Annotated in this window: 50 protein-coding genes, 1 tRNA gene and 1 pseudogene (2 of these 52 only partly in view); 28 read left to right on the top strand and 24 right to left on the bottom strand. The window is 63.5% G+C overall.

The window, feature by feature from the left end; all coding sequences use genetic code 11:
* Both DNK49_RS02895 and DNK49_RS02890 read left to right on the top strand, forming a co-directional pair.
* Positions 1-1,752 carry the 3' portion of a TonB-dependent copper receptor gene (locus DNK49_RS02895; RefSeq protein ID WP_243632214.1) on the top strand. It extends 324 nt beyond the left edge of the window, so only the last 1,752 of its 2,076 coding nucleotides appear in the window; its start codon lies beyond the left edge, outside the window; its stop codon occupies positions 1,750-1,752.
* Positions 1,753-1,910: 158 nt separating this feature from the next.
* Positions 1,911-2,501, top strand: coding sequence for a Crp/Fnr family transcriptional regulator (locus DNK49_RS02890; protein WP_110522788.1), 591 nt, complete (start codon positions 1,911-1,913; stop codon positions 2,499-2,501).
* A gap of 25 nt (positions 2,502-2,526) precedes the next feature.
* Here the strand turns inward: DNK49_RS02890 and DNK49_RS02885 are convergent, their stop codons facing one another.
* Positions 2,527-3,207 (bottom strand): superoxide dismutase, encoded by a 681-nt coding sequence (locus DNK49_RS02885; RefSeq protein ID WP_110522787.1) that lies wholly within the window; start codon positions 3,205-3,207, stop codon positions 2,527-2,529.
* A gap of 464 nt (positions 3,208-3,671) precedes the next feature.
* Between DNK49_RS02885 and yjjJ the strand changes: the two genes are divergently transcribed.
* On the top strand, positions 3,672-4,976 hold the full coding sequence (yjjJ, locus tag DNK49_RS02880) for a type II toxin-antitoxin system HipA family toxin YjjJ (protein WP_110522786.1): 1,305 nt from the start codon (positions 3,672-3,674) through the stop codon (positions 4,974-4,976).
* Between the two features lie 72 nt (positions 4,977-5,048).
* On the opposite strand, the gene DNK49_RS02875 is transcribed toward yjjJ, so the two are convergent.
* The 5 genes from DNK49_RS02875 to prpC all read right to left on the bottom strand — a co-directional run bounded on the left by DNK49_RS02875 (position 5,049) and on the right by prpC (position 11,719).
* On the bottom strand, positions 5,049-5,645 hold the full coding sequence (locus tag DNK49_RS02875; protein ID WP_110522785.1) for a GntR family transcriptional regulator: 597 nt from the start codon (positions 5,643-5,645) through the stop codon (positions 5,049-5,051).
* A gap of 86 nt (positions 5,646-5,731) precedes the next feature.
* Positions 5,732-6,592: an isocitrate lyase/PEP mutase family protein gene (locus tag DNK49_RS02870; RefSeq protein WP_110522784.1), complete on the bottom strand. Its 861-nt coding sequence runs from the start codon at positions 6,590-6,592 to the stop codon at positions 5,732-5,734.
* A gap of 33 nt (positions 6,593-6,625) precedes the next feature.
* Positions 6,626-7,816, bottom strand: a complete 1,191-nt coding sequence (prpF, locus tag DNK49_RS02865) for a 2-methylaconitate cis-trans isomerase PrpF (RefSeq protein WP_110522783.1) — start codon at positions 7,814-7,816, stop codon at positions 6,626-6,628.
* Between the two features lie 36 nt (positions 7,817-7,852).
* Complete coding sequence (acnD, locus tag DNK49_RS02860; RefSeq protein ID WP_110522782.1) at positions 7,853-10,462, bottom strand: Fe/S-dependent 2-methylisocitrate dehydratase AcnD; 2,610 nt, start codon at positions 10,460-10,462, stop codon at positions 7,853-7,855.
* Between the two features lie 102 nt (positions 10,463-10,564).
* A complete protein-coding gene (gene prpC / locus DNK49_RS02855; RefSeq protein WP_110522781.1) occupies positions 10,565-11,719 on the bottom strand; it encodes a bifunctional 2-methylcitrate synthase/citrate synthase in 1,155 nt (384 codons plus the stop codon).
* Between the two features lie 156 nt (positions 11,720-11,875).
* Here prpC and DNK49_RS02850 point away from each other — a divergent pair, with 156 nt between their 5' ends.
* Positions 11,876-13,321: a short-chain fatty acyl-CoA regulator family protein gene (locus DNK49_RS02850; protein WP_110522780.1), complete on the top strand. Its 1,446-nt coding sequence runs from the start codon at positions 11,876-11,878 to the stop codon at positions 13,319-13,321.
* Here DNK49_RS02850 and cybH read toward each other — a convergent pair.
* The 3 genes from cybH to DNK49_RS02835 form a co-directional block, all read right to left on the bottom strand.
* The gene (gene cybH, locus DNK49_RS02845; protein ID WP_110522779.1) at positions 13,311-14,018 is read right to left on the bottom strand and encodes a Ni/Fe-hydrogenase, b-type cytochrome subunit; all 708 of its coding nucleotides are present in this window, start codon (positions 14,016-14,018) and stop codon (positions 13,311-13,313) included. The genes DNK49_RS02850 and cybH overlap by 11 nt on opposite strands.
* Positions 14,019-14,168: 150 nt before the next feature.
* Positions 14,169-15,959: a nickel-dependent hydrogenase large subunit gene (locus DNK49_RS02840; RefSeq protein ID WP_110522778.1), complete on the bottom strand. Its 1,791-nt coding sequence runs from the start codon at positions 15,957-15,959 to the stop codon at positions 14,169-14,171.
* 2 nt (positions 15,960-15,961) lie between these two features.
* The gene (locus DNK49_RS02835) at positions 15,962-17,050 is read right to left on the bottom strand and encodes a hydrogenase small subunit (protein WP_110522777.1); all 1,089 of its coding nucleotides are present in this window, start codon (positions 17,048-17,050) and stop codon (positions 15,962-15,964) included.
* 249 nt (positions 17,051-17,299) lie between these two features.
* On the opposite strand from DNK49_RS02835, the gene DNK49_RS02830 reads away from it, so the two are divergent.
* The 4 genes and pseudogenes from DNK49_RS02830 to DNK49_RS02815 form a co-directional block, all read left to right on the top strand.
* The gene (locus DNK49_RS02830; RefSeq protein WP_110522776.1) at positions 17,300-17,641 is read left to right on the top strand and encodes a hypothetical protein; all 342 of its coding nucleotides are present in this window, start codon (positions 17,300-17,302) and stop codon (positions 17,639-17,641) included.
* The gene (locus tag DNK49_RS02825) at positions 17,638-17,865 is read left to right on the top strand and encodes a hypothetical protein (protein WP_110522775.1); all 228 of its coding nucleotides are present in this window, start codon (positions 17,638-17,640) and stop codon (positions 17,863-17,865) included. The genes DNK49_RS02830 and DNK49_RS02825 overlap by 4 nt, the downstream gene beginning before the upstream one ends.
* 34 nt (positions 17,866-17,899) lie before the next feature.
* Positions 17,900-18,154: a hypothetical protein gene (locus tag DNK49_RS02820; RefSeq protein WP_243632213.1), complete on the top strand. Its 255-nt coding sequence runs from the start codon at positions 17,900-17,902 to the stop codon at positions 18,152-18,154.
* Between the two features lie 308 nt (positions 18,155-18,462).
* Positions 18,463-18,803, top strand: a pseudogene (locus DNK49_RS02815) (nucleotidyl transferase AbiEii/AbiGii toxin family protein); the annotation flags it as partial.
* A gap of 111 nt (positions 18,804-18,914) precedes the next feature.
* On the opposite strand, the gene DNK49_RS02810 reads toward DNK49_RS02815, so the two are convergent.
* From DNK49_RS02810 to DNK49_RS02755, 11 genes are all read right to left on the bottom strand, one after another.
* On the bottom strand, positions 18,915-19,592 hold the full coding sequence (locus DNK49_RS02810; RefSeq protein WP_243632212.1) for a response regulator: 678 nt from the start codon (positions 19,590-19,592) through the stop codon (positions 18,915-18,917).
* A gap of 37 nt (positions 19,593-19,629) precedes the next feature.
* Entirely contained in the window at positions 19,630-22,374 is a 2,745-nt protein-coding gene (locus DNK49_RS02805) for a sensor histidine kinase (protein WP_110522774.1), read from the bottom strand.
* Between the two features lie 88 nt (positions 22,375-22,462).
* On the bottom strand, positions 22,463-22,918 hold the full coding sequence (locus tag DNK49_RS02800) for a PTS sugar transporter subunit IIA (protein WP_110522773.1): 456 nt from the start codon (positions 22,916-22,918) through the stop codon (positions 22,463-22,465).
* Entirely contained in the window at positions 22,915-23,574 is a 660-nt protein-coding gene (gene kdpC / locus DNK49_RS02795) for a potassium-transporting ATPase subunit KdpC (protein WP_110522772.1), read from the bottom strand. Before kdpC ends, DNK49_RS02800 begins: the two co-directional genes overlap by 4 nt.
* A gap of 10 nt (positions 23,575-23,584) precedes the next feature.
* Positions 23,585-25,624, bottom strand: a complete 2,040-nt coding sequence (kdpB, locus tag DNK49_RS02790; protein ID WP_282435425.1) for a potassium-transporting ATPase subunit KdpB — start codon at positions 25,622-25,624, stop codon at positions 23,585-23,587.
* Between the two features lie 10 nt (positions 25,625-25,634).
* Positions 25,635-27,344 carry a potassium-transporting ATPase subunit KdpA gene (gene kdpA, locus DNK49_RS02785; RefSeq protein ID WP_110522771.1) on the bottom strand — a complete coding sequence of 570 codons (1,710 nt, stop codon included), beginning with the start codon at positions 27,342-27,344 and terminating at the stop codon, positions 25,635-25,637.
* A gap of 51 nt (positions 27,345-27,395) precedes the next feature.
* On the bottom strand, positions 27,396-28,103 hold the full coding sequence (locus DNK49_RS02780) for a TorF family putative porin (protein ID WP_110522770.1): 708 nt from the start codon (positions 28,101-28,103) through the stop codon (positions 27,396-27,398).
* Positions 28,104-28,695: 592 nt separating this feature from the next.
* Positions 28,696-28,770 (bottom strand) — tRNA-Gly (locus tag DNK49_RS02770).
* A 90-nt stretch (positions 28,771-28,860) separates the two neighbouring features.
* On the bottom strand, positions 28,861-30,591 hold the full coding sequence (ptsP, locus tag DNK49_RS02765) for a phosphoenolpyruvate--protein phosphotransferase (RefSeq protein ID WP_110522768.1): 1,731 nt from the start codon (positions 30,589-30,591) through the stop codon (positions 28,861-28,863).
* A 4-nt stretch (positions 30,592-30,595) separates the two neighbouring features.
* Positions 30,596-30,865: an HPr family phosphocarrier protein gene (locus DNK49_RS02760; RefSeq protein WP_110522767.1), complete on the bottom strand. Its 270-nt coding sequence runs from the start codon at positions 30,863-30,865 to the stop codon at positions 30,596-30,598.
* A gap of 48 nt (positions 30,866-30,913) precedes the next feature.
* On the bottom strand, positions 30,914-31,297 hold the full coding sequence (locus DNK49_RS02755) for a PTS sugar transporter subunit IIA (protein ID WP_110522766.1): 384 nt from the start codon (positions 31,295-31,297) through the stop codon (positions 30,914-30,916).
* A gap of 257 nt (positions 31,298-31,554) precedes the next feature.
* Here DNK49_RS02755 and DNK49_RS02750 point away from each other — a divergent pair, with 257 nt between their 5' ends.
* The 8 genes from DNK49_RS02750 (at position 31,555) to DNK49_RS02715 (ending at position 42,620) form a co-directional block, all read left to right on the top strand.
* Positions 31,555-32,589 (top strand): inorganic phosphate transporter, encoded by a 1,035-nt coding sequence (locus DNK49_RS02750; protein WP_110522765.1) that lies wholly within the window; start codon positions 31,555-31,557, stop codon positions 32,587-32,589.
* Positions 32,590-32,597: 8 nt separating this feature from the next.
* Complete coding sequence (locus tag DNK49_RS02745; protein ID WP_110522764.1) at positions 32,598-33,242, top strand: DUF47 domain-containing protein; 645 nt, start codon at positions 32,598-32,600, stop codon at positions 33,240-33,242.
* Positions 33,243-33,397: 155 nt separating this feature from the next.
* The gene (locus DNK49_RS02740) at positions 33,398-35,443 is read left to right on the top strand and encodes a PhoX family protein (RefSeq protein WP_110522763.1); all 2,046 of its coding nucleotides are present in this window, start codon (positions 33,398-33,400) and stop codon (positions 35,441-35,443) included.
* 71 nt (positions 35,444-35,514) lie between these two features.
* A complete protein-coding gene (locus DNK49_RS24540; RefSeq protein ID WP_110522762.1) occupies positions 35,515-36,144 on the top strand; it encodes a PEPxxWA-CTERM sorting domain-containing protein in 630 nt (209 codons plus the stop codon).
* A 204-nt stretch (positions 36,145-36,348) separates the two neighbouring features.
* The gene (locus DNK49_RS02730; RefSeq protein WP_110522761.1) at positions 36,349-39,207 is read left to right on the top strand and encodes an ExeM/NucH family extracellular endonuclease; all 2,859 of its coding nucleotides are present in this window, start codon (positions 36,349-36,351) and stop codon (positions 39,205-39,207) included.
* A gap of 63 nt (positions 39,208-39,270) precedes the next feature.
* Positions 39,271-39,786, top strand: a complete 516-nt coding sequence (locus DNK49_RS02725; protein ID WP_110522760.1) for a PEP-CTERM sorting domain-containing protein — start codon at positions 39,271-39,273, stop codon at positions 39,784-39,786.
* Between the two features lie 33 nt (positions 39,787-39,819).
* The gene (locus tag DNK49_RS02720) at positions 39,820-40,530 is read left to right on the top strand and encodes a CAAX prenyl protease-related protein (RefSeq protein WP_110522759.1); all 711 of its coding nucleotides are present in this window, start codon (positions 39,820-39,822) and stop codon (positions 40,528-40,530) included.
* A gap of 119 nt (positions 40,531-40,649) precedes the next feature.
* Positions 40,650-42,620 carry a 5'-nucleotidase C-terminal domain-containing protein gene (locus DNK49_RS02715; protein ID WP_110522758.1) on the top strand — a complete coding sequence of 657 codons (1,971 nt, stop codon included), beginning with the start codon at positions 40,650-40,652 and terminating at the stop codon, positions 42,618-42,620.
* A gap of 211 nt (positions 42,621-42,831) precedes the next feature.
* Here DNK49_RS02715 and DNK49_RS02710 read toward each other — a convergent pair whose 3' ends face one another.
* The 3 genes from DNK49_RS02710 to DNK49_RS02700 form a co-directional block, all read right to left on the bottom strand.
* The gene (locus DNK49_RS02710) at positions 42,832-43,410 is read right to left on the bottom strand and encodes an FxDxF family PEP-CTERM protein (protein ID WP_110522757.1); all 579 of its coding nucleotides are present in this window, start codon (positions 43,408-43,410) and stop codon (positions 42,832-42,834) included.
* Between the two features lie 62 nt (positions 43,411-43,472).
* The gene (locus DNK49_RS02705) at positions 43,473-44,999 is read right to left on the bottom strand and encodes an alkaline phosphatase PhoX (protein WP_110522756.1); all 1,527 of its coding nucleotides are present in this window, start codon (positions 44,997-44,999) and stop codon (positions 43,473-43,475) included.
* A gap of 219 nt (positions 45,000-45,218) precedes the next feature.
* Positions 45,219-45,851: a lytic transglycosylase domain-containing protein gene (locus DNK49_RS02700; protein ID WP_243632211.1), complete on the bottom strand. Its 633-nt coding sequence runs from the start codon at positions 45,849-45,851 to the stop codon at positions 45,219-45,221.
* A 161-nt stretch (positions 45,852-46,012) separates the two neighbouring features.
* On the opposite strand from DNK49_RS02700, the gene gspG reads away from it, so the two are divergent.
* The 12 genes from gspG to epsA all read left to right on the top strand — a co-directional run bounded on the left by gspG (position 46,013) and on the right by epsA (position 56,285).
* Positions 46,013-46,435: a type II secretion system major pseudopilin GspG gene (gene gspG / locus DNK49_RS02695; RefSeq protein ID WP_243632210.1), complete on the top strand. Its 423-nt coding sequence runs from the start codon at positions 46,013-46,015 to the stop codon at positions 46,433-46,435.
* A gap of 4 nt (positions 46,436-46,439) precedes the next feature.
* Positions 46,440-47,615 carry a type II secretion system F family protein gene (locus DNK49_RS02690; RefSeq protein WP_110522754.1) on the top strand — a complete coding sequence of 392 codons (1,176 nt, stop codon included), beginning with the start codon at positions 46,440-46,442 and terminating at the stop codon, positions 47,613-47,615.
* A complete protein-coding gene (locus DNK49_RS02685) occupies positions 47,612-49,282 on the top strand; it encodes a GspE/PulE family protein (protein ID WP_110522753.1) in 1,671 nt (556 codons plus the stop codon). Before DNK49_RS02690 ends, DNK49_RS02685 begins: the two co-directional genes overlap by 4 nt.
* A complete protein-coding gene (locus DNK49_RS02680; RefSeq protein WP_110522752.1) occupies positions 49,263-49,976 on the top strand; it encodes a hypothetical protein in 714 nt (237 codons plus the stop codon). The genes DNK49_RS02685 and DNK49_RS02680 overlap by 20 nt, the downstream gene beginning before the upstream one ends.
* Positions 49,973-50,512 carry a hypothetical protein gene (locus DNK49_RS02675; protein WP_110522751.1) on the top strand — a complete coding sequence of 180 codons (540 nt, stop codon included), beginning with the start codon at positions 49,973-49,975 and terminating at the stop codon, positions 50,510-50,512. The genes DNK49_RS02680 and DNK49_RS02675 overlap by 4 nt, the downstream gene beginning before the upstream one ends.
* A complete protein-coding gene (locus tag DNK49_RS02670; protein WP_133255076.1) occupies positions 50,509-51,087 on the top strand; it encodes a hypothetical protein in 579 nt (192 codons plus the stop codon). Before DNK49_RS02675 ends, DNK49_RS02670 begins: the two co-directional genes overlap by 4 nt.
* Positions 51,084-51,581, top strand: coding sequence for a hypothetical protein (locus tag DNK49_RS02665; RefSeq protein WP_110522749.1), 498 nt, complete (start codon positions 51,084-51,086; stop codon positions 51,579-51,581). The genes DNK49_RS02670 and DNK49_RS02665 overlap by 4 nt, the downstream gene beginning before the upstream one ends.
* Positions 51,578-53,881: a secretin N-terminal domain-containing protein gene (locus DNK49_RS02660; RefSeq protein ID WP_110522748.1), complete on the top strand. Its 2,304-nt coding sequence runs from the start codon at positions 51,578-51,580 to the stop codon at positions 53,879-53,881. Before DNK49_RS02665 ends, DNK49_RS02660 begins: the two co-directional genes overlap by 4 nt.
* Positions 53,878-54,360: a type II secretion system protein gene (locus DNK49_RS02655; protein ID WP_110522747.1), complete on the top strand. Its 483-nt coding sequence runs from the start codon at positions 53,878-53,880 to the stop codon at positions 54,358-54,360. Before DNK49_RS02660 ends, DNK49_RS02655 begins: the two co-directional genes overlap by 4 nt.
* A gap of 4 nt (positions 54,361-54,364) precedes the next feature.
* The gene (locus tag DNK49_RS02650) at positions 54,365-54,772 is read left to right on the top strand and encodes a type II secretion system protein (protein WP_110522974.1); all 408 of its coding nucleotides are present in this window, start codon (positions 54,365-54,367) and stop codon (positions 54,770-54,772) included.
* Entirely contained in the window at positions 54,744-55,259 is a 516-nt protein-coding gene (locus DNK49_RS02645; protein ID WP_243632209.1) for a type II secretion system protein, read from the top strand. The genes DNK49_RS02650 and DNK49_RS02645 overlap by 29 nt, the downstream gene beginning before the upstream one ends.
* A gap of 252 nt (positions 55,260-55,511) precedes the next feature.
* Complete coding sequence (epsA, locus tag DNK49_RS02640; protein WP_110522745.1) at positions 55,512-56,285, top strand: XrtB/PEP-CTERM-associated transcriptional regulator EpsA; 774 nt, start codon at positions 55,512-55,514, stop codon at positions 56,283-56,285.
* Between the two features lie 85 nt (positions 56,286-56,370).
* On the opposite strand, the gene DNK49_RS02635 is transcribed toward epsA, so the two are convergent.
* Positions 56,371-57,424, bottom strand: the 3' portion of a protein-coding gene (locus DNK49_RS02635; protein ID WP_110522744.1) for an ABC-F family ATPase. It continues 572 nt past the right edge of the window; only the last 1,054 of its 1,626 coding nucleotides appear in the window; its start codon lies beyond the right edge, outside the window; it ends in the stop codon at positions 56,371-56,373.

Here is a 57,424-nt window from a genome sequence, read left to right as displayed (position 1 = left end):
TACGGTGGCTGCGGCGGCCGGATGGACCCGCCAACGGCCTATGTCTATCCCGAATCGTATGACCGGGTAACAGTGCTGAAAGGCCCGCAGACGGTGATCTACGGGGCTGGGGTGTCGGCAGGCGCGGTGCTGTTCGAGCGCGACCTGAAGCCGCTCGATGAAGCCGGCTGGCGCCTTGACGGCAGCCTGACCGTGGGCAGCTTTGGCCGCAACGACCAGGTCATCGATGTGCGCGGCAGCACGCCGATGTTCCAGGTGCGTGCGGGCGGCACCCATGCCCATGCCGAGAACTATCGTGATGGCGATGGCGACAAGGTGCACTCGCGCTACACGCGCTGGAACACCCAGGCCGCACTGGCGTGGACGCCGGATGCCGACACCGCGGTCGAGCTGTCGATGGCGCGCAGCGATGGTCGTGCCGCCTATGCCGACCGTGGCATGGATGGGTCGCGCTTTGCCCGCGAGAATATCGCGTTGAAGTTTGAGCAGCGCAAGCTGTCGCCGTTGGTGGAAAAGGTGTGGGCGCAGGCCTATTACAACTATGTCGATCATGTGATGGACAACTACAGCCTGCGTGATCAGCCGCTGGCAAACCGTTTTTCGGCGATGAATCCGGACCGCATCACCACTGGTGCGCGGGCTGGCGTGGTGCTTGCCCCCAGCGAGCCGTGGCGGCTCACCCTGGGTGCCGACACCAAGCGCGACATCCATCGCGCCCGTAACGCGATGAACCGCGCCAGCGGCGATGCCGCGGACGATACCTTCCGCAGCTTGCCGTACGAGGAAGACATGCGCTTCGACCAGTTCGGCGTGTTTGGTGAGGCGGCGTACCGCGATGCGGATGGTGGGCGCACGGTGGCGGGGCTGCGCATCGACCAGCATGCCGCCAAGGATGGCCGCCGCTGCGTTGCCGGGATGTACATGAACGGCATGTGCATGATGGTGCCGGTCAACCGGACCCGGGGAGAGACCGACCGCGCGACGCTACGCAGCGGGTTTGTGCGCTACGAAGGCGAGTACGCACTGGGCAACTGGTACGCAGGCCTTGGCCATGCGGAACGCTTCCCCGACTACTGGGAGCGCCTGCTGCGCGATGAGAACACGCTCAACAGCGCCTTCCTGAGTATCCGCCCGGAAAAGACCACCCAGCTCGACGTTGGCACGCACTGGCAGCAGGGGGCGTGGAGTGGATCGTTGTCGGGCTACTACGGCAAGGTCCGCGACTACGTGCTGCTGACCTGGATTGCACCGACCCGGGTACGCAATGTCGACGCTACCCTGGTCGGGCTCGAAGCCGATGTGGCCTGGCGCTTTGCCCGCAACTGGCGCACCACCGGGACGCTGGCTTGGGTACGGGGTGAGAACGATACTGACGATACCGCCTTGGCCCAGCAGCCGCCCCTGGAGGCCCGGCTGATGCTCGAGTACGACGATGGCACGTTCTCCTATGGCGGTCTGTTGCGCATGGTGGCCGACCAGAAACGTGTCGACATCGGCTCAGGCAACATCGTCATGAACGGTCAGGACATCGGTCCGTCCTCGGGCTTTGCGGTGGTATCGCTCAATGCCGGCTGGCGTGCGGCCAAGGGTGTGTTACTGACCGCGGGTATCGACAACCTGTTCGACCGGACCTATGCCGAGCATCTGTCGCGTACCGGTTCATCCCTGCCCGGTTTCGTGTTTCCGGCCAACACCCGGATCAATGAGCCGGGTCGCAATGTGTGGGTGAAGGCACAGTTCGCACTGGATTGATGTGTTCATGCATAATGCATGAGTAGTGCCCTGCACGGCGTGTGTCCGCTGTGCTGTGATCCTGACTTCAGGATGCAGAGCGCACACGGATTTCCCTGGGGTTGAGCCCCGCTTTGAAGGAGCCACCCCGGACGTCTGTTCCGGGGTACAGACAGGAAATGCGAGAGAGTCAGCAAAATACCGACGGGACTTCACGTGCCCCGCAGCGGGAAGTCGCGCGAGGGGAGTACATCTATCATGCGGGTGAACGGGGCAAGGCGTGGCGCATTGTCGCCGGTAGCGTTCGTCTGGATCGGCACGAAGACGACGGACCTGCCTTCGCCGGGCTTTCTCTGGCTGGAGACGTGATTGGTGCCGAAACCCTATTGTTCGGCGCCTACACCTACACGGCCCAGGCATTGTCGGGGTGCGTGGTCGAACCTTGGGGGGCGCCGGCCGAGCGTTTTGGCGAGAGCATGCTGCGCCTGCTCGCAGCGACCGAGCAACGCATGGCCGACATCCTGGCCCTGCGCAATGGCAGGGCGGATCAGCGCGTGGGAGGCTTGCTCGCGCTGCTGGGTTCGGCTGGTGCGGTCTTCAGGTTACCGCGACTGCGCGACATTGCGGATATCACAGGTCTGACCATCGAGACGGTCTCCCGTACCCTCCACGCCCTGGATGAAGAAGGCGCGCTCGAGGTCGAAGGCTGTCGGCAAGGACGGCGGATCGGTGGGGCCGAACTGGCCCCCACGCGTACCTTGCGGCCCTGAACGCGGGTTCGCGGGCCGGGGGACATTACTTCGATGCAGCTTCGAAGCGCGCGTTGACCTCATTCCAATTCACCACGTTCCACCAGTTGGTGGCATATTCGCCGCGCTTGTTCTGGTACTTGAGATAGTAGGCGTGCTCCCAGACATCCAGCCCCAGGATGGGGGTGCCGCGCTCGATGCCCGGCAGGTCCATCAGCGGGTTGTCCTGATTGGGGGTGGAGGTGATCGCAAGCTTCTTGTCGGCGGTCACGATCAGCCATGCCCAGCCGGACCCGAAGCGACTCAGCGCCGCTTGATCGAAGCGCTTCTTCATCTCGTCCAATGAGCCGAACGCGGCATTGATTGCACTCGCCAATGCGGGGGCGGGTGTGCCGCGCTGGCCTTCGGGTGCCATGACCTTCCAGAACAGATCGTGGTTGTAATGACCGCCTCCGTTGTTGCGGACGGCGGTGTTGTACTTGGACATCTGACCCTGCACTTCCTCGATCGACAGCTTGGCCAGTTCGGGATAGGTCTGGATCTGGGCGTTCAGGTTATTGACGTAGGCTGCATGATGCCGGCCATGATGGATCTCCATCGTGGTCTGATCGATATGAGGTTCGAGCGCCGCGCTGGGGTAGGGCAGCGGTGCCTGAACGAACTGGGCAGCGGCCAGGGTAGGAAGGATGCTGGCAGCCAGGGTGATGAAGGTCTTGAATGGCGTCATGACGTGCTCCTGCAGTAGGTGACGGTGATGTACGGCTCAAGTTGCCCCTGAATGTTGCGCTTGCGATGTCATCCGGTCATGCCCCTAAGCGTGTGGCAGGGGGTGACCTGCGGGCGGTACAGTCACCGCCAGATAGGTGCGTGATCAGGGACGGCTGCCACATGGGCTGCGATGCGCGTTGTTCCAGCCCAAGGGCATGGCTGTGAAGCATAGCACTTGCATGTCATGGTTGAGAGGCATTCTCGAAATTCCGGACTGAATCTGTGGGATAAACCGTCCTGCCTGCGGGTAGCTTTTTCACGGACCAGACGCCTGCGCAATACGCCATCCTTTCTTCAGGGCAGGCTCCGCGTCAGGTCCGTAGCGCAAGGCGCTCGCCCTCATTGCTCGGAAGGCCGTGACGGCTTGTCTTCAATTGGCTAGACTGACTATTCATAAATCTATTCATATAGCTATTCACGCTCATGAGCCGCCATTCCGACTTGATTCGCTTGCTGCTCCGCAAGGGGCCAGTGACGACTCGGCAAGTTGTTGAAAAGGCGGGGGTCAGCCAGCCGACGGTTTCGCGTGCGCTGACTGCGCTGGGGGATGAGCTTGTCCGCATCGGGGCTGGCCCATCTATTCGTTATGCGCTCAGGGATGCGTCTCGCGGCTTCGTGTCGGCTCCGGTCTACCGTGTGAACGAAGCGGGGCGGGTTCTGGACTTGGGGCTGCTCATTCCTGTTTGTCCGGCCGGGTTTGTCATGGTGCAGGCTGATGGCGGGGCGCGGCACAGTGATGGCTTGCCGTGGTGCTTGTTCGACTTGCGCCCAGAGGGCTATCTTGGCCGGGCCTATGCCTCTGCGCACGCGGCTGGCCTCGGTTTGTCACCGAACCCGGAGCACTGGAGTGACACGGAGGTGATCAGGGCCTTACTGGCACAGGGGGGGGACGCGATCGGTGATCTGTTGGTCGGCGCGTCGGCGCGCGACCAGTTTCTTGAAATGCCGGCGCCGCGCCCTGTCGATCGGGCGGCCGACTATCCTGCGCTGGCGCGTGCAGCCGCAGCGGGGGAGGCGGCTGGGTCGTCCGCGGGTGGCGAACAGCCGAAGTTCTGCGCATATACCGAGCAGGGTCATGTGCTGGTGAAGTTCTCGGCGCCAGACGACAACCCGGTCAGCGAGCGATGGCGTGACCTGCTGCTTGCCGAGCATCTGGCGCTTTCCGTGCTTGGTGTTGATACCCGGGTTTTTGATTTTGGCGGTCAGCGATTCCTGGAGGTGCCACGGTTCGACCGCGTCGGTGAGTTCGGTCGTATCGGGGTGTTTTCCCTGCGTGCGCTCGACGCCGAGTTCGTCGGCGATGTGACGGCACCCTGGCCGTCGCTGGTACGCCGTCTGGTTGCCGATGGTCATGTCCATGCCGACGCGATCGCAGACGCCGCACTGCGTTGGGCGTTTGGGACCTTGATCGGTAACACCGACATGCATGCGGGAAATCTGTCTTTTCTCAATCGGCATGATGGCCCCTATCAGCTTGCGCCTGCTTATGATGTGCTACCCATGGGGTTTGCGCCCAGAGGCGGCGGTACGCTTGTGAATACCTTGGCGCCGGCATCACTATCCGCGACGGTGGAGGGCGCGGGCTGGCGTGAGGCCTTGAGTCTGGCGGAAAGATTCTTTGCCAAGGTCAGCGATTGCGATGATTTTTCCGGCAGCTTTGGTCCCTGTGTGGTCGCGATTCGACAGCACATCGATGAGGCTGCAGTGCGTATTGCTCGTCTGGGTTGATGGCGGGGCTGCGCTGTTACGCTTGAGGCTTGCCCGCGGCAAGGCTGACGCCGATACTGGATCGGTGCTGCGCTAGCCTTCGGGCAGCGAGGCAATGTGGCGGGCCGCGAGCCAGTGCCGGTCCTGGGCGTATGTTGTCCACAGGTGTTCCGCCCGATGGGGCTGCCGCTGCGCCAGCGCGGCGGAAAGGGCCGGCATTGCGACTGCCAGCAGGGCCGCGTCGGCGGCGCTGAACTGCGGCCCGCAGGCGAGTTGAACCTTGTCGTTGAGGCGCAGGATGGTGTCGGTCAGGTAGCGGTTGCCACCGCATTCAAGTAGTTCGGCAAGGCCTGCGGGTTTCGCCGGTTGGAGGCCATTGTGGGCTGCCTCGCGCACGGCGTGCAGGCCGAGCATGGCGATCACGCTCAACAGCCCGGCGACGTCAGCGGCCGAGAGCTCGGCAACGCAGCAGCCGCGACGGGGTTCAATATCCACCAGCCCTTCTCGACCCAGCACCTTCAGGGCCTCGCGCACCGGGGTGCGGCTCACCCCGTAGCTGCGGGCGAGTTCGTTTTCGTCCAGCGGGCAACCCGGCACGAACTCATGCGCGAAGATGCGCGTACGCAGCGATTCGGCCACGCTCTCGTAGAGCGCGCGCGGGCGCAACCAGTCCTGACTTTCGCTTTTCATGTTTCTCTCGATCCTGCACTCAAACATCCGCTTCGAATTCGGTGACGGGCCCTGCCTCGATCTGACTTCCCTGCGGCCCGGCGGTCTTAGCTGTAGCGCTGCTCGAGCGCGTCCCAATCGGCTTTGTCGACCAGGCGCTGGCGTTCGGCGAAGGGGGTGACAAGGCCGCTGGATTCCTTGACCTCCTTCCGGTCGCGCAGCACGGTGAGCGCTTTCTGCATGCCCATCACCGCGCCTTGCAGCGCGGCGTTGGCGTACAGCACGATGCCGTAACCCAGTTCGCCCAGTTCGGTAGCGTTGAAAATGGGTGTCTTGCCGCCGATGACCATGTTCATCAGTTGCGGTTTGGCGAGGCGCTGTGGCAGTGCGCGAACCTCTTCTGCTCGAGTGACGGCTTCAACGAAGAGGATGTCGGCGCCGGCTTCGGCAAACTTCTGCGCACGCTCGATGGCGGCCTCGAAACCGTGCACGGCGGCGGCATCGGTACGCGCCATGATCAGCAGCTCGGGGTCGCGACGGGCGTCGGCGGCCGCCTTGATCTTGCCGACGGCTTCTTCGGTGCTGATCACGTCCTTGCCGTTGAAGTGGCCGCAGCGCTTGGGCGCGACCTGGTCTTCCAGCTGGATGCAGTCGGCGCCGGCACGTTCCAGTGTGCGCACGGTGTGATAGACATTGAGCGCGTTGCCGAAGCCGGTGTCGGCATCAACGATCAGTGGCAGCGTGACCGCGTCGCGGATGCGCGCGGTGTGGTCGGCGATGTCGGCCAGGCCCATGAAACCTTGATCGGGCATGCCGAACCACATGTTGGTGACGCCAGCGCCGGTGATGTAGATGGCTTCGAAACCGAGGTCTTCGATGACTTTGGCAGAGAGCGCGTTGAAGGCGCCGGGCACGAGCACGCCGCGGCGGGATTCGGCCAGGGTTTTCAGGGTCTTGCGGGTGGACATGAGGTCTCCAGGGGGTGACAGGGGCAGAGTGGGTCAGAGCGCGTCGCCGGGAATGCGCACCCAGCCTTCCATCAGCACGCGGGCGCTTCGGCTCATGACCGCTTTGGCAACTTGCCAGCGGCTGCGCGCGTAGCGAGCTTCGGCGCCGACGCGCAGCGTGCCCGAGGGGTGGCCGAACCGGATGCTGTTGCGTTCGCCGCCACCCGCGGCAAGATTGACCAGGGTGCCGGGCACCGCGGCTGCGGCGGCAATGGCCACTGCGGCGGTGCCCATCATGGCGTGGTGCAGCTTGCCCATCGACAGTGCCCGCACCAGCAGGTCGATGTCGCTTGTGGCAACCGGCTTGCCGCTGGAGGTGGTGTAGCTGGCCGGTGGGGCGACAAAGGCAATCTTGGGCGTGTGCTGGCGGCTGGCGGCTTCGGATACGTGGTCGATCAGCCCCATGCGGATGGCGCCATGGGCGCGGATGGCTTCGAAGCGTGCGAGCGCTGCGGGGTCGCTATTGATGGCGTCCTGCAGTTCGGTGCCGGTGTAGCCGATGTCGGCGGCGTTGACGAAGATCGTGGGAATGCCCGCGTTGATCAGCGTGGCTGGAAAGCGGCCGACGCCGGGTACGTCGAGCGGATCGATCAGGTGGCCGGTGGGGAACATCGCCCCGTCTTCTCCATCGCCGTCTTCGGCCGGATCGAGAAATTCCAGTTGGACTTCCGCTGCGGGAAAGGTGACGCCGTCGAGTTCGAAACCGCCGGTTTCCTGTACCTCGCCCTGGGTGATGGGAATATGGGCGATGAGGGTCTTGCGGATGTTGGCCTGCCAGATACGTACGGTGACGACGCCGTTCTGCGGGATCCGCCAGCGGTCGAACAGGCCGCTGGAAATGGCGAATGCACCGACGGCGGCAGACAGGTTGCCACAGTTGCCGGTCCAGTCGACAAACGGGTGGTCGATCGAGACCTGGCCGAACAGGTAGTCGACGTCGTGGTCGGGGCGCATGCTGCGCGACAGGATCACCACCTTGCTGGTGCTGGAGCTGGCACCGCCCATGCCGTCGATCTGCTTGCCGTAAGGGTCGGGGCTGCCGATCACGCGCAGCAGCAGGCGGTCGCGCGTGGGGCCGGGTGCCTGTGCGGCGGCGGGCAGGTCCTGCAGGCGGAAGAATACGCCCTTGCTGGTGCCGCCGCGCATATAGGTGGCGGGAATCCGGATCTGGGGTGAGTGGGTCATCAATGTCTCATCCTGGGTTGCGGGGGGCGCGCCCGATCAGGCGTCCGCCCGGTTAGCTGCGGCGAGAAAGTCTTGCGCAAAGCGTTGCAGCACGCCGCCCGCGCGGTAGATCGACACCTCTTCGTCGGTGTCGAGCCGGCTACTGACGGCAATGTTGAGGGTCTTGCCGTCGCGGCGGTGTATGACCAGGGTCAGATCGGCCCCTGGGGCCAGGGTGCCGACTACATCGAACACCTCGGTGCCGTCCAGCGCCAGGGTGTGGCGGTTGGTGCCGGGCTTGAATGCCAGCGGCAGTACACCCATGCCGATCAGGTTGCTGCGATGGATGCGCTCGAACCCCTCGGCGACAATGACCTCGACGCCCGCCAGGCGTACGCCCTTGGCTGCCCAGTCGCGGCTGGAACCCTGGCCGTAGTCGGCGCCGGCGATGATGATCAGTGGCTGGCGGCGGTTCATATAGGTCTCGATGGCCTCCCACATGCGCATGACCCGGCCGTCCGGTTCGACACGGGTCAGCGAGCCTTGCTGCACCTTGCCATCGATGACCGCCATTTCGTTGACCAGTTGCGGGTTGGCGAAGGTGGCGCGTTGCGCGGTCAGGTGGTCGCCCCGGTGGGTGGCGTAGGAATTGAAGTCTTCCGCCGGTAGCCCCATTCGCGCCAGGTATTCGCCGGCCGCGGAGTCGGCCAGGATCGCGTTTGATGGCGACAGGTGATCGGTGGTGATGTTGTCCGGCAGGATGGCCAGCGGTCGCATGCCGGTAAGCGTGCGTTCGCCGGCAAGGGCGCCTTCCCAGTAGGGTGGGCGGCGGATGTAGGTGCTTTGCGGTCGCCAGTCGTAAAGCGGCGAGGCGGCGCGGGCGCGGGCGGTTTGTTCGAACATGGGCAGATAGACCTGCTGGAACTGGGCCGGCTTGACTGCGCGTTCGACAATGGCGTCGATTTCTTCGTCGCTTGGCCACAGGTCGCGCAGTTGGACGGCCTTGCCTGCGCTGATGGTGAACCAGTCCTGTTCGATGTCGAAGCGGATGGTGCCGGCCAGTGCGTAGGCGACCACCAGCGGTGGGCTGGCGAGGAAGGCCTGGCGGGCGTAAGGGTGGATGCGTCCGTCAAAGTTGCGGTTGCCCGACAGAACCGCGGTGGTGTACAGGTCGCGGTCGATGATCTCTTGCTGGATCCGGGGTTCCAGGGCGCCGCTCATGCCATTGCAGGTGGTGCAGGCGAAGGCGACGATGCCAAAGCCCAGCGCCTCCAGATCTTCCAGCAGGCCGGCTTCCTTCAGGTAGAGCTCGACCACGCGCGAACCCGGTGCCAGCGAGGTCTTGACCCAGGGTTTGCGGGTCAGTCCCAGCCTGCGTGCCTTGCGCGCCAGCAGCCCGGCGGCGATGAGATTGCGCGGGTTGGAGGTGTTGGTGCAGGAGGTGATGGCCGCAATGATGACGGCGCCGTCGGGCATCAGGCCCTGGGCTTCCTGTTCGCGGGCCTGTTGCAGCTTGCCGGCGATGCCGAGTTCGGTCAGCGCGCTGGTGGGCAGGCGGCGGTGCGGGTTGCTGGGGCCGGCCAGGTTGCGGACCACGCTGGACAAGTCGAAGCGCAGCACACGCTCGTAGCATGCGGCCACTAGTGTTTCGCCCCATAGCCCGGCCTGGCGGGCGTAGGTTTCCACCAGCCGCACCTGTTCGGCGCTGCGGCCGGTAAGGCTCAGGTAGCGCAGGGTCTGGGCGTCAATGTAGAACAGCGCGGCGGTGGCGCCATATTCGGGACACATGTTGGAGATGGTGGCGCGGTCGCCTATCGACAGGCTTTCGGCGCCAGGGCCGAAAAACTCCAGGTAGGTGCCGACGACTTTTTGCTGGCGCAGGAACTCGGTCAGGGCCAGCACGATGTCGGTGGCGGTGATGCCGGGCTGGCGACAGCCGCTGAGTTCGACGCCGACGATCTCGGGCAGGCGCATCCACGAGGCGCGGCCCAGCATCACGTTTTCGGCTTCGAGTCCGCCGACGCCCACCGCGATCACGCCCAGTGCATCCACATGCGGGGTATGGCTGTCGGTGCCGACACAGGTGTCGGGAAAGGCTACGCCGTCCTGTACCTGGATGACCGGCGACATCTTCTCAAGATTGATCTGATGCATGATGCCGTTGCCGGCGGGGATGACGTCCACATTGTCGAATGCGCTGCGGGTCCATTCGATGAAGTGAAAGCGGTCCTCGTTGCGGCGGTCTTCGATTGCGCGGTTCTTGCGGAAGGCATCGGGGTCGTTGCCGCCGCATTCGACGGCCAGCGAGTGGTCGACGATGAGTTGCACCGGTACCACCGGATTGATGGCCGCCGGATCTCCGCCCTGGTCGGCGATGGCGTCGCGTAGCCCGGCCAGGTCTACCAGCGCGGTCTGGCCCAGGATGTCGTGGCAGACGACGCGTGCCGGATACCACGGAAAGTCGCGCTCGCGCTTGCGTTCGACCAGTTGCGCAAGGCAGGCGTCGATGATGGCAGGGTCGGCCTTGCGCACGATGTTCTCGGCATGGACGCGGGCAGTGTAGGGCAGCTTGGACCAGGCGCCGGGCTGGAGGGCTTCGACCGCCTCGCGGGCGTCGAAGTAGTCCAGCAAGGTGCCGGGCAGGGGTTTGCGATGGGCTGTGTTCATGTGTGGCGGGCAGTCTAAGGCGGAATGGGGCGTGGGGCGCTGCCGGAGGCAGCGCCAGCAGGGCGGGCGGGTGGCGGCGTGACCGCCTGGCAGCGCCGGGTGTCAGTGGCGCTCTTCGATGGGGACGAAGGCAAGGTCGTCCGGCCCGACATAGTTGGCGCTGGGGCGGATGATCTTGTTGTCGATGCGCTGCTCGATAATGTGCGCGGCCCAGCCGCTGGTGCGCGCAATGACGAAAAGCGGGGTGAACATCGCCGTGGGTACGCCCATCATGTGATAGCTCACCGCGCTGAACCAGTCGAGGTTGGGGAACATGTTCTTGACCTCCCACATGACCTGCTCCAGCCGTTCGGCAATGTCGTACATCTTGCTTGAGCCGGCATCCGTCGACAGGCGCTTGGCGACGCCCTTGATGACCACGTTGCGCGGGTCGCTCACCGTGTACACCGGATGGCCGAAGCCGATCACGACTTCCTTGGCCTCTACACGGCGGCGGATGTCGGCTTCTGCCTCGTCCGGGTTGTCATAGCGCTTCTGGATCTCGAAGGCGACCTCGTTGGCGCCGCCATGCTTGGGGCCACGCAGCGCGCCGATTGCACCGGCGACTGCCGAGTACACATCGCTACCGGTGCCGGCGATGACCCGTGCGGTAAAGGTGGAGGCGTTGAACTCATGTTCGGCGTAGAGGTTGAGCGAGGTATGCATGGCCCGCACCCAGGTTTCGGCGGGTTTTTCGCCGTGCAGCAGGTGCAGGAAGTGACCACCGATGGAGTCGTCATCGGTCTCCACGTCGATACGCTGGCCCTTGGTTGACCAGTGATACCAGTACAGCAGCATCGAGCCGAGCGAGGCCATCAGGCGGTCGGCGATGTCGCGTGCGCCGGGGGTGTTGTGGTCGTCTTTTTCGGGCAGTACACAGCCTAGCGCGGAGACGCCGGTGCGCATCACATCCATCGGGTGGGCGGAGGCCGGCAGGCGTTCCAGCGCCTCTTTTACGCTGGCCGGCAGGCCGCGCATCGATTTCAGGCGGGTCTTGTAGGCACGCAACTCGGCCTGGGTGGGCAGTTTGCCGTGCACCAGCAGGTGAGCGACTTCCTCGAATTCGCAGCGTTCGGCAAGGTCGAGGATGTCGTAGCCGCGGTAGTGCAGGTCATTGCCAGTCTTGCCGACGGTGCACAGCGCGGTGTTGCCGGCGGTGACACCGGAGAGGGCGACGGACTTCTTGGGTTTGAAACCGGGTTCGACAGCGGTGCTCATGCGGTGCTCCAGGCGTGAGAGGGTGGAAGGATTTGCGTTTGATTTGATTTGTTCGCAATATACGCACCCAGAAAATGCCGTAAATAACTGAATTGGCGTTGATTTGTGAAGGCTGTTCGGTGTTTTTGCAAATCTTGTTAATTTCTGGGGCAAGCGATGAAGAAGGTCTTTACCGGTGTGCGTGTGCGTCGCCTGCGCGAAGAGAAGGGGCTGACTCAGGCCGCCCTTGCGCGCTTGCTGGAGATCTCGCCGAGTTATCTCAATCAGATCGAGCAGAACCAGCGGCCATTGACCGTGCCCGTGCTGCTACGGATCAGTTCGGTGCTGGGGGTGGACGTGCAGCGTTTCTCGGACGATGACGAGGGACGGCTGGTCGCCGAACTGAGTGATGTGCTGGGCGACGCGGGGCTGGCGGTCACCGGTGAAAAGGTGGCGATGAGCGAGATTCGCGAGCTGGCGGCGCAGATGCCGGCGGTGGCGCGTGCCTTGCTGACCCTGGACCGGCGACGACGGGAGGCGGAGGAGCGGCTGTCTGTCTATGCTGCACGGTTTGGCGACAGCAGCGGCGATGCGCTTGCCGTTCCATTGCCGCACGAGGAGGTGCGGGACTTTTTCTATGCCCGCCACAATCATATCGTCGAGCTCGATGACATGGCCGAGCGTATGGCCGAGGCCTGGGGCGTGAGACCGGGAGAGGCGGAGTACGCGCTGACCGCACGCCTGTTGGACGCACATGGTGTGCAGGTGTTGAGTCCGGCGGTGGCGGACAGTGACGGGTTTGCTTTCCTGCGCGAGTTCGAGCCAGCCCGGGGCGTGCTGCATCTCTCGCCCTTGCTGGACAGTGGGCAGCGTGCCTTCCAGATTGCGACCCAGCTGGCCTTGCTCGAGGCATACGAAACGATCGAAGCGCTGGTTGGAACCGGCGGGTTCCGCGGGGAGGAGGCCTGTGCGCTGGCCCGCATTGGTCTGGCAAATTACTTCGCGGGGGCGCTGATCCTGCCGTATGGCCGCTTTCTGGCCGCGGCTGAAGAGATGGCCTATGACATCGACCGGCTTGGCCGGCGTTTTGGCGTGGGTTTCGAGACAGTTTGCCACCGGCTGTCTACCTTGCAGCGGCCGGGTGCGCGTGGGGTGCCTTTCATTTTTGTGCGTGTCGACCGGGCGGGCAATATCTCCAAGCGGCAGTCGGCGACCGATTTCCACTTCTCGCGGGTGGGGGGCAGCTGTCCGCTGTGGAGCGTGTATGAGGCGTTTGCCCAGCCAGAGCGCATTGTCACCCAGCTGGCGTCGATGCCCGATGGCCGCGCCTACTTGTGGATCGCGCGTACGGTGACGCACCGCCAGGGTGGCTGGGGCAGCCCGGCCAAGACTTTCTCGATCGGGCTGGGGTGCGACCTGCGCCACGCTGCACGCCTGGTCTATGCGCGTGGCGTGCCGCTGGACGAACCCGCGGTACGCACACCGATTGGCATGGCATGCAAGGTGTGCGACCGGCCGGATTGTCCGCAGCGGGCGTTTCCGCCAGTGGGCGGACGGGCAGCCGCGGATCCGAACCGCTGCCGCTTCGAACCCTACGGCAGCTCGCCTGGGCTCAGTCCTTGAACATCCGCCAGCCGCTGATCATGGTGCTGATCAGGCTCTGCCGGCTCATGATGTCCTCGCGGATGGCGGCGTAGATGTGCACGATGACGAAACACAATGTCACCCACATGCCCAGCCGGTGCATGTTGTGCACCTGCAGGCTGTTGCCGCCCAGTGCCGCAATGACCCAGCCAAACATCGTGTCGGCCCAGCTGCCCTCGCCCAGGCCTTCGCCATAGAGTGCAAAGCCGGTCAGGATCATGTACACCGCACCAATGGTGAAGAACAGGAACATCATCAGCTGCGCCAGCGGGTTGTGGCCGACGTACTTCTTGGGTTCCCTTACCATGAAAAGGTACCAGCGCAGTTCGTAGAACACCTCGCTCCACCAGCGGGCGTTGAAGATGGGCAGCAGGAAGATCTGGCGTGCGTGGTGGTTGCCGACGATGGCCCAATAGATGCGCCCGAGAAAGCCGATCGCAAACACATAAGCGGCGGCAAAGTGGATGAAGCGGATCCAGCCCATCAGGTACTGCGTGCTGGTGTCACCCGCAAGTGAGGGCAGCGGCTTGCCGATGAAGTAGCCGGTGATCGCCAGCAGGGTGATCGCCAGCGCATTGATCCAGTGCCACAGCCGCAGCGGCGCCTCGTAGACGTACACCGCCTTGACCATGCGCGCATTGCGCTCGGCTTCGAATGCGTCCTGTTGTGCAAGCATGTCTGTTACCTCCGTTGTCGCGGAAGGATGGTGCAAAAAAGGCGGCGAGGGGGCCGGGCGCCGGTCGCGGTCCGTGAGACGCGCGGGGTGAGGGAGCTGTTCGAGATCCGCAACCGGGGGGTAAGCCTTTTCCGTCTCGCCGCCTGCAAGTCAGCGCACTTTGACCGTGGCCATTTCCTGTCCGTCCGGGCTCATCACATGGGTCGAGCACGCCAGGCAGGGGTCAAAGGAGTGCAGGGTGCGGAGGATCTCCAGCGGTTCGTCGGCCTTGGCCACCGGGGTGTTCAGCAGGCTGGCCTCGAAGGCGCCAATCTGCCCCTTGTGGTCGCGCGGGCTGCCGTTCCAGGTGGTGGGGACCACGGCCTGGTAGTTGTCGATCTTGCCGTCCTTGATCTTGATCCAGTGGCCGAGGGCGCCGCGCGGGGCCTCGGTGAAGCCGACGCCCTTGACCTCCTTCGGCCAGGTGGAGGGTTCCCACTTGTCGATGTTGGCGGTCGACTCGTCGCCGGCCTTGATGTTGGCCATCATCTTGTCGAAGAAGTAGTTCATCTTGTGCGCCGCCCACGAGGCTTCCAGCCCGCGCGCCGCGGTACGGCCAAGGGTGGAGAAGATCGCCTGCAATGGCAGGCCCAGGTCGGTGAGCAGCTTGTCCACCGGTTCCTTGAATTCGGGGTTGCCCTGCACATAGCCGATCACGTAGCGCGCCAGCGGGCCGACCTCCATCGCATGGCCTTTCCAGCGCGGCGACTTGATCCACGAGTACTTGCCTTCCTCGTCCAGCGACTGGATGTTGGTCTTGGTGCCCTTGGTGTTCTTGCCCAGTTCGAAGTTGGGCTCGGTGACGCCGTCCCACGGGTGCAGTCCGCGGGTTTCGTCGGCGTACTTGTACCAGGAGTGGGAGACGAATTCCTGGATCTCCTCGGGGTCGCGCAGGTCGACTTCGTGGATCTTGCTCAGGTCGCCATTGATGATGGCGCCGCGCGGCAACAGCAGGTTGCTGGCGCTGTAGTCGTTGGCGCGGTCGGGAATGTCGCCGTAGGACAGCAGCGACAGCGAGGAGATGCCGCCGCCGTAGGTCCAGTCCTTGTAGAAGCCGGCGATGGCGACGAGGTCGGGGATGTAGACCTGGTCGACGAACTCGATCGTGCGCTCGATGATGCTCTTGACCAGGTTCAGCCGCTCCATGTTGATGGCGCCGACGGCGCCAGTGCCATGGATGTTGATCGCACACGGCATGCCGCCCACCAGCCAGTTGGGGTGCGGGTTCTTGCCGCCGAAGATGGTGTGGACCTTGACGATTTCCTTCTGGAAATCCAGCGCCTCAAGGTAGTGGGTGACCGCCATCAGGTTGGCTTCCGGCGGCAGCTTGTAGGCCGGGCTGCCCCAGTAGCCGTTCATGAACGGGCCAAGCTGGCCGGAGTCGACGAACTTTTTCAGGCGGTTCTGGATGTCGCGGAAATAGCCCGGCGAGGACAGCGGCCAGTTGGAGATGCTCTGCGCCAGCTCGGAGGTGGCCTTGGGGTCGGCTTTGAGTGCCGAGATCACATCCACCCAGTCGAGCGCGTGCAGGTGGTAGAAGTGCACCAGGTGGTCATGCACCTGCAGGCACAGTTGCATCATGTTGCGGATGGAGTTGGCGTTTTCCGGAATGTCGATGCCCAGCGCGTCTTCCACCGCCCGGCACGAGGTCAGCGCGTGGGTGCCGGTGCACACGCCACAGATGCGTTCGGTAAAGGCCCAGGCATCGCGCGGGTCGCGGCCCTTGAGAATGACCTCCAGCCCGCGCCACATGGTGCCGGTGGAGACCGCGTTGCGGATCACGTTGTTGCTGTCGAGGTTGACCTCGACCCGCATGTGGCCTTCGATCCGGGTGACCGGATCGACCACCACGCGTTTGCCGGTGTTGTCGAGCTTGAAGCCTTGCGTTTCGTACACGCCCATGATCAATGTTCCTCCTGCTTCACTTCGATGCCCGTCTTGTTGCGGGCGCGGGCCAGTGCGGTGACGGCGGCGTGGGCGGCCACGCCGGCGCCGACCACCGCTGCCGCAGTACCGCCAACCTTGTCGGCGTTGGATTCGATTCCGAATTGCTTGATGTCGGTGACGCGGTCGTAGAAGCCGCCCTTGTCCCAGAAACCGTCCTCCGAGCAGCCGATACAGCCATGGCCGGACTGGATCGGAAAGGACACGCCGCCGTTCCAGCGGACGGTGGAGCAGGCGTTGTAGGTGGTCGGACCCTTGCAGCCCATCTTGTACAGGCAATAACCCTTGCGCGAGCCCTCGTCGTCCCAGGCTTCGGCGAACTGGCCGGCGTCGAAGTGGGGACGGCGATAGCATTTGTCGTGGATGCGCTGGCCGTAGAACATCTTTGGCCGGCCCATGCGGTCGAGTTCCGGCAGGCGCTCGAAAGTCAGCATGTAGGTGACCACTGCGGTCATGACCTCGGCGATCGGCGGGCAGCCCGGCACCTTGATGATGGGCTTGTCGGTGATCACCTTGTGCACCGGGGTGGCACGGGTCGGGTTCGGCTTGGCGGCCTGCACGCAGCCCCACGAGGCACAGGAGCCCCAGGAGATGATGGCCTTGCAGTCGGCGGCAGTTTCGCGCAGTTTCTCGACGAAGGGGCGACCGCCCTGCAGGCAGAACATGCCATCTTCGTTGAGCGGCGGGTTGCCTTCGACGGCCAGGATGTAGTTGCCCTTGTACTTGGTCCTGATCTCGTCAAGGATGGCTTCGGCCTGGTGACCGGCCGCGGCCATCAGAGTGTCGTCATAATCGAGCGACAGCATCGACAGCACCACGTCCTTGGTCAGCGGGTGGGCCGAGCGGATGAAGGATTCCGAGCAACAGGTGCATTCCAGGCCATGCAGCCACAGCACCGGGGTACGCGGCTTGGTTTCCAGCGCATGCGCGATCTGCGGTGCGGCGGCGGAACCCAGTCCGAGCGAGGTGGCAGTGAGGCTGCAGAACTTCAGGAAACTGCGCCGGGTGATCCCCTGGCGGCGCAGTACGTCGTAAAAGGTTTCGGTCATGGAAGCGTCTCCCCTGTCGTGGTTTCACCGCTGGCTGGGCGGCGAAGCGGGCAGGGGGTATAGTCAAGTTCCGTGCCAGTCTTGGATGTGCCGCAAAGCCGCGGTTTCAGGCGGGGTGCGGGCGGGCAGCAATTGGCTGGCTGGTAAGCAGGCTTCCGTTCATCGTTGAGGGTGGAAAGTGCAGTGCCGGGCAAGAACCTTTTTGCGGGCGTGCAGTCTTCTGTGCATGGATTTTTCTGGAGGTGTGACATGGCAGGCAAGAAACTCAAGCCGCGCAATCCGCTCGTTGCGCAGGTTCTGCTGCGCAGTGGCGGTGGGGCGCACGAGGCTTCGGCCAAGGGGCGGCGAAATCGTGACAAGGCCGAGCTGAAGGCCGCCTTGAAAGGTGGCGTGCAGCAGTGGCGGGACGGGGCGGGCAAGGACGACGTCCGGGGGGGAAGTGACAAGCGGATCTGCGTCAAAGGGTCTGCTTTTCACTTCCACTCCACCCAGCCCCGCAGCACGCGTTTTGCAGGGCTGTCGCACACGTCTGCGGTGGCCGGCCGTTGCCGCGGGGGCGTGCCTGCCGTCACGGCGGGGGGTAGGGCATGAAACTCGCCCGGTTGTACCAGCCGAGCAAACCGGCGTTCTGGCTGATGGTGGTGCTCAATCTGCTATCGACCGTGCTGGCCTGGATCGCGCGCAGCCATGATTTGCTGCCTTGGGTGGCGGTCGTGATTGCGGTGTTCGCCGTGGTCAACGCGGTCGTCGGCCTGCGCCTGGCGCTGGGCTTGATGCGCGAGGCGCCGGTGGAGGCAATGACGGGTAACCGTTGACAGTCGTGTTCCAGCGTTCAAGCAGGAGGGCGTCATGATGATTCCGCAGTCCCGTTCCGTCCTTTCCCTGGAGCAGGCCGCGCACTTGATGGTCGAGTCTGCCCGGTCTGCCAATCTGCATGACGCGGAAGTGTCTCTTGCCCTGGCCATTCAGCGCGGCGAACTACACGCCAATATCAAGCGCTGGGCGACCGAGCAGTGGGAGGGACGGCAGCTTCCCGGCAACATCAACCGGCTGGAAACCTGGATCGAGGCCGAGGCGCTTCAGGCATGGTGGGGACGTCAATAGGTGGTTCAGCACCTTTTGTGCGTGTTGGTGTCATGCTCATATGCCTCGGTTTCAGTGGCGCCTCACCTTATGGAGCGCAGGTTGGGGCTTGCCCTCCAGCATAGCTCGCGGTCAGAAGGGCGGGTTGTGGCTGGCGGAGCCGGGCTGGCCCAGGGTGTAGGTTGATTAGTTCATGTTTTGAAAATAAAGCTTCATGCTACTTTCTCTGCACGTTCTTGCGACAGACCTAAGGCTTGATTGGATATCCGTGATCTTTTTAAAACATGGATGGAAATTCTCGGCATCAGGTAATCAAGCGGCTGCAGGCGGGACTCCCCCGCGACCTGTTCGATGTGTGGCAGCTCTTTGAGTCGGGCGACATCAGCGACGACATGGTCGAGTGCTTCGTGGTCTATCTGGCGGGCCACAGCCGGCCGCCCCACGAATGCTGTTCGGCAACGACAAGGACATCGCCGGCGAGTACGAGAGGGCCTTTGTCGGCATGACCGAAGTGGACTGCTCGCTGGAGACACTGCTCGACGCTCGCGCCAGGCTGCGGCGCGAACTGCCACAGCGACTGAGCACCGTGCGCAAGCAGTTTCTGAGCGGGCTGGCGCGCGCAGAACCGGACTGGTCACGGATAGTATGCCAGCACGCCACCCACCGCCCACCTCCGCCGTCGAAACTCCGAAAGGGTCGATGCGGCCGGAGTTGGCCGCATCGCTGCTGTCCGGAACGTGGTCACTGGCCCTTGCAAAGTCCCGCGGCGAAGCAAATAGGATCATGCGGTATGTCGTTCCTTCGCGATAAATCTCAATCCGACTCCCGGTTCAGTGGCTATATAGCGGGGTGCCGAGGCGTTGTCCCCCAACTTGTGACGCAACTTGGCAACGAGAATCCGGAGGTAATGAGCGTCCTCCTCGTGCGTTGGCCCCCACATTTCCCTCAGAATCTGCGTTTGCGTCACAAGCCGCCCGGGTTGCCGGACCAGTAAGGACAGCAGGGCGAACTCCTTGCGGCTCAGCGCGACGACTTGCCCTTGGACCGTCACCTCCCGTTGCATCAGGTCAATCTTGAGAACCCCATCATCAAAAACCGGACCTTCATCCGGGCTCGACTCCATCGTTCGCAGGAATGCGCGGATGCGCGCCATCAACTCGTCGACGCCAAACGGTTTGGTCACATAGTCATTGGCGCCCGCATCCAGCAGGACTACCTTTTCCTCCTCGCCGGATCGCACTGTCAACACGATGACCGGTACGCGCGACCATTGCCTAAGCTCCTTCAGTACTTCTCTCCCGTCCTTATCGGGCAGGCCAAGATCAAGGACGATGAGATCAGCCCCCTTGGTAGCCAACAACGTCAGTCCCTCCTGGCCCGTTCCCGCCAACAGAGTCGCGTAGCCCTGCGACCGCAGACTGATGTCAATGAATTTGCGAATCTGTGGTTCATCATCCACGACAAGTATTCGGGGGGGCGATGCTCCCAGGTTCGATCTATTGGGACCTCTCATCATGCTCTTTCATCTCCTGATTGGCGTACCCACCCCAGGGCAAGGTCAGACGGATAGTGGTTCCCTTGCCTTCCAAGCCGGGCAATGCCTCGACACTGCCCATGTGGGCACCCACGATACCTTGAACGATCGTCAATCCCAGCCCGGTTCCTTGTTTGCCTCGATCGCCACGTTCCACGCTGTAGAACATGTCGAAGATTCGCCGCCGTTCATCCTCCGGAATCCCCGGCCCACGATCCGAGATGTCGATTCGTAACTTATTGCCCTCAATTTGCCGAATCTGAACCAGAACAGGTACCTCCGGAGGCGAGAACTTCGCCGCGTTTTCCATGACGTTGAACAATGCCTGCTCAATGAGGGCGGGATGGACATGGATTGGGGGAAGATCCGGAGAAATATCGTGTTGGATGCGCACATTGGGTTCATACCGCTGCAGGCGTCGAGAGGCTGAACCCACCAACTCGTCGATGCCGATCCAGTCACGCGTCAGTGTCAATCCTTGTTGCCCGAGCCGTGTCATATCGAGCAGGTTTTGAATGTACCGATCCAGTCGCTCGCCTTCTACATGGATGGTTTCGAGTAAGCTTTGCTGATCCTCCGGCCCCATATCAGCGCTGTAGCGCGCAAGGCTATCTGCTGCCCCGATCATCGACGAAAGAGGCGAGCGTAAGTCGTGCGATACCGACGATAACAATGCGGACCGCAAGCGCTCCGTTTCTCCTGTGACGCGCGCTTCCTCCAATTCCGACACAAGCCTCGTGCGCAGAGCAGCCTGACCAATGTCCTCCACCATGCTTTCCGCAAGACGGCGCTGCTCGAAAGACAGTCGCCCCATGCCCGAGGGGAACCGCAATCCGACGACGCCCAGCGTATCCTTGTCCGAGCGCACGGGCAGGAACCACCAAGACGAATTTGTCAGGGTGTCGGTGTAACGCCCGCTCGTCTGTCCATGCTGCTGCGTCCAGTTGGCTGCCACCAGATCCTTCTCGGTGAGATCGTTAGCTGCCGTTGAGGGACCCGTTTCTCCGTTGATGCGTATCCACGTCTTGGCGTGAAGGGTCGATTGCAGGACCGACGAGCCGGCTGCGATAACTTGTCCGAGATCGGCTGCCTTGGCGAGCTTGCGCCCCAGATTCTGCATTGCCGTGGTGTACGAGTTTGCCGCGCGCAAGGCCACTACCTGCATGCGCAGTCGCGACGCCAGGCGGCCGGCGATCAATGCTGCCGCCAGAAACAACACCACGGTGACCACACCATGTTGAGCGCTGATATAAAAAGTGTAGCGCGGCTCGATGAAGAAGAAATTGTAGGCAAGGAAGCTCAGCGCCGCAGTGATCACGGCTGAGGCCATGCTCGCCCGGGACGCAACCAGCAAGACAGCCACGAGGAAGACCATGGACAGATCCTGCAACCCCAGGAGGTGTTCGGCCAGCGCTGCGGTGCCGACAGACCCAAGGCTTACCAGCAGGATTAGCAACGGCTCTCGACCCGTGAGCTGCCTTCCGGCCAACGCAGATAGTCGCCGCGCGTGCAGCCGGGCCTGTGGTGTATTCACGATGGTCAGTTCGTAGCGCCCACAGCGTTGCAACAGTTGCTGCGTCAACGTGCGGTTGAAGATGCGGGCGATGGGGTGCTCCCGTGTTCGACCGATCACGATGGCTCTCGCGCCCCGCGTTTCGGCGGCATCGAGCAAGGCCTGGGTGACATCGGTGTTGTGCAACACCTCGGTCTCACCACCCAGGTTACGCGCCAGCGAGAAAGCCTTATCGATCTCTATCAATCGTTGTTGCTCTATGTGCGTGGCTTTGTTGAGCGATGAAGCAACCTGGTTAAGGGTGTCTGTATGCAGAGCAGCATCGGCCGAGCGTCCTGTTTCGACCGTAACCACTGACCATGGCGCGCCACGTCGCTCGGCGATCTTGGCGCCCGCCCTCACGAGGTATTCCGATTGTCCACGGCCGTCAATGGCAATCAGTACGTGGCGCTGGATGGAAATACCTTCCATGCCGCGTGCCGCACGCGTCTCGCGCAAGTCAGTATCGACGTGTTCCGCGACAGTCTGTATCGCCAGTTCGCGCAAGGCGGTGAGATTCGATGGAGAGAAGAATGCCTGCAGCGCCTGTGCAGCCTGTTCAGGCAAGTACACCTTTCCATGGTTCAGACGTTCTATTAGTTCACGCGCTGGCAAATCGACCAGGCGGATGTCGCGCAGACGGTCGAAAAGCGCATCGGGGACGGTCTCGCTGACCCGAATGCCGGTGATCTGGTGCACCACATCGTTCAGGCTTTCCAAGTGTTGGATGTTGACCGTGGTATAGACGTCGATGCCGGCATCGAGCAGTTCCTCCACGTCCTGCCAACGTCGTTCATGACGACTGCCGGGAGCATTGCGATGGGCCAGCTCATCGACCAGGGCAATCGCTGGTTTGCGTGCCAGCAGCCCGTCCAAGTCCATTTCTTCCAGTTGCCGTCCTTGGTATCCCATTTGCTTGCGGGGCAGCAGCGGCAATCCCTCGGCCATGGTCTGGGTTTCGCTGCGGCCGTGGGTCTCCACGATGCCGATGACGATATCCACCCCTTGGCGGTGAAGTTCGCGGGCACGCGCTAGCATGGCGTAGGTCTTGCCGACGCCAGGGGCGGCGCCTAGGAACACCGTCAATCGCCCGGCGGTCTGGCGCTTGAGTTCGCCCAACAGGGCATCTGCTTGTTCAGTCCGTTCGGCTCCCATGGCAAGCCCTATCCTCAATTTTCAGTCGTTCGCATATCTTTGTCTTAATTCCTGCCGCGATAACGATAGCGCAGCGGCTAGTTCCTTTTTACAACTGCCGTTCATCAAGTAGCATCTTGATTTCAACCGGGCTTTGGCGCGCATGCAAGGCCGCCCGGAATGCTCGATCAGAGAGCAATGAAACCACATGGGCAAGCAACTCAAGATGCAACTGTGTTGCTGGGCTGGGTACCAGCAAGACGAGGATGTCGGCCACTGGCTGTGCGTCAGGCGCACCGAATGCCAGCCCTGCAGCCGGCCGAACGTACAGCGCACGAATGTGCTTCAGCCCTTTTACCCGAGCGTGCGGAACGGCCACGCCCAGGCCTAGTCCTGTTGAGCCGGCCAGCTCGCGCTGCGTCAGTCCGGAGGCAACGTCCTCGGCCGCCAAGCCACCGATGCGCTGGACGTGTCGACCGATGGCCTGAAACAACTGCCGCTTGTCGGCGACCTGCAGGCCGAGGAGAATATCCTCGGCCTGCAGATAGGTGCTAAGTGCGCTCATTGGTTCGCCGCAGGCGCCCCGGAGGCCGGTGAAGCCAGGGCATCCAATGCCAAATTCAGTTCGAGCACGTTCACGCGGGGTTGGCCCAGCAGACCAAACTGTTTTCCCTCCATTTGCTGGGCGACAAGCCCCTCGACTACGTCGCGTGCGATGCCGCGGGCGCGTGCCACACGGTCGATCTGGACAGCGGCGCCCTGTGGACTGATGTGCGGGTCTATACCCCCACCCGACTGCGTGACCAGATCGCTAGGGACTGCGTCGAGCGCGACACCGTTGCGCTGCGCGACGGCGGCTCGCGTTTCGTCGATGCGCTGCCGCAGTTCAGGGTTCGTGCGTGCCTCATTACTGCCGGACACGCCCATGGCATCGTAGTCGGCCGCAGAGGGGCGCGGCTGGAAGTAGCGATCGTCGGCGAATGGCTGCGCCACCAAAGCCGAGCCAAGGACCTTGCCATCACGCTCGATCAGGCTGCCATTCGCAGCGCTTGGGAACAGGGTTTGGCCGAGACCGACTCCCGCCAAGGGGTACAACAGACCGAAACCGACCAACGCGATGATCGCCAGACCGATGGAGCCACGAATCAGGCCCTTGTCGTATACGGTCGTGGAGACATGGCCTTGTGGGTGGGCAATCGTGTTTACATCATGGAGAGACATGATCGAATCCTCAGAGAGAGAACAAGGCGGAGAGCGTGACGTCGATTGCCTTGATCGCGACGAATGGCAGCAGGACACCGCCCACGCCATAGACAAGCATGTTGTTGCGCAGCAACTGCGTCGCGCTCGACGGCTTGAAGCGCACGCCCCGCAGCGCAAGTGGGATCAACAGCGGAATGATGATGGCGTTGAAGATCAGCGCCGACAGCACCGCGCCGGTCGGGCTCGACAGGTTCATGACGTTCAGCGCCGCCATCTGCGGGATCGCGGCGGCGAACAGCGCCGGCAGGATGGCGAAGTACTTGGACACGTCATTGGCCAGCGAGAAGGTAGTGAGCGCGCCGCGGGTGATGAGTTGCTGCTTGCCGATCTCCACGACCGCCAGCAGCTTCGCGGGATCGCTGTCGAGATCGACCATGTTGCCGGCTTCCTTGGCGGCCTGGGTACCGGAGTTCATCGCCAACCCCACATCGGCCTGCGCAAGCGCCGGCGCATCGTTGGTGCCGTCCCCCACCATCGCCACGAGACGACCGCCACTTTGTTCGGCACGGATACGCGCAAGCTTGTCCTCGGGACGCGCTTCGGCAATGTAGTCATCGACGCCCGCCTCGGCCGCGATGGTCGCGGCCGTGAGTGGGTTGTCACCCGTGATCATCACGGTCTTGATGCCCATCGAGCGAAGACGGGCGAACCGCTCTTTGATGCCGTGCTTGATCACGTCGGACAACTCGATGACCCCCAACACATGCCGGCCATCGCTGACCACTAGCGGCGTGGCGCCCTTGCGAGCCACGTCTGTGACGCGCGCCGCCAGCTCCGCGGGAATCACGCCCCCCAGCATCTGCACGTGCCGCGCAATCGCGTCCATCGCTCCCTTGCGGATGACGCGCACTCCGGCCAAGTCCACGCCCGACATGCGCGATTGCGCGGAGAAGGGCACGAAATGCGCACCTTCTGGCTCGATAAGCTTCTCGTCCTTGCCGCGTGCGAGTTTGACGATGGATTTCCCCTCCGGGGTCGGATCCGCCAGTGAAGCCAGCAGAGCCGCTTTGCGCAATTGCAAGGCATCCACGCCGGCCAGGGCATGGAAGGCAGTGGCCTGCCGGTCGCCGTGGGTAATGGTGCCGGTCTTGTCCAGCAACAAGACATCTACGTCTCCCGCGACTTCCACCGCCTTGCCGGACTTGGCCAGCACGTTGGCTTGCAGTGCGCGGTTCATCCCCGCGATGCCGATGGCCGGCAGCAGGCCACCGATGGTGGTTGGAATCAGGCACACCAGCAAGGCAACCAACAGCACGACGTTGGTTTCGACGCCGACGAACCCACCGATGAACGGCAGCGTCACCACCACGACCAAGAAGGTCATCGTCATCACTCCGAGCAGGATGCCCAAGGCGACCTCGTTGGGTGTCTTCTGCCGGTTGGACCCTTCCACAAGCGCGATCATGCGGTCGAGGAAGCTGTTCCCTGGCTCGACAGTCACGCGTGCGACGATGCGGTCGGACAGCACCTTGGTGCCGCCGATCACTCCGGAGCGATCAGTGCCAGCTTCTCGCAGCACGGGCGCGGACTCGCCTGTAACCGCCGCCTCGTTGATCGTGGCCAGACCTTCGACGATCTCGCCGTCGGCGGGTACCAACTGGCCTTCCTCGACTACGACGAGGTCGCCGGGACGAAGCTCGGCTGCGGGCACGGTCTTCTCGTTGCCGGCGGTGTCGAGCCGCCGGGCCATCAGATCCTTGCGGGCTCGACGCAACGATGCAGCTTGTCCGCGCCCGCGGGATTCGGCTACTGCTTCGGCGAAATTGCCAAATAGCACGGTGACCAGCAGGATCACAGTAACGGCCCAGCCGAAACCGGGTTGAGCCCAGCCCGCGAGAGTGGCCACCGCCGTTACCAGCGTACCAAGCCAGACCACAGCCATCACGGGATTCCTGATGATGTGCTGAGGAGCCAGCTTGACGAAGGCGTTGAGTAGCGCGGGCGCAAAGCTGCGCTCATCCATGCGCGGGCGGCGGCCCGCGTGATCTTTGGAGGTTATTTGGTTCATGATTTTTTCCTCAACGCGCGATCAGGCTCAGGTGGTCGGCGACAGGGCCTAGCACCAGCACGGGCATGAACTGAAGCAGTGTCAGAATGACGATCACCGCGATCAGCGTGAGCGCAAAAGTGGGCGTTTCGATCTGCAGACTTCCCGTGCTTTCCGGGGCTTGGCGCTTGCGCGCGAGCATGGCCGCGATCACCAGGGGGATGATGAGGGCCGGATAGCGGCCTGCAGCGAGCACGAAGCTGGCGGTGACATTCCACCAGATACTGTCATCGCTCAGTCCCTCGAAGCCCGAGCCGTTGTTGGCGAAGGACGAGGTGTATTCGTAGAAGACCTGGCTAACGGCATGGAAGCCGGGGTTCGAGTTTCCGGCCAGGCCGGGTACAGCCAACGTGATGGCAGTCAGGCCCAGCAGGATCAGCGGCTGCAGCAGCACGAGTACTGCGAGCAAGCGCACCTCGGGCGCTTCGATCTTGCGCCCGAAGAGTTCCGGTGTGCGCCCGGTCATCAAGCCTGCCAAAAACACGCCCAGCAGGAGATAGGTCAGGAACTGTTGCAACCCGCTGCCGATACCGCCCCAGATGGCGTTGATCAGCATGTCGCTGATCGTGACCAGGCCGGTCAGTGGCGCCAGCGAGTCGTGCATGGAGTTGACCGAGCCGTTGGAAGTCTGCGTCGTCAGCGCTGCCCACAGCGCAGAGGGTTCGGCGCCGAAGCGCACCTCCTTGCCTTCCATCAACGCGATGTCCTGCGATGTCGAGGAGAACCCCTCGGACCAGATAGCGAATCCTGCTGACGCCACCGACATGGCCAGCATCGTGCCGAACACTAGCCCGGTAAACTTACGTCGTCCGGTCAGGCCCTCGATCATGAAGACCGCCGCGATCGGAACCAGAATGATTGCCAGCGTTTCCAGCAGATTGGACAGCGGTGTGGGGTTCTCCAGCGGAACCGAACTGTTGGGGCCGTACCAGCCGCCACCATTGGTCCCGAGCTGCTTGATGGCGACCATGGGCGAGACCGGCCCCAGCGGAATCTTCTGCTCCTTCATCTCGACCGTCGCATCGACAGGGGCGATCACGGGTCCACCGTCCAGCGTGGCCGGCACCCCTTGGCTGGTCAGCAGCACCGACCACAGCAGGCACAGGGGTAGCATGAAACGCAGCGTGGGGCGGATCACGTCGGCCCAGTAATTGCCAACGTCGACCGGTGTCTGATCCTGGCCATCGGCCTTGCGAGCTTGCGCGTTGCGTCCGCCGAAGAAGCCACGAAGCGTCGCCACTACCAGTGCCAACCCCATCATTGGTGTGATGACCTGCAGGGTCACGATGCCCATCATGTGAGCGAGGTAGGAAAGTTGGGCCTGCCCCGAGTAGTGCTGCTGGTTGGTGTTGGTCAGGAAGGAGACCATGGTATGCAGCGCCAGATCCCAACTCATGTTGGGCGCGCCGTTGGGGTTGAGCGGTAGCCACGCCTGAGTCATCAGGATCAACCAGACGACGAGGGCCAGTATCAGATTGCTTATAAGAAAAGCGCCCGCATACCCGCGCCAACTCATACCCCGTTGGGGATTCGTACCGATCAGCGCGTACAGGGGGCGCTCCAACCACAGGAACAACCTGTCGCCACGCATCGGCTCGCCGCGCATTACCGCTGCCAGATAACGACCGAGCGGCCAGCCCAGGCCGATCGCCAGGGCGAATACGAGAAGAAACTCAGTCATGATCGGACTCCATTACTTGGTGCAAGGGGCTTACGGTCATCGCACCCTCCGTCAAAAAGAAGCCTGGACGGCGAACTCGGCGCGCGAGCCAGCCATGTCGGGGAATAGCCGTTTGGCTGCGGTGTCGGTGCCATGCAGCGTTAAACGGGCCTCGAAGGGCGCCTTGAAGGTCCAGGCCACGCCGACCGAGCCGTGCGTGTAGTTGTCGGCATAGGCACTGTCGAGGGCGTAGCGCGCCAGCGTGCCTTCGATGCGCCACTGGTCGTTGAGGGGAAAGCGCGCACCAACCAGTGCATAGGTTCCCGTGGTCTTGCTAGCCATCGCGTTCGTCGAGTGGCCTATGGCTAGCCAGTAGTTGTCGCGCCAGGTTGCGGCGACATTGATCTCGTTCCAGTTCAGGCCCACGTCGGAGCCGGGGTACTGATAACGCAGGAAGAACGCGTCCAGGGCCCAGTCGTCGGCGATCTTGCCGTTCCAGCCCAATGCGATGTCGAACTCGCTGTGGGCGCCATTGCCGGGTTCGAACTTGACATTCGAGCCCCACACCGAGGCATACAACCCCGATTCGTGGGCGTACTTGAAGCCCGCTTGGACGGCAGGTTTTTCCCGCGTTTGGGAAGATCCGCGCCAGACGTAGTCCGACGTCAACGCCACGCTGCCGGAGACTTGTGCCTGGACGCTGGTCGCCATTCCCAGCAGCAGTCCACCGACTGCTACTGCAACGGCCTTTCCGGTCGCCTGAACATTCTTGAGAGGCATGGTTTTTCTTCGCAAATGAATGGCGATATAGCCATGCTCAAGTATTCAACGATGATCCGTAAGTTCTCTATTCCATAAGTGGGGCCACGCATAAATTCGCCGTAAACTCTGTGCGTAACCGCCGGGAGATGAGCGCGCGTGGTCAGCGCAGCTGAGTTGGAAGTCCGCGCCCAGGCTAAGGCGGGCAGGCTTGTTGACGGCGAAGTTGACGCCGCAAGGCTTTACTTGGCTGGGGACGCTGGTGTCGATGAAGTCACATCCTGGCGCGCTGAGGTCCTGGATGCGATGCGGACGTCCTGGGACAGGACTCATCACGGGTGAGCTCTGCCCTTCGTACTCGAATCTGGAGGCTGAGTGGCTGCGCGGTGTGAGCGGTCGGGGCTCGAAGCCCGTTAAGTACTTACCTCAGTGGCGTTGGTGGGGGCAGGGCACTTAAGTGCGGGTGCCCTGCAGGGCGTCGCCGACGTCATGTTGGTGGATTATGATTACTTTCACCGTGGGCAAAATCGTGGATTCTGGCAACACGGTGGCTACACAGCGCAAAAAACAAAACGCCAACCCCGAAGGATTGGCGTAAGTGCTTGAATTCGTTTGGAGCGGGTGAAGGGAATCGAACCCTCGTCATTAGCTTGGGAAGCTAAGGTAATAGCCATTATACGACACCCGCGTGTCGCGCTGACCTGAGCGGCCGGCAACAGAAGAGGCGACATTCTAATGGTGCGCAGCGCTGGGCGCAATCGATTGTCGCGGGGGGTGCTCAGTTTCCGAGCCGCTCCACGGCTTCCCGTACCCGGGCCTGTTCGTCCATCCTCAGGATGCGCTGCACTCTGGGGGCCAGTTCGCCGACATCGGCACGCAGGATCTGCTGCTTGACCTCCAGGATGTGGGCCGGATGCATCGAGAAGTTGCGCAGGCCCATGCCGAGGAAGAGTTGGGTGTAGGCGGGGTCGCCGGCCATCTCACCGCATACCGAAACCGGCAGGCCGAAGCGGGCGCCGGCCTGGATGGTGCCGCCGATCAGCTTGAGGACAGCCGGGTGCAGGGGGTCGTAGAGATGGACCACGGCTTCGTCGGAGCGGTCGATGGCCAGCGTGTACTGGATCAGGTCGTTGGTACCGATCGACAGGAAGGACAGGCGGCGGATGAACATGCCGAGCGAGAGCGCCGCGGCGGGGACTTCGATCATGCCGCCGACCGGAACCTGCTCGTTGAACTTGACCTTTTCTGCGCGCAACTCGGCCTTGGCTTTCTCGATCAGGGCCAGGCTCTGATCGATCTCGTGCGCATGGGCCAGCATCGGAATCATGATCTGCAGCTTGCCGTGCGCCGAGGCGCGCAGCAGTGCGCGCAGCTGGGTCAGGAACATCTTCGGCTCGGCAAGCGAGTAGCGCACTGCGCGCAGGCCAAGCGCCGGGTTGGGCTCGCTGCGGCTGTGGGCGCCGTTGAGCGCCTTGTCGGCACCGACATCGAAGGTGCGGATGGTGACCGGCTTGGTGGGCATGGCCTTGAGCACCGCACGATAGGCTTCGTACTGTTCGTCTTCGTCGGGCAGGGTGTCGCGGCCGAGGAAGAGGAATTCGGTGCGGTACAGGCCGACTCCGTCGGCGCTGACGGCCTTGGACTGGGCGACGTCCTTGGGACCTTCGATGTTGGTCAGCAGATTGACGTCTTCGCCATCCAGCGTGGTGGCCTTGGTGTCCTTCAGGCGGTTGAGCTTGGAGCGTTCGAGTTCCAGCTCGGAGCGACGCAGGCGGTATTCCTCGACGATGGTGTCGTCGGGTGCAACGATGGCAACACCGCGCGTGCCATCGACAATGATCAGCTCATTGTCTTCGACCAGGTCGCGGATGTGATGCAGGCCGACCACCGCGGGGATGGAGAGGCTGCGCGCAACAATGGCGGTATGGCTGGTCGGCCCGCCGACGTCGGTGACGAAGCCGGCGATGTTGTGATCGCGAAAGCCGATGGTGTCGGCGGGCGACAGGTCATGGGCGACCACGATGGTGCCGAAGCCGTCGCGGCGCTTGGGTGGCAGGTGGCCGGGGTGGCCGAGCAGCACCTTGACCAGACGCTCCACCACCTGCACGACGTCGGCCTGGCGCTCACGCAGGTAGGGGTCTTCGATCTGGCGGAACTGCTCGACCAGTACCTCCATCTGCTGTACCAGCGCCCATTCGGCATTGCAGCGGCGCGATTCGATCTGGCTGCGAGCCGAGTCGATCAGCATCGGATCGGCCAGCATCATCAGTTGCAGGTCGACGAAGGCGCCGACCTCGGTGTGGGACTGGCCGGAACTGGCTGCAGCCTTGAGACCGACCAGTTCGCCCTGCACGGTGGCAACGGCATCCTCCAGGCGTGCAAGCTCATCCTGCAGGTGCTTGGGGGCGACGTGGTAGTGATTGACCTCGAGCAGCGCATGCGAGACCAGGTGGACGTGGCCGATGGCAATGCCCTGGGAGACCGGTAGCCCGTGCAGGGTGAAGGTCATTGCCTCATTCCTCTTCGCCAAAGCGGTCGGCGATCAGCTCGAGGATGCGCGCCAGGGCGACGTCGGCATCACTGCCTTCGGTTTCGACGGTGATCGTGCTGCCGCGCGCTGCTGCCAGCATCATCACACCCATAATGCTTTTTGCATTGACCTTGCGGCCGTTGCGTTCGAGCCAGACATCCGCAGCAAAGCTGCTGGCAAGTTGGGTGAGCTTGGCCGAGGCCCGTGCGTGCAGGCCAAGTTTATTGATGATGGGGGCTTCAGCGCTGGGCATCGGGGTGTCTCGCTCGCTTCGAGGCTGGGTGTGTAAGGTGGATCGTGTTCATTTCATGTGCATCACCCCGTCGCAGCCGCCGGAGATGGCGCGCTGAATCAGGGTGTTCATGTCTTTTTCGCGGTAGGTCAGGGTCCGCAGCAGCATCGGCAGGTTCACCCCGGCGATGCCCTCGATCCGTCCCGGATGCAGCAGCTTGGTGGCGATGTTGGACGGCGTTGCGCCATAGATGTCGGTCAGCACCAGCACGCCTCGCCCGCTGTCGGCCCATGCTGCCATCTGGCGCGCCGTGGGCAGCAGATCCAGCGGGTCGTCCTGCGCCGAGACGCCAAGCTGGGCGATCTGCGGGGGCCGTTTGTTGAGCACGTGGCAGGCGCACTGAATCAGCGCTTCGCCGAGTGTGCCGTGGGTGATGAGAAAGATCCCGATCATCCCGGCTGCCGCAGTGGGGGGCGCCCACCTGTCCGGTGAGCCTTGTCGAAGGCGGAAAATGCTGTGCTCATAGGCTGCTCAGGCAGAAAAGCGGTTTCCAGAATCATGCGTCCGCGTCACGTGGAAGTCCGTAATCGCGTCATGCGATCGATTGTAGCCGATCGTGGCGGCTCACCTCATGCCGCAGCGCGACATGCCGGCGGGTGCCGGAGCGCATATGATGGAGCCGTCGATGGCGCTCACAACGGAGTGTTGGCGTGGAACCGGTCTTTGTGCTGGCGATTGCTGCGGTGGTCACGGTGCTGGTGTTCGATTACACCAACGGTTTCCACGATGCGGCCAACGTAGTGGCGACGGTCATCGCTTCGCGGGCCATGAGCCCTGCGCAGGCGGTGGCTTTGGTCGCGGTGTTCGAGTTTCTCGGGCCGCTGTTGGGAGGGACGGCAGTGGCCAATACCATTGGTGGCTTCATCAACCTGGGCGACGTGCCGGTGGTGTTGTCGCTGGGCGTGCTGGTGGCGGGGCTGCTGGGGGCGATCTGCTGGAATCTGCTGACGTGGTGGTGGGGCATTCCTTCGTCCTCGTCGCATGCCCTGGTGGGCGGACTGGTGGGCGCGGTGGTGCTGGCGGTGGGTGTCGACCATGTGCAGTGGGGCTTTGGCGAGCTCGCACAGGGTCGGCTGACCGGGGTGACCAAGGTGCTGTTGGCGCTGGTGTTGTCGCCGGTGCTGGGCTTTGTCGTGGGGTATCTGCTGCACCGTCTGCTGTCGCTGATCTTTCGTGCCGCGCGGCCGGTGCTCAATCGCTATCTGCGTCTGGCGCAGTATGTGACCACGGCGGGGCTGGCTTTCTCGCATGGTGCCAATGACGCGCAGAAGAGCATGGGCATTTTGACCTTGGTGCTGGTGCTGGGGGGCTTCATCCCGAAATTCGAAGTGCCGTTCTGGGTGATGCTGGCCTGTGCGATGGCGATGACCGCCGGCATCCTGTCGGGTGGCTGGCGTATTGTCCGTACCCTCGGGTTTGCGGTGTACAAGGTTCGTCCGCTGCATGCGCTTGACTCCCAACTGACCTCGGCAGCGGTGATCTTCTCCGCCTCGCTGGCCGGGGCGCCGGTCTCCACCAGTCATGTGGTGGCCAGTTCCATCATGGGGATTGGCGCTTCCGAGCGGCCGCGCAGCGTGCGTTGGGGCAAGGCGGGCGAGATTGCCGCTACATGGTTGATCACACTGCCGGCCTCGGCCGCGGCGGGGGCGGTGTTGTTGCTCGGGTTGCGCATCTTTCTGGATTGAGGTGATTCATGGCTGCTGACGAAACCCGCTCCATCGTCCATCGCGTGCTCGACCGCATCTTTCCCAAGGCGCCGGACTTTCATCGCTTGCTGACCGAGCAGGCGGATCAGGTGGTGCATACGGTGGGGCTGCTGGTCCGCTTCATGGAACATGCCGAACCGGATGTGGCCCGCCAGATCAAGAAGGACGAGCACACCGCCGACACCATCAAGGTGCGCAACCTGCATACGCTCAATGAAGCCTTTTCCACACCTTTTGATCGCGAGGATATCTACCGCGCGATCATGGATCTGGACGAGGTGGTCAACTACTGCAAGAGCACCGTCAACGAAATGGACGTGCTTGGCGTGGCGCCCGATGCTTACACGCTGGAAATGGCGCGCTGCCTGAATGAAGGGGTCATCGCGCTGGCTCGGGGCTTTTCTCGGCTGGCCCATGCCCCTGCCGAGGCCGCTGCTGATGCGGATATTGCCCGCAAGGCCGAGCGCCGGGCCGAAAAGCTCTATCGCAAGGCACTTGCCGCACTGTTCCAGGGGGATGATTATCTGGACATGTTCAAGCGCCGCGAAATCTACCGTCATCTGTCCAATGCCGCAGACCGGATGGCTCACGGTGCCAATACCCTTCACGACATTGTCGTGAAGACCTGTTGAGTCCCGCACCCGGATAGTCCGTTCGGATCATTCCTTCATCTCCGGGTAACAGGCGAGCTGCAATCTGCGCCCGCTAAAAAGGGCATGCCCGTCACCGGCCTTGGGTCGGCGGACACCTTTTTGCAGATATCGTCAGTACACTCCCAGGAGATCACATGAGCAGCCCGCTTCATCCGGATAACGATCTGACCATCAACCCGTCCGGCAATCCCGCCATTGCCGATCTGATCGAACAACGCAAGCTGTCGCGTCGCGGCTTTCTGAAAGGCTCCTTTGGCGCGACTGCGATCGCCGCGCTCGGCGGCTCGACGCTGGCCGACAGCCTGAGCAACCTGGCACATGCCGCACCGTCGCCGATTGGCGGTATCGGCTTTACTTCGGTGCCGGCAAACATCGCGCCGATGACCGACGCCATCACCGTACCGCCGGGTTATACCGCACGTGTGCTGATCTCTTGGGGTGATTCGCTGACCAATGCACCGCACTGGGACCCGTCTACCCCGATGACCGAAGCGGTCCAGCTCCGTACTTACGGCGCCCATACCGACGGCATGCATTATTTCCCCTTCCCCAGCACCGGTGCCGGTGGTCTGGGCAACACCCGCGGTCTGCTCGTGGCCAACCACGAGTACGTCGATCCCGGTCTGGTGCATAACACCACGACTTACTCGACCGACGCCATGACGCTCGACTGGGTCAACACCCAGCTTGCAGCGCATGGTGTCAGCGTCGTCGAAGTGCAGGAACGTAATGGCGAGTTCGGTGTGCGTCGCCCGTCCGCCTTCAATCGCCGCATCACCGGCAAGACGGCCTGTACGGTCACCGGGCCTGCCTCGGGTCATCCCATGCTGCGTACCGCAGCAGATGCCAGTGGTACCCAGGTGCTTGGCACACTCAACAACTGTGCCCATGGCCATACCCCTTGGGGCACCTATCTGGCTTGCGAAGAGAACTTCAACGGCTACTTCGGCTCGTCCGCGGCCGCGCTCGCTGCAGCGCCCCTGACTGCGCATGAGCGTCGCTACGGCATGGCGCAGGGTGGATTTGGTTATCGCTGGCATGAAGCAGAGCCGCGCTTCGATTTCCGCGCCACCCCGAATGAACCGAACCGCTTCGGTTGGGTGGTCGAGATCGATCCCTGGAATCCCAACAGCACGCCGATGAAGCGTACCGCACTGGGCCGCTTCAAGCACGAGAGCGCCGGTGTGGTCGTCGGCAGCGACAACAAGGTTGCCGTGTACATGGGCGATGACGAGCGCAACGAGTACGTTTACAAATTCGTCTGTGCCAAGCGCTTTGACGCCAAGAATCGTGCGGCCAACCGTGACCTGCTCGACAGTGGCACGCTGTATGTGGCGCGCTTCAATGGTGACGGCTCCGGCGTGTGGCTCCCGCTGGTCTGGGGGCAGAACGGCCTGACGTCGGAAAATGGCTTTGCCGATCAGGGTGAGGTGGTGATCAAGTGCCGCCAGGCCGCCGACCGCGTTGGGGCCACGATGATGGACCGTCCGGAGTGGGTGGCGGTGCATCCGACCACGCGCGAAGTCTATCTGACGCTGACCAACAACAACCGTCGCGGCACCAATCCCGCATCCTCGAACAATGTCGATGGCACCACCACCGCTGCCAGTGCCCGGCCCGCAGTGGATGCAGCCAATCCGCGCCCGGACAACCGCTATGGTCACATCATTCGCTGGCGTGATACCGGTGGTGATGTGGGCGCCACCTCGTTTGAATGGGACATCTTTGCCGAGTGCGGCGACAGCCTTTCGCCGGTTGCACATCTGCAGGGCAACATCAACGGTGACGACTATGGTGCACCGGACGGTCTGTGGTTCGACAACGATGGCCGGTTGTGGATTCAGACCGACCAGGCAGGCAATGCCCTGGGCGACTGGGCGAATATCGGTGGCAACGTGATGATGTGTGCCGATCCGGCAACGGGTGAGACCCGCCGCTTCCTGACCTCGCCGCGCAATTGCGAGGTCACGGGCGTGACCAGCACCCCGGACGGCAAGAGCATGTTCGTCGGTATCCAGCACCCGGGCGAAGACTGGAGCGGCAGCTTCACGGCCAATTCCACCTGGCCGGATAGTGGTGTGAATGGCCCGACCACTGCCAGCGGCATGGGTGAGGTTGCCAAGCCGCGGTCGTCGGTCGTTGTCATCACCAAGGATGACGGCGGCGTGATCGGTAGCTGATGTTTGCGGGCAGGCGCGCCGGCTGGCGCGCCTGCCAGACTCCATGATCCGATGTGACAGGATAACTCCAGATGAAACTCAACACCCTTATTGCAACCGCTGCGTTGGCCACCGTGGTCGCCGCCCCGGCACAAGCCGCGCTGGTCAATGATGCCGCGCTGATCAACAACTCGATGGTCGTCACTTTCGACGACTTCGACGGTCTCGAAACCACCGGCCCGGTCGCGGTCGGCACGGGCGTGACCTTCTCCGGCACGCCCTCGACGCTGGGTGCCTATATTGCCGACCTGGGCTCCAATGGCACCTGGTTCGGCAATTTTGCCGCGACCGGCGATTCGAACTACACCGACTTCGGCATCCTGCATTTCACGTTCGACAACGCGATGACGGCGGCGGCCGGCGCTTTCCTGAACAGCTACAACGGCGGGCCGATCCTGCTGGCGGCCTACAATGCTGCTGGAACCATGATCGAAGCGCATTTCGTCAGCGTGGCAACCGACGAGTTCAGCTATAACGAAGGCAGCTTCTTTGGCATTTCGCGTGCCAATGCAGACATCCGTTCGATCGCCTTCGGTGGCGTGGGCCTGGTGGCGGACAACCTGACCTTTGCGGCACCGGTTCCGGAGCCCGAAACCTATGCCATGCTGCTGGCCGGTCTTGGCCTGGTGGGCTTCATGGCACGTCGTCGCAGCGCACGCTGACCCAAGCCTGAGCCGTAGTACATCGGCCGGTGTCCGACAGGAGTCGGACACCGGTTTCTTTTTTTTAGCAGCAGACATCCGGCGGCGGGTATGCGCCATTCGGCTCATGCCCGGCCGCGATGCGCGGTAATCTCGCTCACCTAGTCTTGCTCCCGATCCTGCCCGCCATGGCGGCGGTGCAATACCACATTCGGGAGATCATGCATGAACCCCTTCAAACTGTCCCTTCCTGTCCTGTGCCGTGCGCTGGTGAGTGTCGGCCTGCTATCGCTGGGTTCCGGCTCGGCCATGGCTGCGCCTGCCGAGCTGTTCATCTCCGAGTATGTCGAAGGCAGCAGCAACAACAAGGCCGTCGAACTCTTCAATGGAACGGCCAGTGCCGTGGATCTGTCAGCCGGCCAGTATGCCCTGCAGATGTACTTCAACGGCAATGCGACGGCTGGCCTGACGATTGCGCTCAATGGTGTGGTTCAGCCCGGGCAGACCTTCGTCATCGTGCATGGCTCGGCGGCGGCAGAGTTGCTGGCCAAGGCGCAGCAGACCAACTCGGCCAGTTGGTTCAACGGTGATGATGCCGTGGTGTTGACCAAGGCCGGACAGGTGATCGATTCCATCGGTCAGGTCGGCTTCGATCCGGGTACCGAGTGGGGTAGCGGTCTTGCCAGTACCGCGGACAACACCCTGCGACGCAAGGCGACGATCCTTGCAGGCGATACCAACCTATCGGATGTCTTTGACCCCGCGCTCGAGTGGGACGGCTTTGCCGTCAATGATTTCAGCGGCATCGGACAGCATGCCGTCGAGGGCGGGAATGGCGGCAATACCGGTGGCGGGGATGAAGGCGGTGGTGGTGATGAGGGCGGTGGCGGACTGGCCTGCGGTCAGCCGCATACCGCGGCCTACCTGGTGCAGGGTTCTGGTGAGACCAGCCCGCTTGCGGGTCAGGTGGTGACGACCGAAGGGGTGGTGGTTGGCGACTACGAAGGTCCGTCGCCGGCCTTGCGCGGCTTCTACCTGCAGGATCCGGTAGGGGATGGCGATCCGGCCACGTCGGATGCGGTCTTCGTGTTCAATGGCAACAGCAACAGCGTCAATCCGGGTGATCGGGTGCGGGTGACGGGTACGGTAGCCGAGTACCAGGGGCAGACCCAGATCAGCGCCAGCGCGGTCGAAGCCTGCGGCACCGGTAGCGTGACGCCGGTCGACATCGCGTTGCCGATTTCCTCGATCGACGCGCTCGAACCCTATGAAGGCATGCTGGTCCGCCTGCCACAAACCCTCTACGTCACCGAGCATTACCAGCTTGGTCGCTTCGGCCAAGTAGTGGTGTCGGTCGATTCGCGTCAGGCGCAACCGACGCATGTGGTGATGCCGGGTGCGCAGGCCAATGCGCTGCAGGCGCAGAACGCGCTGGGTCGCATCATCGTCGATGACGCGACCAATGCGCAGAATCCGGATCCCATTGTTTTCGGTCGCGATGGTCAGCCGCTGTCCGCATCCAACACCCTGCGCGGCGGTGACACCGTCAGTGGTCTGACCGGGGTGCTGACCTGGACCTGGGCGGGCAATTCGGCCAGCGGTAATGCGTGGCGCGTGCGTCCGGTGGGCGCACTGGGTGGTGTTGCGCAGTTCGAGGCCACCAATCCGCGGCCTCAGTTTGCGCCCAATGTGGGTGGCAACGTGCGTGTGGCCAGCCTGAATGTGCTGAACTACTTCAATACCTTTGCTGATGGCAATGCCGCGACGCCGGGTTGTTTCCCGAGCGGGAACGATTCCGACTGCCGTGGTGCCGAGTCGGCGCTTGAGTTCGAGCGTCAGGCGGCCAAGACGGTTGCCGCGCTATTGGGCCTGGATGCCGATGTGGTCGGTCTGATCGAGATCGAGAACGACGGCTATGGCGCCGACAGTGCGCTGCAGGATCTGGTCAATCGCCTCAACGCGGCAACCGCACCCGGCACCTGGGCCTTGCTCGACGTCGATTCGCGCACCGGACAGCAGCGTGCGCTCGGTACGGACGCGATCAAGGTGGGTTTCATCTATCGTCCGGCCAATGTCACGCCTGTGGGGCGTACCGGCGCCCTCAACGGGGTGGTGTTCGAGAATGGCGGTGACGGCGCGCCGCGCAACCGTCCGGCGCTTGCGCAGGCCTTTGAGGCGGCCAACGGTGGTCGCTTCATTGCGGTGGTCAATCACCTGAAGAGCAAAGGAAGCGCCTGCGACACGCCGGATGCCCTCGACGGTCAGGGCAACTGCAACACCGTGCGCCTGAGTGCGGTCAACACCTTGCGTAACTGGCTGGCACAGGATCCCACCGGTACCGGCGATCCGGATGTGCTGATCCTGGGGGATCTGAACGCGTACGGCATGGAAGACCCGGTGCGGGCGCTGACCGACAACGGTTATGTCGATCTGGTGCGCCACTTTGGCGGTGACTACAGCTATACCTACGTATTCGATGGTCAGTGGGGCAGCCTCGATCATGCGCTGGCCACCGCGAGTCTGTTCGCCCAGGTCGCAGACGCCCGTCCATGGCATGTCAGCGCCGACGAACCGAGCGTGCTCGACTACAACACCAACTTCAAGAGTGCGGCGCAGATCCAGTCGCTGTACGCGGCAGACGTCTATCGCAACTCCGATCACGATCCCATCCTGGTCGGGCTGGCGCTGGAGGCCCCGCGGGTGATCGAAGGGACTGCTGCAGCCGATGTACTGGTCGGCGGTGCGGGCGACGAGATCTTCATCGGCCGCGGTGGGCGCGACACCCTGACCGGTGGCGGCGGGCGCAATCAGTATGTGTATCAGAGCGTGCTCGATGGCGGTGATGTGATCACCGATTTCCGCCCTGGTCGTGACTTGCTCGTGCTGCGCGATCTGCTCGCCAGTCTCGGCATCAATGGCGGGAGTGCGCTTGCCAATGGCCAGGTCGATTGCACTGCATCGGCCTCCGGCGCGGTGATCGGTGTCGATACCGATGGCCGTACCGGACCGCTGCGTAGCCGGGCCATCGTGCAACTGCGTGGTGTCACCTGCGCAGCCCTCAGTGCAGCCGACTATGCGCTGTAATCTGCACCGGATAGCCTCTTACCCGACCGAAATTTCCAGCATTTCCGATCAGGAGTCATCGACATGAATACGCTGACCTATGTTTTCCGCAAACTTGCTGCAGCCTTGGTGCTGTCGCTGGGTATCCTCCTGCCGCAGGCGCACGCTGCCGCCGAGGTCTACACCTTGAATGGTGTGGCCGAGGACGGTCCGCTGGCCGGCGGCCTCTATAGCGGGCAGTTTGCCTTTGACCGCGCGCTGCTCAGTGGTATTGGCGACGAGTCGCTGATGCTCGACTGGATCGATCTGGAGGTGTTCGGGCAGCGTTTTGACGCCACCGTAATGGCGGCTGCACCGACCGCATCCTTCTTCGACGGCAGTCTGCTGGGTATCGACCTGGTCTATGATGACGGCTTGAACGGCTTTGCCTTCGTCAGTGGCTTCTTCTCGCTGGGTGATGCCTATTTTGCCTACCAGAGCCCGCTGGGGGCGGGGTTTGGTTCGGTGGCGATCGCGCCTGTGCCAGAGCCTTCGCAGGTGCTCATGCTGTTGGCGGGCCTGGGGTTGGTGGGTGGCATGGTGCGACGCCGCGCTGCCTGAGCCGGGTGTCCGTAGGAGGCGTACGCAAGTCCGATGCAGAAAGTGATTGAGCCGTCAGGCGGGCTGCGTGCCCGCCTGATCGAGTACCTGCCCGCCATCGTGCGGGCCGTCCCATTTGCCGCTTACATGGTGGTGCTTGCGTTGTCGCCCCTGCTTGGCGGGGGCGGTGAGGGGCCGCCGCCGCTATGGCTTTATCCCGCGCAGGTGGGTCTGGTCGGCCTGCTGCTGCTGGCCTTCTGGTCGCGTTACGACGAGCTGACGGGCAGTTGGCGCAATGCCCTGCGCGGCAGTCTGTGGGTGCTGCCGGTTGGGAGCGCCGTGTTCGTTGCATGGATTTTCCTTGATGTACCGGTGTTGTCGCTGGGGCTGAGTCCGTTCCAGCCACCGCGCGACGCTGCGGGCGAGTTGGTGTTGTGGTGGCTGCTGGTTCGCCTTGCCGGTGCGGCAATCGTTGTGCCGCTGATGGAAGAGTTGTTCTGGCGCAGTTTCCTGATGCGCTGGATCGTGCAGGCTGATTTCCGTGCGGTCATTCCGGCGGCGGTAGGCCTGCGCGCGGTGCTGTTGAGTTCGCTGGTGTTCGGCGTCGAGCACCAGTTGTGGTTTGCCGGCTTTGTCGCGGGCCTGGCCTATGCATGGTTGTACATGCGCAGCGGCAACCTGTGGCATGCAGTGATCGCGCATGGTGTCACCAACCTGCTGCTGGGGTTATGGGTGATCGCCACCGGGAACTGGCAGTTCTGGTAGTCCGCAAACATCTTTCGGCGCGTCGGTGGGATGCGCCGAAAGGACTATGCCATTCGCGAAAGGGGATAACAGTCGATCGCTAATCTCGGGGAGCCCGTTCAACTACCTTGAGATGAGTCATGATCCGTCCCCAGCTTCGCGTCAAACGTCTTGCGGTTTCGATCGCCCTCCTTGTTGCGCTGCCTTCATCCGCATTTGCGCTTGAAGGGCTGTCCATCCTCCATATCGGCGATCAGGAGTCCTGGTTGCTGTCGGCTCAGGGGAATCTGCGTGACGATCCCTCGCAGGCCTTGTCTTTCTACGGTGGCATTGACCGTCTGGCCAGCGTCATCGATCAGCAGCGTACCGCGGCAACTGCGGCCGGCTACTCGGTACTGACGCTCAACGCCGGTGATGCCTTCCTGCCGGGTCCGAGGCTCAGCGCCAGTCTGAGCAATCTGGCTAGCGCCTACAGCGATGGCGGCCAGGATTTCTATGACGCGATGGCGATGCGTTACATCGGCTTCGACGCCGCCGTGTTCGGTAATCACGAGTTCGACCTTGGTGCGGATGTCGCTGCGCGCTTTGCCCAGGTGTCCGGTACCACCTACCTGTCGGCCAATCTCGACTTCTCCGCGACCTCGGCGTTCTCGGCCCTTGCAAGCAGCGGTACGGTTGCGCCCGGCATCATCACCACGACCACGGCCGGAAACAAGGTCGGCATCGTTGGCTTGACCACCCCCCTTCTGCCGACGATCTCGTCACCCGGCGCCGTGTCGGTCATCGGCAATACCGCCGGCGCCAGTGCCGAACAGAACCTCATTGCCGCTGCCGCGCTGGCGCAGGGTCAGATCGATGCGTTGCGTGCCCAGGGGGCGACCACCATCGTCATGATCAGCCATCTGCAGAATGCAGCCAACGAGATCAACACTGTTGTGCCGCTGCTGAGCGGGGTCGATGTGGTGGTGTCTGGCGGTGGCCACGAGTTGATGGCCGATGCCGACGATGTGTTGATCCCCGGCACCACGGCTTCGATCAACGCGCATCCGGTTGCGGTGCAGACCGCCGACGGTAACTCGGCATTGGTGGTGACCTCGAACTTTGGCAACCGCTATGTCGGCGAGCTCGTCGTCACACTGGGCGACGACGGTCGCGTAGTGCGCGATGCAGCAGGTATCCCCATTGTAGACAGCAGCGCAATGATCCGTGTCTCCGGCACCGGTGCGGATGCGATTCTTCCCGATGCCACCCTCAACGCAACGGTGGTGCAGCCGGTCAAGAGCTTCATCGATGGCCTCAACGCCACCATCATCGCCACCTCGGAAGTACGCCTTAATGGCGATCGCGGCGCGGCTGGTGCACCCGGTAGTTTCAATGCCGGTGTGCGCAATGCCGAAACCAACCTCGGCAACCTGATGGCCGATGCCTTGCGTTTTGCCGGTCAGACCGAGGTCGCCATCCAGAACGGCGGTGGCATCCGTGCATCAATCGCCGCGGGTGAAGTCTCGGTGGGCGACACCTTCAACGTCGCCCCGTTCACCAACCTGGTCAAGACCGCGCAGAACGTCTCTGCCCAGCAACTCAAGGTACTGATGGAGCACACCCTGGCCGGCGCCTCGGCGTCTGGCAACGCCACCGGGCAGTTCGGCCAGATCTCCGGCATGCAGGTGCGCTACGATACCCAGCTGGCGGCCGGGGCCCGGGTGCTGGATATCGTGCTGGACGATGGAACCGTGCTGGTCAAGGACGGCGTGGTGGTCAACCTCGAGCGTCTGGTCACACTGGCGACCATCGACTTCCTGGCGGCGGGTGGTGACGGCTACCCCTTCGTGCTGGCGGGTGTCGAGTTCGACAATGCGGTGAATTCGGTGACCTATCAGGAAGCGCTGCTGGCCTACATCACTGCCTCGACCGCCGATGGCGGTCTCGGTGGGCAGATCCTGGCGTCGCGTTATGGTATCGAGAACCCGCTTGATCGCCAGGGCCGCCTGATCGATCTCGCGATCGCTGCGCCGGTGCCGGAGCCCGAAACCTATGCCATGCTGCTGGCGGGCCTGGGTCTGGTCGGCTTCATGGCACGTCGTCGCAACCGCAACGCGCAGCCTGCCTGACCTCGTTGTTCCACTTCAGGCATCGCGGCTGAACACGCCGTGGTGCCTGCGTTGCCCGTGGTGCCCGCGTTGTCATTACCAAGCAGGCAATCAAACAAGCCATGAATGAGATGGAGCGACGAGCGGTCGCTCCATCTCTTGTCCATACCGAACGGGGTAAACAGAAAAAGCCCCGCATGTGCGGGGCTTTTGACGGTGCGGAGCAGCGCGATCAGGCAGCGCGGCGGCGGCGGGCGGCGAAGCCCACCAGGCCGAGGCCGGCCAGCAGCATGGCGTAGGTTTCGGGCTCCGGCACCGGCGCAATGGTCACCGACAGGATGTCGCCCGAGCGCAGCACGCTGGAATCGATCGTCCAGTCGACCTCGTTCAGGCCGCCGAGTGCGGCACCGATCGAAAAGTCGAGGTATTCCGGCATGTCGAAGCTGATGTTGGCGATGGTGTTCTCGCCGGTCAGCGACACGGTGGAGGTGCCGAAAGCACGGGTGACGGTGCCGACGGAGTCGAAGCTGGACATGCTCAGGCTGATGCTGAACTTGTCCATGCCAGTACCGACGAAGTTACGGATCACGGCGCTGAAGCTGATCGGGCTGCCATTGTCTTCGGCGGCGATCTCGTAGTTCAGCGTGACCGGGCTCCACTTGCTGAAATCCAGGTCGAAGGACAGCAGACCATCGGTGCTGTAGTCGGTCACGACGTTGCCGGGGGCGCCGATGGCATCGACAAAGGAGACGGCCATTGCAGGCGAGGAGATCAGGCCGCATAGGGCGAGCATGGAGACGAGCTTTTTCATGATGAATCCTTTCAATTGTTCAGGATGGGGCCGACCCCGTGCGAGGTCGGCAATCAGGGGAATTACAGGTTGCCGTTCGCCCACGGGCCGGTGATCGCGAAGGTGATGCCCGGGGTGTAGTTGTTGACGAACAGGGTGCGGCCGGTCGGGTCGAAGCAGGCGCCGGCGAATTCCGAACCCAGCTGGTTGCCCGTGCCGCCGAGCAGGTTCTTGCCGGCAGCGGCGTACTGATCCGCGGTGAAGTTGATGTTGTTCTTGGCAAACATGTAGGGCTGGCCGTTGGCGCTGAGGCCGAACAGGCGCAGGCCGTTACCGAGTTCGTCCGGGCTCTGGCCACCGTCTTCGCAGCACAGGATGCCGCCACGCGGCGACACGGTGATGTTGTCGACGTTGTTGCCGGCGAGTTGGGTCTGGCTGACGTAGATGCACTTGATGCGCTGGGTGGCCAGGGTCAGCTCCCACACGCAGCCTTCGGAACCGGCCGAGGTATCGACGATGTACATCTTGCCGTTGTGATACCAGATGCCTTCGCCGCGCAACATGCGGGCGCAGCCGGCCTCCCAGCCCTGCTTGAAGGGGCCAGACACACTACGGTTGGTGCCGAGTACGTTGTAGCCGGTAACCGGGTCAGCGTCCGGGTCGGCGATCTCGACCCACTCCAGTTCGTATTCATCGCCCATGTAGGGGGCGCCGAAGCCCGACTGGTTGATCTGTTCGAGCGAGTCGTAGCATGAGCTGACGATGGCCTTGACGCGTGCAGCCTTCAGCTTGCCGCCGTCGGCGTAGCTGTTGAACACGCCGCTGTCGTTATCGGGTTCGAAGCGATACAACAGCGATGCCGGGCTTTGATCTTCGGTCTGATAGCAGAAGTTGGTGGTCGGATCGATGGCGACAGCCTCGTGACGGAAGCGGCCCATGGCAACCAGCGGTTGCGCAGTGGTTTCTTCCGGGTTGGCGCTGACTTCGAACACATAACCGTGCTTCTTGCCGCCAACTGCAGTGCGGTCGGTGGTGTTCTCTTCACAGGTCAGCCAGGTTTCCCACGGGGTCACGCCACCCGCACAGTTGGTCATCGTGCCGCCGATGCTGGGAATGATGTTGACCAGGTTGCCGTCGCGCAGGATCAGCGTGGAGGTGCCGCCAGCGGGCAGGTTGCCGGTGCCGCTGTTGTCGTAGGTCGGGGCGTCGGTCAGGCGCAGGTTGGCCGGCGAGGTGGTGCCCAGTTCGTGGTTGCGGATCAGGGTCAGTTCGGTGCTGCGGCCGACGCGGCGCGAACGCACCACGCCCATGCCATCGTGGGCATTGGGGGTCAGTTTGCCGCCGGCCATCACGTCGTCACGCCAGCCGAAGGACTTGTAGGAAAAGCCCGGGGGCAGCATCAGCAGCGGCAGGCCAGTGGTTTGGTCCAGCACGGGAGCAACGACGCCATAGGGGCTGGCGATCATCTGCGTCAGGCGTTCGCAGGTCGCAGCCGCTTGAGCGTTGCGGGCGGCCATCATGCCGAAAGTCGTAACGAAGGGAGCGGCGGCGAGCGATGCCGTGCCCTTGAGCATGTTGCGGCGCGAAGCCTTGAAATTGAGATCGTTCATCAGACTGTCCTTGAATGGTTTTTGAATGGCGCAAGAAGGCGCGCGGTCAAGCGCTCCAAGGCTCTCAGGCCCGTGCCGGAACGCATGGCGGCTGACTTTAGGTTGTGCGTGTTTCAGCGGGTACGGACGGTGGATGAGCCGTTCGGACTATTGAAACCAGCGTGATTCGCGCTTACACGCGAACACGAGCGCGGGGGTTCGAACACGAGCGCGGGGGTTTTAGGGCCGATCGGTACCGAGCGAGGTGGGTGGCCGGTGCTGGAAGTCGGCGTAGTGGCGCATGACTTTCGGTACATACGCGAGGGTCTCCGGATAGGGGGGAATGCTGCGGCCGTGACGGATCACCGCGCCCTCGCCGGCGTTGTAGGCCGCCAGCGCCAGGGAGAGATCGTCGAACATGTCGAGCAGCATCGATAGGTAACGCACGCCACCACGGAGATTGGCTTCCGGGTCCAGTGGGTCGGCTACGCCCAGGCGGCGCGCAGTGTCGGGCATCAGCTGCATCAGCCCGAGGGCGCCTTTGGGCGAACGCGCGCGGGGGTTGAAGGCGCTTTCGGTGGCCACGATCGCGAGCACCAGCGCCGGGTCCAGACCGTGTTCCGAGGCAATGCGGACGACCTGTCCCTGCAGTTGGGCTGATGGTCTGGGAGTTGATGGGTTGGGGCCGCCTCGTCGAACCGGCGAGGCGCGTGCACCTTCGGTAAGCAGGCGCTGGTGACGGGGGGTGCTGGCAAAGTCGCTGAAGTGGGCGACCCCGCTGTCGTCGACAAACCCGAACAAGCTGCCGGCTTGGGCGGGTGAGCAGATCGGCAGTGTCGCGATGAACAATACGAGGATGATTGGGGGTAGCACGAGCGATAGGATCCGTCGGAAATGCGTGTGCGCATGCTCTGCTGCTCAGGTGACAGGCTGATGTCGGTGGTCGTCTTCACTGTGCTGCAACATTTTCGGCCTAGCCTTGATGGCCCTAGCTGATTTCCTTCAGGCCCCTCCTTATGTCGTTCTGCTGCTCCATGACCTTGCGCACCCGGCGCGCGGCCCTCGGCTTCACCTTGCTCGAGTTGCTGGTGGTGATGGTCATCATCGGATTGTTGGCAGGCTATGTGGGGCCGCGCTTCTTTGCCCAGATCGGCAAATCGGAGATCAAGACTGCACGTGCCCAGATCGATGCGCTGGAGAAGGCGTTGGACCAGTATCGACTTGATGTCGGCCGTTATCCAAGCACCGAGCAAGGCCTGCAGTCGCTGATGTCGGCACCCAGCGGGGAGGGGCGCTGGAGCGGTCCCTACCTGCGCAAGGCAGTGCCGCTGGACCCGTGGGGCAATCCTTACCAATACCGCCACCCCGGTGAACACGGCGAGTTCGACCTATATTCCTTCGGCACCGATGGACAGCCCGGGGGCGAAGGCGAAGCCGCCGACGTCACCAATTGGTAAGCTGATGCGCTACCGGGTAAGGGCGATCGGGCCGGATCAGGCGGTCATCGACGCCGACATCGACGCCGATTCCGAAAAGTCCCTGCGCGATCAGCTGGCCGCGCGCGGCATGGTGATGCTGAGCGCACGCCGCGCAGCGGTGGCTGGGCGCGGACAGCGTTTTCCCCTGCTGTTGTTCAATCAGGAACTGCTCGCCCTGCTGCGTGCCGGCATTCCGCTGGCCGAGGCGATTGCCGCGCTGACCGAGAAGGAAAACCGGCCCTCGGTGCGCAACATCCTGCAGGAGATGCTGCGCGCGCTGCATGAGGGGCGCACCCTGTCCAGCGCGCTGGAGTCGGCACCGCAGGCCTTTCCTGAACTGTATGTGGCGATGGTGCGTGCAGCGGAGCGCACCAGCGACCTTGACCGTGCGCTGGAGCGCTACATCGCCTACCGGCAGCAACTTGAGCTGCTGCGCGGCAAGCTGGTCAGTGCGGCGATCTATCCGGTGCTGCTGCTGGCGGTGGGTGCGCTGGTGGTGCTGTTTCTGCTGGGCTACGTGGTACCGCGCTTCTCGCATATTTATGAAGATGTCGGGGGTGAGTTGCCGCTGATGTCCCGCCTGTTGCTCGAGTGGGGGCAGTTCATCGAGGCCCACGCCGCGGCCGGCGTACTTGGCCTGGTGCTGATGGGGGCGGGTGTCGTCGTCCTGGCCCGTCATCCCGCTGTTCGTGCCGCGGCCGGGCGGGCCATGTGGCGCACTCCGGTACTGGGCGAGCAGTTGAGGGTGTTTCAGCTGGCGCGTTTCTACCGCACCTTGGGCATGTTGTTGTCCGGCGGCATTCCGGTGGTGACTGCGCTGGGCATGGTCGCAGGGCTGCTGACGCATTCGCTGCGCGCCAGCCTGAATCAGGCGATTGGCCGCATCCGGGAGGGTCGCGGTTTTGCCGAGACCCTGGAAGCGGGTGGGCTGACGACCCCGGTAGCCGTGCGTATGCTCGAAGTCGGTGAGCGCGCCGGCAATCTGGGTGAGATGCTGACCCGTGCCGCCGCCTTTCACGAAGAAGACACCGCGCGCCAGGTCGAGTGGCTGACGCGTCTGTTCGGGCCGCTGCTGATGCTGTTCATCGGGTGTGCGATCGGTCTGATCGTGGTGCTGATGTATCTGCCCATCTTCCAGCTTGCGGAGAGCATCGGATGAACGCGCCTCAGCATACCGCGCTGGCACGCTCCTTTGCCGAGACCGAGCTGAACGCGGCGATCGCGTCGGGGCAGGGGCTGGCCGATGGCCTGGCAGAGCTGGAGCGGGACCCCGTCGAACGCTTGTCACGGCTGGCGGCCAGCAGCGGATTGCCGGTTCTGGAGACTGCCCGGCTGATGCGCCTGGCACCGGATTTTGCCGTACTGTCGTTCGAGCTGGCCTTGCAGCGGGAGACGGTTGCCCTGCGCGACGAGCACGGTGCCTTGCTGCTTGCGATTGCTGATCCCTTCGACGGCGAGTTGCTCGATGCCCTCGGCGCCCGGGTGCATGAGCCTTACGCGATCATGCTGGCTGATCGCGATGACCTTGCCGCCTGCCTCGCCCGCCATGAGGATGAGGTCCGGCGTGCAGCCGGCCTGTCGATGGCACGCGAGGGCGAGCAGCAGGGCGACGAGGTCGAGGACTTGTCGCTGCGCCGTATCAGTGCCGACGCCAGTCCGGTGGTCAAGCTGGTGAACTCCACCCTGTACGACGCGCTCAAGCAGGGTGCAAGTGACATCCACCTTGAGGCCGTGCCTGCCGGTCTGGTGATCAAGTACCGGATTGATGGTGTGCTGTCGCGTGTTGGCGGTGCGAGTGGGGTGGAACTGGCCGAGCAGGCAATCTCGCGCATCAAGGTCATGGCCGAACTCGACATTGCCGAGCGGCGTGTGCCGCAGGACGGACGCTTCAAGGCCCGTACCGGCGGACGCGAGATCGATTTCCGCGTCTCCATCATGCCCAGTATCCACGGTGAAGACGCCGTGTTGCGGGTGCTGGACAAGGAACACCTGACCCGCGAGATGAGCGGCCTGACCCTGGAGTCGCTGGGCTTTGCCGAGTCCACCCGCAGCGTGCTGCGCCGGCTGGCGAGCGAGCCTTACGGCATGCTGCTGGTCACCGGTCCGACGGGCAGCGGCAAGACCACGACACTCTACGCCACGCTGGGTGAGACCAATCATGGTCTGGACAAGATCATCACCATCGAGGATCCGGTCGAATACCAGTTGGCCGGCGTGCTACAGATCCCCGTCAATGAAAAGAAAGGCCTGACCTTTGCCCGTGGCCTGCGCTCCATCCTGCGCCACGACCCGGACAAGATCATGGTGGGTGAGATCCGCGACGGCGAGACCGCCGAAATTGCGGTGCAGGCCGCGCTCACCGGCCACCTGGTGTTCACCACCGTGCATGCCAACAACGTGTTCGATGTGATTGGCCGTTTCATGCACATGGGTATCGACCCGTACAACCTGGTTGCTGCGCTCAATGGGGTGGTGGCCCAGCGTCTGGTGCGGGTCAACTGCAGCCATTGCGTGGCCGACGTGGTGCCGGACGCCGCGCTGCTGGCCGCATCGGAGCTGGGTGATGTGGCAGCCTTCCGCTTCCGTGCCGGTCAGGGCTGCGGTCACTGTCGCGGGGCGGGATACCGCGGGCGGCGGGCGGTGGCTGAAGTCCTGCTGCTCGATGATGAAATCCGCGAGCTGATCCTCGCCCGTGCGCCCATCCGCAGCCTCAAGGATGCGGCGCGGCGCAAGGGCTTCCGCAGTCTGCGCGAGGCGGTCACCGACATGGTGGCGGCCGGCGAAACCTCTTTGCAGGAACTGAACCGTGTCACGCTTCTCGGCTGAGTCGCTCCGGCTCACCCTCAAGGCCGATGCCTGGCAACTGCAGTCGGCGGATGGACCGCATGCTGCAGGGTTTGCCGACGATCCGGCGCTGGCGCTGGAGGCATTGCCCCCCATTCCCGCTTTGCGCAATGCTGGGCGTCTGGTCGTTGAACTGGGCGACATCTGGTTGCGCTACCTGGTGGTGCAGTGGCCAACAGGGCTGCGTGGCGCGCGTGAGCGCCGCCTGTGGCTGGAGGCACGGTTTCGTGCAGTCCACGATATCGGCCCGGAGGCCTGGTGCATCGCGATCGACCGCGATGCCTGTGGCGACAGCACGCTGGCCTGTGCCGCACCGCGCGCCATTGTCGAGGCGCTGCAGGTCTGGATACAGCGGCATCGCCTGCGCCTGACCGCCTTCAGTGGGGCTTACGTCCACGCCTATAACCGCATTGCGACGCAGGCAGCGGGTGGCCGAGGTGCATTTGCCTTGTGCCGGGACGGCCGGCTCACCACCGGCAGCTGGCAGGACGGGCAGTGGCTTCGGGTTCGCAGCGAGCCATCGGGCACGATACCGGCACAGACTCTGGCGCGTACGCTGGCGCTGTGGGCGGCCAGCGAGCCGTCGGCTTTGCCGGGGCGCCTGCATGTCGAAGGTTTGCAGGTGGAGGCGCTGCCGGCGGGCTGGTCCCTGGCTGCGAGCGGAGCCGGGGTATGAAGGCACCGGCCCCGATCGTGCTCGATTTTCTACCGGTTCGCCGTCCCTCCAGCCGCTTGGGCTGGGTGGCACTGGCGGTGGCCTTGGCCGTCTTGTCGATGGAGGGATTTCAGTTCGTGCAGGCACATCGAGCGCTGGATGAACGTGCTCAGTTGCTTGCAGAGCTGCAGCGCCAGCGGGCCAGTGAGCCTGTTCCGCCCGCTCCTGTGGTACAGCCGGCCCTGACCGTGACCGAGGTGCAGGCGCTGGTCCGCGTGTCGACGCAGCTCGATGCCGATTGGGGGCAAGTCTTTGTCGCGCTCGACCGCGTGCGTGGTGAGGATGTCGCCTGGATCGAAATCGAAGGTGAAGCGCTGCGTGGTGCGCTGCGTCTGACAGGGCAGGCGCGTTCGCTCGACGCCGTGCTGGCGGTGCTTGGCCGCATGCGCAACGATCCGGTGCTGGCGGGTGCGGAGCTCGGCGGACACGAGCTCACCGTGGTGGATGGCGTGACCTTGGTGCGCTTCGTCATGACCAGCCGTTGGGGTGGGGCATGAAGATGGGTGAAGGGCTTGGGGCGCGCTGGGCGGCGTTGCAACCGGCACTGGCCATGCTGCGCCGTGCAGGCCTGCGTGCCGGGTTTGCCGGCTGGGCCGGCCTCGGTGTGCTGGCGGTGGCCGCCGTGCTTGGCGTGGTGGGCGATGCCTGGATCGCCACGCAGCAGGAAGCGCTGCAGCAGCAACGTGCCCGCCTGCAGCGCAGTGCAGCACCGCAGCGTGCCGAGCCTGCACCGCGCGCGCGGCTGGAGGCCTACTACACCGAACGTTTTCCGCCTGCCAGTGCGCTGTCCGAGCGGCTTTCGCGTATCTATGCGATGGCGGTGCAGCATGGCGTCGAGGTGAGAAGGGCCGACTATCGCAGCGTGGCCGAGCGTGCCACCCCTTTGCAGCGGGTTGCGTTGGTGGTGCCGGTACAGGGCGATTTTCCCAGCATCTACCGTTGGCTGGGCGCCGTCCTGATCGATCTGCCTGAACTGGGCCTCGAGTCGATCTCGATCAAGCGTGGCGGCAGCGAAGCCAGCGTGGTGGAGGCCGAATTGCGGCTGGTGATGTTCCTGCGGGAGGGGGCATGAACACGCGCACGACGATGCTGTTCGGCGCCCTGGCGCTGACGCTGGCGGCAGCGGGCTGGCTGGGCATGCAGGAGGACGAGACGGCCCCGGTGTCCGCCGCCGTCGAGCGGACGGAGCGTAGCGCCCCCCGCCGCCTGGTCGAGCCCGTGACCGGCGCGGCAATCGAATTGCCTGCACTCGTGGATTTCCGCGCGCGCCCCGGCTTGCCGGAACAGGGTGCAGGGTTCGCCACGCCCTTGAGCTTCCGGCCACCGCCGCCGCAGGCCGTGGTGCCGCGGCCGATGGCGCCAGCGCTGCCGTTCCGTTTTGTCGGTGCCCTGGACGATGACGGCGAACGCACCGTGATGCTGATGGAGGGCAAGCAGCTGCACCTCGTCCGCCAGGGCGATGTGCTGGGTGAGCGTTATCGCGTCGAGCGCATTGATGCCCAGCGGCTAGAACTGCTCTACCTCCCGCTCGAACAACGACAATCCATCGACCTCTCTTCCAAATGACCCCGACTGCCCGAAACGCACGCCTGTTGCTGTGCGCATCCGTGATCACGCTGACTGCCTGCGTATCCAACCCCAGCCTGCAGCAAAGCCGCGAGGCTTTTGCCAGTGGTGACCGCACGCAGGCGTTTGCGGATCTGAAAACCCGTGTCGAGGCCGAGCCGCGCAACCAGGAGTTGCGTGCCTACTACCTGCGTCAGCGCGAACGCCTGGTCAGCGAGTCCCTGATCGCCGCCGAACAGGCGCGTGCGCAGGGACATGCCGAAGAGGCCGAACGCCACTACGCGGCGGCACTGGCGATCGATCCGAATCACCCGCAGGCCAAGGGCGGCGCGGCGCTACTGGCAGCGGAACGCCGTCGCAGTGCCCGCCTCGACCAGGCCGAAGCGGCACTGGCCCGACGCGACCTGGCTGGTGCTGAACAGGGGGTGCGTGCGGTGCTTGCCGAACAGGCGAGCAATGTCCGGGCGCGCGAGCTGTTACGTCAGCTTGACGAGATTGCGGCTCAGGCGGCGCCGGTGATGGCGGTGCCCGATGGTCCTATGGCGCGTCCGGTCACGCTGGAGTTTCGCGAGGCGCCGTTGCGGGTGGTGTTCGAGGCCCTGTCGCGTGCCAGCGGGCTCAACTTTGTGTTCGATCGTGATGTGCGTGCCGAGTCCAAGGTCACGCTGTTCGTACGCAACAGCACGGTGGCCGAAGTCATCGCTCTGATCGGTGCCACCCAGCAGCTTGAGCGCAAGCAACTCAATGCCAATTCGGTACTGATCTATCCGGCCACTGCGGCCAAGCAGAAGGAATACGTTGAACTGGTCACCCGCAGCTTCTACCTGACCAATGCCGACGCCAAGCAGGCCCTGGCCATGGTGCGGCAGTTGGTCAAGACCAAGGATGTGTTCATTGATGAAAAGCTCAACATGGTGGTGATCAAGGACACGCCGGACGCCGTGCGACTGGCCGAACGCCTGCTGGCCACGCTCGACGTTGCCGAACCCGAAGTCATGCTGGAGGTCGAGGTGCTTGAGGTCAGCCGCAACAAGCTGCTGAACCTGGGCCTCGATTTCCCCGACCAGATCGGCTACGGCCTGATCCAGGACAGCCTGGCCACCACCACCATCATCAACGGCGTGACTCAGACCACGACGTCGCCGGGCGGCGTGCTGGCGAGCGGTGTGGTCAATCTGCGCAATCGCGGTTCCATGGTGCCCTATGTGTCCAACCCTGGGGCGCTGTTGAACCTGCGTAATGAGGACAGTGACACTACCTTGCTCGCCAATCCGCGCATTCGGGTGAAGAACCGCGAGAAGGCCAAGATCCATATCGGCGAGAAGCTGCCGGTGTTTACCACGACGTCGACGGCCAATGTCGGGGTGTCGGCCTCGGTGAATTATCTGGACGTGGGTCTCAAGCTGGATGTCGAACCCAGCGTGACGCTCGACGACGAGGTGATGATCAAGGTCGCGCTGGAGGTCAGCAGCATCGTCAAGGAAGTGCAGGGGCCATCGAGCTCGCTTGCCTACCAGGTCGGTACTCGCAGTGCGGCAACCACCTTGCGCCTGGCCAATGGTGAAACCCAGGTGCTGGCCGGCTTGATCAACGACGAAGAGCGTTCGAGCGCCAGCCGCCTGCCGGGCCTGGGCGATTTGCCGATGCTTGGCCGGCTGTTCTCCAGTCAGAGCGACTCGCGCAGCAAGACCGAAGTGGTGCTGCTGATCACGCCGCGTATCGTGCGCAACGTGGTGGCGCCGGCTTTGACCCGGGCGGATCTGCCTGCCGGCACTGAAGCCACGGTCGGTGCAGCGCAGTTGCGCCTGGGACCGACTTCGCCCAACAGCCTGGCGCTGCGTGGTGACGGCGCGCCGGGCGCAGCACCCGTTCGCGAGACGCCGGTACGGGCAGAAGCCCCTCGCGTCGCACCCGTCGAACGCGCCGTTGATGGGGCGCCGGAGCCGGCACGTCAGGGCGCACGCCTTGGTCTGGCCGGACCGGAAGCGCTGGGGCAGGGAGAGGCATTTTCGGTGACGCTTACTGTCGATGCCGGCTCACCTCACGATGGGGGTTCCGTAACCGTCAGCTTCGATCCCGAACTGGTCGAAGCTGCTGCGGCTGAGGGCGGGCAGTCAGGGCAGGTGGTGGTGCCGCTTGCAGCCGGCGGTGGCGCGACCTCGGCATCGGTCGCCTTGCGCAGCAAGCCGGGCGCCAGTGGCGATGCGCGGATCTCTGCCTCGGGTCTGACTGTCAGTCGCGGCGGCCAGTTGCAATCCGAGTCCGCCGCCGATTCGATCGACGTCCGGGTCGGCCAATGAACATGCGGCGCCTCGCCCTGGGCTTCACCCTGATCGAGTTGGTGGTGACCGTGGCCATCGTCGGCATCCTGGCGGCGACTGCGATGCCGCTGGTCGAGTTGGGGGCCCAGCGTGCGCGCGAGGCCGAACTTCGGTCTGCCCTGCGCCAGATCCGCGGCGCCATTGACGCCTACAAGGCCGCGGCCGATGAGGGGCGTATCGCCCGGCCGGAAGGCAGCAGTGGCTATCCGCCCAAGCTCGAGGTGCTGGCAGGTGGGGTGCGCGATGCACGTGATCCGGACGGCAGCATGATCTACTTCCTGCGTCGTCTGCCGCGCGATCCCTTTCATCCCGAGGGCGGGTTGCCGGCCGAGGCGAGCTGGGGCAAACGCAGTTATGCCAGCTCGCCCGACGATCCGGGTGAGGGCGACGATGTGTTCGACGTGTATTCAATGGCCGGCGGAACCGGGCTGGACGGGGTGCCCTACCGTGAATGGTGAGCGCATGCGCCTCGGACGGCCACGCGCGGCACTCGCGGGTTTCACCCTGATCGAGCTGCTGGTGGTCATGGCGATTGTCGCTACCTTGCTGTCGATCGCCGCGCCGCGCTACTTCGACCACCTCGAGCGCGCGCGCGAGGCCAGCGTCAAGCAGTCGCTTGCGGTCATGCGTGATGCCATCGACAAGTTCAAGGGGGACACCGGCAGCTACCCCCGTACGCTGCAGGAGCTGACCGACAAGCGCTACCTGCGGTCGATTCCGGTCGACCCGCTGACCGATCGCAGTGACACCTGGGTGGAAATGCCGCCACCGACCCGTCTCGAATCCCTCGAGCCCGCCGGCGGAGTGTGGGACGTACGCAGTGGTGCGGAAGGTGTCGGCCGTGACGGGACGGATTATGCGTCGTGGTAGTGCCCGCCAGCGCCAGGCGGGTTATGGCTACCTGCTGGTACTGTTCCTGATCGCCGCGCTGGGGCTGGGATTGGCACATACCGGCGAGGCCTGGTCGCGCCTGGCGCAGCGCGAGAAAGAGACCGAACTGCTCTACCGCGGCGCGGACATTGCCCGTGCCATCGCGCGCTACCGCGCGTTGTCGCCGGAGGGCAGTCCGGCGTGGCCGCAGTCGCTGCAGGACCTAATCCAGGACCGGCGTTTCCCCTATTCCGTTCGTCATCTGCGCCGGGTCTGGCGCGACCCCTTCACCGGCGAACCCGACTGGGAGCTGGTGCGTGCCGGTGGCGGGATCGTCGGCCTGCGCAGCCGCTCCGGCCTCGTCCCCTTGCGCACCCACGGCTTGCCGCCCGAACTGGATCCGACCGCGGCACAGGCCCGCCGTTACGCCGATTGGGTGTTTCGGCCGGTACCCGGCAACGACGCCCCAGCCTCCGGGCAGCAGTAGCCGCTCGTGCTATCCACAAAGGCGTCATGCCAGCGTCGCAATGCCGTCATGCTGGCGCGGCACAGTACAGTCCGAAAGAACTAGTTCGCCATCAAGCTGATGTCATTGAAGCACATTAGACTGCTTCATTCGCTTGAGATAATGAAAGTGTTCGCCTTGGCCCGCTGCCGCCCACATGCGGTGATGGGGTGTGTCGCATGGTTGAGGTGAAGGTATGAGTCTTGGTTGGCGTGATCACAAGGTATGACTCTAATGAACTATTCGGGGTCACTGCACGGTGAGGAACTCGAACGCCTCCTCTTTGCGATCGAGACATCGGTCAAGGTGACAAAACGGTTTCAGTTCTTCCTGTGGGCACAGGGCGCGTTACAGAGTTTTCTGCCGCACGAGACATTGGTGTGTTCGTTCGGTGATCTGAGCAGCATGAGCGTCAATAACGAGATCTTCTCGCGTGCGGTGATGCCGGAGAGCTTTGAGCGTGTTGCCCGCGATCCGCACGGGGGACTTGTGTTGCCATTGCTAAAGGCGTGGAACGATGCCGGCCGGCGGCCGATGGTTCCAATTGACGCGCCGTTGCTGGCGGAACATGTCGGTGCACATCTCTTGTGTCATGGTGTGGTAGAGCCGCGCCGGGAACAGGCTGCGTCATTTTTCGTGTTTCTCGGCATGCCGCATCCGCCCGGAGAGCGCGAAACCTATCTGGCCGAACTATTAATGCCGAACCTGCACATGGCTTTGCAGCGGATGTGGGAGGGGGAGTTGCAGGGTGGCAAAGTGGTGATGGCCGACCCTTTGCTGTCGGAGCGGGAACTGCAGGTGCTGGCCTGGGTCCGCGATGGAAAGACCAACTATGAGATTGGTCAGATCCTCGATATCAGCCCGCTGACAGTCAAGAACCACGTACAAAAAATCCTGCGCAAACTCAATGTCAGCAATCGTGCGCAGGCGGTAGCGCACGCGGTAACGTCGGGCCTGATTCCGAGTGTCGAGGGCGCAGGTCGAAGTACGGAGGCTCCGGCGGCCTGACTGGTGTCCGCGTTCCGGAGCGCTGAGAACGCGACTTGTTTGGTGTGCGAGGCTAGCAGGCTTGCCATGCCTGCTAGCCCGTTGCTTACTCCAGACCCTGGCTCGACAGATACTCTTCGTAGGTACCGCGGTAGTCGATGATGGTGCCATCGAGCTTGATCTCGACGATGCGGGTGGCCAGCGAACTGACGAACTCGCGGTCGTGCGAGATGAACACCAGGGTGCCGTTGAACTTGTCCAGACCACCGTTGAGCGATTCGATGGATTCCATGTCGAGGTGGTTGGTCGGCTCGTCCATCAGCAGCACGTTGGGGCGCGACAGCATCAGCTTGCCGAACAGCATGCGGCCCTGTTCACCCCCGGAGATCACCTTGACCGACTTCTTGACGTCGTCACCCGAGAACAGCAGGCGGCCCAGGGTGCCGCGCATCAGGGTCTCGTTGTCTTCACCGGTGGCTGCCGCGGTGATGCGGGAGTAGTCGGCAATCCATTCGGTCAGGCTGACATCGCTGGCGAAATCGGCTGAGTGGTCCTGCGCGTAGTAGCCAGGTTTGGCTTTCTCGGCCCATTTGACGTGGCCCTTCTGCGGCGTCAGTTCGCCCACCAGCAGCTTCATCAGCGTGGTCTTGCCGACGCCGTTCTCGCCGATGATGGCGACACGGTCGCCGGCATCGATGGCCATGCTGAACTTGTTGATCAGCGGTCTTTCCATGCCGTCGTAGGCGAAGGTGAGGTTTTCGATCTCGCAGGCGAGGCGGTGCAGCTTGTCCTTGTCGTCGTAGTCGAAGCGGATCCACGGGTACTGACGCGAGGACGGCTTGACGTCTTCGGGCTTGAGCTTGTCGATCAGCTTCATGCGGCTGGTGGCCTGCTTGGCCTTGGACTTGTTGGCCGAGAAGCGGCGCACGAAGGCCTGAAGTTCCTGGATCTTGTCCTTGGCACGAGCGTTGGCGGCGGACTGGCGCTCGCGCGCCATGGTGGACGCTTCCATGTAGTCGTCGTAGTTGCCGGCGTATACGGTGATGGTGCCGTAGTCCAGATCCGCCATGTGGGTACACACCTGGTTCAGGAAGTGGCGGTCGTGAGAGATGATCACCATGGTGGAGTTGCGCTCGTTGAGCACTTCCTCCAGCCAGCGG

The organism is Parazoarcus communis SWub3 = DSM 12120 (assembly GCF_003226565.1).
Classification (GTDB): domain Bacteria; phylum Pseudomonadota; class Gammaproteobacteria; order Burkholderiales; family Rhodocyclaceae; genus Parazoarcus; species Parazoarcus communis.
Note: the sequence above shows the minus strand (reverse complement) of the source record. Positions and strands in the feature narration are given on the sequence as shown.

Coding starts and splice junctions, on each gene's coding strand:
- DNK49_RS02760 (WP_110522767.1), bottom strand. CDS start 30,865: ATGCCCAGCGCTGAAGCCCCCATCATCAATAAACTTGGCCTGCACGCA.
- DNK49_RS02665 (WP_110522749.1), top strand. CDS start 51,084: ATGAACACGCGCACGACGATGCTGTTCGGCGCCCTGGCGCTGACGCTG.
- acnD (WP_110522782.1), bottom strand. CDS start 10,462: ATGAACACAGCCCATCGCAAACCCCTGCCCGGCACCTTGCTGGACTAC.
- kdpB (WP_282435425.1), bottom strand. CDS start 25,624: ATGAACCAAATAACCTCCAAAGATCACGCGGGCCGCCGCCCGCGCATG.
- DNK49_RS02655 (WP_110522747.1), top strand. CDS start 53,878: ATGAACATGCGGCGCCTCGCCCTGGGCTTCACCCTGATCGAGTTGGTG.
- DNK49_RS02830 (WP_110522776.1), top strand. CDS start 17,300: ATGGCAGGCAAGAAACTCAAGCCGCGCAATCCGCTCGTTGCGCAGGTT.
- epsA (WP_110522745.1), top strand. CDS start 55,512: ATGAACTATTCGGGGTCACTGCACGGTGAGGAACTCGAACGCCTCCTC.
- DNK49_RS02740 (WP_110522763.1), top strand. CDS start 33,398: ATGAGCAGCCCGCTTCATCCGGATAACGATCTGACCATCAACCCGTCC.
- DNK49_RS02690 (WP_110522754.1), top strand. CDS start 46,440: ATGCGCTACCGGGTAAGGGCGATCGGGCCGGATCAGGCGGTCATCGAC.
- DNK49_RS02660 (WP_110522748.1), top strand. CDS start 51,578: ATGACCCCGACTGCCCGAAACGCACGCCTGTTGCTGTGCGCATCCGTG.
- DNK49_RS02820 (WP_243632213.1), top strand. CDS start 17,900: ATGATGATTCCGCAGTCCCGTTCCGTCCTTTCCCTGGAGCAGGCCGCG.
- prpF (WP_110522783.1), bottom strand. CDS start 7,816: ATGACCCACTCACCCCAGATCCGGATTCCCGCCACCTATATGCGCGGC.
- DNK49_RS02745 (WP_110522764.1), top strand. CDS start 32,598: ATGGCTGCTGACGAAACCCGCTCCATCGTCCATCGCGTGCTCGACCGC.
- prpC (WP_110522781.1), bottom strand. CDS start 11,719: ATGAGCACCGCTGTCGAACCCGGTTTCAAACCCAAGAAGTCCGTCGCC.
- DNK49_RS02885 (WP_110522787.1), bottom strand. CDS start 3,207: ATGACGCCATTCAAGACCTTCATCACCCTGGCTGCCAGCATCCTTCCT.
- kdpA (WP_110522771.1), bottom strand. CDS start 27,344: ATGACTGAGTTTCTTCTCGTATTCGCCCTGGCGATCGGCCTGGGCTGG.
- kdpC (WP_110522772.1), bottom strand. CDS start 23,574: ATGTCTCTCCATGATGTAAACACGATTGCCCACCCACAAGGCCATGTC.
- DNK49_RS02650 (WP_110522974.1), top strand. CDS start 54,365: ATGCGCCTCGGACGGCCACGCGCGGCACTCGCGGGTTTCACCCTGATC.
- DNK49_RS02890 (WP_110522788.1), top strand. CDS start 1,911: ATGCGAGAGAGTCAGCAAAATACCGACGGGACTTCACGTGCCCCGCAG.
- DNK49_RS02685 (WP_110522753.1), top strand. CDS start 47,612: ATGAACGCGCCTCAGCATACCGCGCTGGCACGCTCCTTTGCCGAGACC.
- DNK49_RS02675 (WP_110522751.1), top strand. CDS start 49,973: ATGAAGGCACCGGCCCCGATCGTGCTCGATTTTCTACCGGTTCGCCGT.
- DNK49_RS02780 (WP_110522770.1), bottom strand. CDS start 28,103: ATGCCTCTCAAGAATGTTCAGGCGACCGGAAAGGCCGTTGCAGTAGCA.
- DNK49_RS02730 (WP_110522761.1), top strand. CDS start 36,349: ATGAACCCCTTCAAACTGTCCCTTCCTGTCCTGTGCCGTGCGCTGGTG.
- DNK49_RS02835 (WP_110522777.1), bottom strand. CDS start 17,050: ATGACCGAAACCTTTTACGACGTACTGCGCCGCCAGGGGATCACCCGG.
- DNK49_RS02825 (WP_110522775.1), top strand. CDS start 17,638: ATGAAACTCGCCCGGTTGTACCAGCCGAGCAAACCGGCGTTCTGGCTG.
- DNK49_RS02840 (WP_110522778.1), bottom strand. CDS start 15,959: ATGGGCGTGTACGAAACGCAAGGCTTCAAGCTCGACAACACCGGCAAA.
- DNK49_RS02720 (WP_110522759.1), top strand. CDS start 39,820: ATGCAGAAAGTGATTGAGCCGTCAGGCGGGCTGCGTGCCCGCCTGATC.
- DNK49_RS02870 (WP_110522784.1), bottom strand. CDS start 6,592: ATGTCCACCCGCAAGACCCTGAAAACCCTGGCCGAATCCCGCCGCGGC.
- DNK49_RS02800 (WP_110522773.1), bottom strand. CDS start 22,918: ATGAGCGCACTTAGCACCTATCTGCAGGCCGAGGATATTCTCCTCGGC.
- gspG (WP_243632210.1), top strand. CDS start 46,013: ATGACCTTGCGCACCCGGCGCGCGGCCCTCGGCTTCACCTTGCTCGAG.
- DNK49_RS02755 (WP_110522766.1), bottom strand. CDS start 31,297: ATGATCGGGATCTTTCTCATCACCCACGGCACACTCGGCGAAGCGCTG.
- DNK49_RS02850 (WP_110522780.1), top strand. CDS start 11,876: ATGAAGAAGGTCTTTACCGGTGTGCGTGTGCGTCGCCTGCGCGAAGAG.
- DNK49_RS02670 (WP_133255076.1), top strand. CDS start 50,509: ATGAAGATGGGTGAAGGGCTTGGGGCGCGCTGGGCGGCGTTGCAACCG.
- cybH (WP_110522779.1), bottom strand. CDS start 14,018: ATGCTTGCACAACAGGACGCATTCGAAGCCGAGCGCAATGCGCGCATG.
- DNK49_RS02875 (WP_110522785.1), bottom strand. CDS start 5,645: ATGAAAAGCGAAAGTCAGGACTGGTTGCGCCCGCGCGCGCTCTACGAG.
- yjjJ (WP_110522786.1), top strand. CDS start 3,672: ATGAGCCGCCATTCCGACTTGATTCGCTTGCTGCTCCGCAAGGGGCCA.
- DNK49_RS02805 (WP_110522774.1), bottom strand. CDS start 22,374: ATGGGAGCCGAACGGACTGAACAAGCAGATGCCCTGTTGGGCGAACTC.
- DNK49_RS02715 (WP_110522758.1), top strand. CDS start 40,650: ATGATCCGTCCCCAGCTTCGCGTCAAACGTCTTGCGGTTTCGATCGCC.
- DNK49_RS02705 (WP_110522756.1), bottom strand. CDS start 44,999: ATGAACGATCTCAATTTCAAGGCTTCGCGCCGCAACATGCTCAAGGGC.
- DNK49_RS02710 (WP_110522757.1), bottom strand. CDS start 43,410: ATGAAAAAGCTCGTCTCCATGCTCGCCCTATGCGGCCTGATCTCCTCG.
- ptsP (WP_110522768.1), bottom strand. CDS start 30,591: ATGACCTTCACCCTGCACGGGCTACCGGTCTCCCAGGGCATTGCCATC.
- DNK49_RS24540 (WP_110522762.1), top strand. CDS start 35,515: ATGAAACTCAACACCCTTATTGCAACCGCTGCGTTGGCCACCGTGGTC.
- DNK49_RS02725 (WP_110522760.1), top strand. CDS start 39,271: ATGAATACGCTGACCTATGTTTTCCGCAAACTTGCTGCAGCCTTGGTG.